This is a genomic window from Bartonella florencae, assembly GCF_000312525.1.
GTDB lineage: Bacteria > Pseudomonadota > Alphaproteobacteria > Rhizobiales > Rhizobiaceae > Bartonella > Bartonella florencae.
Genome location: NZ_HE997454.1, coordinates 7,297 through 49,549, shown reverse-complemented (window position 1 = coordinate 49,549; position 42,253 = coordinate 7,297). Strand labels below are relative to the sequence as shown.

29 protein-coding genes, 1 tRNA gene and 3 pseudogenes are annotated in these 42,253 nt (G+C 35.3%); 17 read left to right on the top strand and 16 right to left on the bottom strand.

The window, feature by feature from the left end:
* The first annotated feature begins 750 nt into the window (after positions 1–750).
* The 8 genes and pseudogenes from BN202_RS06950 to BN202_RS06910 all read left to right on the top strand — a co-directional run bounded on the left by BN202_RS06950 (position 751) and on the right by BN202_RS06910 (position 11,140).
* Entirely contained in the window at positions 751–1,071 is a 321-nt protein-coding gene (locus BN202_RS06950) for a hypothetical protein (protein WP_019219905.1), read from the top strand.
* A gap of 371 nt (positions 1,072–1,442) precedes the next feature.
* Positions 1,443–2,276 (top strand): outer membrane protein, encoded by an 834-nt coding sequence (locus tag BN202_RS06940; protein ID WP_019219903.1) that lies wholly within the window; start codon positions 1,443–1,445, stop codon positions 2,274–2,276.
* Between the two features lie 290 nt (positions 2,277–2,566).
* Positions 2,567–3,353 (top strand): annotated as a pseudogene (locus BN202_RS10560) (outer membrane beta-barrel protein).
* Positions 3,354–3,692: 339 nt separating this feature from the next.
* Entirely contained in the window at positions 3,693–4,436 is a 744-nt protein-coding gene (locus BN202_RS06930) for an outer membrane protein (RefSeq protein WP_019219902.1), read from the top strand.
* A 387-nt stretch (positions 4,437–4,823) separates the two neighbouring features.
* Complete coding sequence (locus tag BN202_RS06925; protein ID WP_019219901.1) at positions 4,824–5,591, top strand: outer membrane protein; 768 nt, start codon at positions 4,824–4,826, stop codon at positions 5,589–5,591.
* Between the two features lie 158 nt (positions 5,592–5,749).
* Positions 5,750–7,270, top strand: coding sequence for an outer membrane protein (locus tag BN202_RS06920; RefSeq protein WP_019219900.1), 1,521 nt, complete (start codon positions 5,750–5,752; stop codon positions 7,268–7,270).
* 251 nt (positions 7,271–7,521) lie between these two features.
* A complete protein-coding gene (gene ileS, locus BN202_RS06915; RefSeq protein WP_019219899.1) occupies positions 7,522–10,437 on the top strand; it encodes an isoleucine--tRNA ligase in 2,916 nt (971 codons plus the stop codon).
* A gap of 196 nt (positions 10,438–10,633) precedes the next feature.
* Positions 10,634–11,140: a hypothetical protein gene (locus tag BN202_RS06910; protein WP_019219898.1), complete on the top strand. Its 507-nt coding sequence runs from the start codon at positions 10,634–10,636 to the stop codon at positions 11,138–11,140.
* Positions 11,141–11,273: 133 nt separating this feature from the next.
* Here BN202_RS06910 and BN202_RS06905 read toward each other — a convergent pair whose 3' ends face one another.
* Positions 11,274–11,720 carry a nucleoside deaminase gene (locus BN202_RS06905; RefSeq protein ID WP_019219897.1) on the bottom strand — a complete coding sequence of 149 codons (447 nt, stop codon included), beginning with the start codon at positions 11,718–11,720 and terminating at the stop codon, positions 11,274–11,276.
* A gap of 264 nt (positions 11,721–11,984) precedes the next feature.
* Between BN202_RS06905 and BN202_RS06900 the strand changes: the two genes are divergently transcribed.
* From BN202_RS06900 to BN202_RS06885, 4 genes are all read left to right on the top strand, one after another.
* Positions 11,985–13,388 (top strand): pseudouridine synthase, encoded by a 1,404-nt coding sequence (locus tag BN202_RS06900; RefSeq protein ID WP_019219895.1) that lies wholly within the window; start codon positions 11,985–11,987, stop codon positions 13,386–13,388.
* Positions 13,369–13,926, top strand: coding sequence for a 16S rRNA (guanine(966)-N(2))-methyltransferase RsmD (gene rsmD, locus BN202_RS06895; RefSeq protein ID WP_019219894.1), 558 nt, complete (start codon positions 13,369–13,371; stop codon positions 13,924–13,926). Before BN202_RS06900 ends, rsmD begins: the two co-directional genes overlap by 20 nt.
* Positions 13,927–14,477: 551 nt before the next feature.
* Positions 14,478–15,326 carry a transketolase gene (locus tag BN202_RS06890; protein ID WP_019219893.1) on the top strand — a complete coding sequence of 283 codons (849 nt, stop codon included), beginning with the start codon at positions 14,478–14,480 and terminating at the stop codon, positions 15,324–15,326.
* A complete protein-coding gene (locus tag BN202_RS06885; protein WP_019219892.1) occupies positions 15,323–16,288 on the top strand; it encodes a transketolase family protein in 966 nt (321 codons plus the stop codon). Before BN202_RS06890 ends, BN202_RS06885 begins: the two co-directional genes overlap by 4 nt.
* A gap of 564 nt (positions 16,289–16,852) precedes the next feature.
* Here BN202_RS06885 and lldD read toward each other — a convergent pair.
* Positions 16,853–18,004 (bottom strand): FMN-dependent L-lactate dehydrogenase LldD, encoded by a 1,152-nt coding sequence (gene lldD, locus BN202_RS06880; RefSeq protein ID WP_019219891.1) that lies wholly within the window; start codon positions 18,002–18,004, stop codon positions 16,853–16,855.
* A gap of 742 nt (positions 18,005–18,746) precedes the next feature.
* Complete coding sequence (locus BN202_RS06875) at positions 18,747–19,835, bottom strand: 2'-deoxycytidine 5'-triphosphate deaminase (protein WP_019219890.1); 1,089 nt, start codon at positions 19,833–19,835, stop codon at positions 18,747–18,749.
* 285 nt (positions 19,836–20,120) lie between these two features.
* Here BN202_RS06875 and mutL point away from each other — a divergent pair, with 285 nt between their 5' ends.
* Both mutL and BN202_RS06865 read left to right on the top strand, forming a co-directional pair.
* Entirely contained in the window at positions 20,121–21,959 is a 1,839-nt protein-coding gene (mutL, locus tag BN202_RS06870) for a DNA mismatch repair endonuclease MutL (RefSeq protein WP_034987799.1), read from the top strand.
* Positions 21,960–22,080: 121 nt separating this feature from the next.
* Positions 22,081–22,317 carry a DUF2093 domain-containing protein gene (locus BN202_RS06865; RefSeq protein WP_019219888.1) on the top strand — a complete coding sequence of 79 codons (237 nt, stop codon included), beginning with the start codon at positions 22,081–22,083 and terminating at the stop codon, positions 22,315–22,317.
* 27 nt (positions 22,318–22,344) lie between these two features.
* Here BN202_RS06865 and lpxK read toward each other — a convergent pair whose 3' ends face one another.
* The 8 genes from lpxK to BN202_RS06820 all read right to left on the bottom strand — a co-directional run bounded on the left by lpxK (position 22,345) and on the right by BN202_RS06820 (position 31,079).
* Positions 22,345–23,364, bottom strand: a complete 1,020-nt coding sequence (lpxK, locus tag BN202_RS06860) for a tetraacyldisaccharide 4'-kinase (RefSeq protein WP_019219887.1) — start codon at positions 23,362–23,364, stop codon at positions 22,345–22,347.
* Between the two features lie 2 nt (positions 23,365–23,366).
* Positions 23,367–24,677 carry a lipid IV(A) 3-deoxy-D-manno-octulosonic acid transferase gene (gene waaA, locus BN202_RS06855; protein ID WP_034987796.1) on the bottom strand — a complete coding sequence of 437 codons (1,311 nt, stop codon included), beginning with the start codon at positions 24,675–24,677 and terminating at the stop codon, positions 23,367–23,369.
* Positions 24,678–25,461: 784 nt separating this feature from the next.
* Positions 25,462–25,698, bottom strand: a complete 237-nt coding sequence (locus BN202_RS06850) for a DUF4170 domain-containing protein (protein ID WP_019219883.1) — start codon at positions 25,696–25,698, stop codon at positions 25,462–25,464.
* A 45-nt stretch (positions 25,699–25,743) separates the two neighbouring features.
* Positions 25,744–26,547 carry a 3'(2'),5'-bisphosphate nucleotidase CysQ gene (locus BN202_RS06845; RefSeq protein WP_019219882.1) on the bottom strand — a complete coding sequence of 268 codons (804 nt, stop codon included), beginning with the start codon at positions 26,545–26,547 and terminating at the stop codon, positions 25,744–25,746.
* Positions 26,534–27,865: a TldD/PmbA family protein gene (locus BN202_RS06840; RefSeq protein WP_019219881.1), complete on the bottom strand. Its 1,332-nt coding sequence runs from the start codon at positions 27,863–27,865 to the stop codon at positions 26,534–26,536. The genes BN202_RS06845 and BN202_RS06840 overlap by 14 nt, the downstream gene beginning before the upstream one ends.
* Before the next feature lie 1,240 nt (positions 27,866–29,105).
* Positions 29,106–29,555, bottom strand: a complete 450-nt coding sequence (locus BN202_RS06830) for an SRPBCC family protein (protein ID WP_019219879.1) — start codon at positions 29,553–29,555, stop codon at positions 29,106–29,108.
* Between the two features lie 248 nt (positions 29,556–29,803).
* Positions 29,804–30,223 carry an EVE domain-containing protein gene (locus tag BN202_RS06825; RefSeq protein ID WP_019219878.1) on the bottom strand — a complete coding sequence of 140 codons (420 nt, stop codon included), beginning with the start codon at positions 30,221–30,223 and terminating at the stop codon, positions 29,804–29,806.
* A gap of 780 nt (positions 30,224–31,003) precedes the next feature.
* Positions 31,004–31,079 (bottom strand) — tRNA-Thr (locus BN202_RS06820).
* A gap of 1,855 nt (positions 31,080–32,934) precedes the next feature.
* Here BN202_RS06820 and BN202_RS10505 point away from each other — a divergent pair.
* Both BN202_RS10505 and BN202_RS06810 read left to right on the top strand, forming a co-directional pair.
* Positions 32,935–33,107, top strand: a pseudogene (locus BN202_RS10505) (tyrosine-type recombinase/integrase); the annotation flags it as partial.
* A gap of 1,559 nt (positions 33,108–34,666) precedes the next feature.
* Complete coding sequence (locus tag BN202_RS06810; protein ID WP_019219873.1) at positions 34,667–35,329, top strand: lysozyme; 663 nt, start codon at positions 34,667–34,669, stop codon at positions 35,327–35,329.
* A gap of 1,441 nt (positions 35,330–36,770) precedes the next feature.
* On the opposite strand, the gene BN202_RS06805 is transcribed toward BN202_RS06810, so the two are convergent.
* The 5 genes and pseudogenes from BN202_RS06805 to BN202_RS06785 form a co-directional block, all read right to left on the bottom strand.
* Positions 36,771–37,082 carry a hypothetical protein gene (locus BN202_RS06805; RefSeq protein ID WP_019219871.1) on the bottom strand — a complete coding sequence of 104 codons (312 nt, stop codon included), beginning with the start codon at positions 37,080–37,082 and terminating at the stop codon, positions 36,771–36,773.
* 353 nt (positions 37,083–37,435) lie between these two features.
* Positions 37,436–37,990, bottom strand: a complete 555-nt coding sequence (locus BN202_RS06800) for a biotin transporter BioY (protein WP_019219870.1) — start codon at positions 37,988–37,990, stop codon at positions 37,436–37,438.
* Positions 37,991–38,017: 27 nt separating this feature from the next.
* Entirely contained in the window at positions 38,018–38,626 is a 609-nt protein-coding gene (locus tag BN202_RS06795; RefSeq protein WP_019219869.1) for an energy-coupling factor transporter transmembrane component T family protein, read from the bottom strand.
* Entirely contained in the window at positions 38,623–39,303 is a 681-nt protein-coding gene (locus tag BN202_RS06790) for an energy-coupling factor ABC transporter ATP-binding protein (protein ID WP_019219868.1), read from the bottom strand. Before BN202_RS06790 ends, BN202_RS06795 begins: the two co-directional genes overlap by 4 nt.
* A 36-nt stretch (positions 39,304–39,339) precedes the next feature.
* A pseudogene (locus BN202_RS06785) lies at positions 39,340–40,768 on the bottom strand (amino acid permease).
* Between the two features lie 163 nt (positions 40,769–40,931).
* On the opposite strand from BN202_RS06785, the gene BN202_RS06780 reads away from it, so the two are divergent.
* On the top strand, positions 40,932–41,258 hold the full coding sequence (locus BN202_RS06780) for a hypothetical protein (protein WP_019219867.1): 327 nt from the start codon (positions 40,932–40,934) through the stop codon (positions 41,256–41,258).
* Positions 41,259–42,253 lie beyond the last annotated feature (995 nt).

The following is a 42,253-nucleotide window of genomic DNA, read 5'->3' as shown; positions in this document are numbered from 1 at the left end:
AGTGTTTTTTTCTTTCGTCTATTTTGATGAGAGTCTTTTGTGACATAGTTTTTAGTCTCATGAATATTATTGCCTTTAAAAATCACACAATTAAGAATATTTTATGAAAATGTGTTTTTTTGTATTTGTAACAGCCGGTGCAAAACAGTCTCATAGGAAACATTTGCTAATATGCAGGTGATAGATTGATTGAAGAAAGGGCATATTGTTACATTTTAACATACCAATTGATAATGATAATTTGTTCTTTTTCATATTGAAGGCGTGCACTGAAGAATCTAAGATTTTTTCATTTCAAACTTGTTTATGATTCATTAATCAAAATCATTCATTTTGCGTCATAAGTATGCGGGTAGCATGCAAAAAACGATCGAAGAAAAGAATAAATTTGCTTCTTATGAATTGTTTCATGTAAGGGTTCTTACAATATTTTTGCTAGAAAATAGAATGACAGTATCTTACTACCACCACAATTCTATTAAGCTGTATAGAATGAAAACAATCTCTGTTGGAAAAACGAGTGAATAAACCGTTGTGTGCTTGGTTTTTCATCGGATAGTATATTGTGTTTTTATTTATTACAAAATGAGTGATTTCTATATCAGCATAGCTTAGCAATTTTCATTTATTTTAAAATCAAAGTGCTAAAAATTTCACTTTTATAAGTAAAGAGATCATCTTTTTATGGAAATTTGCAATGAAGGCACTATGTGAAACTCATTATGGATATTATAAATGGAGTAAAGATCTATGAATTTGAAATGTTTTATTACGGCTTTTGCTACTTTTTTTTCAATTTCTGTGGCGCAGGGAGCAAGTTTTTTGAGTAATCAAAAATTAGGGCAAGGAACATCTTTCGTTTTTTCTCCTGAGAGTTTTTTTTCTAAGAAAAAACTTAGCGATAATTTATTTGAAGATTTTCAAGCAAGCTCTTCTTGTCTTGATGAGATTCAAAGAGAAGCAGCTGTTGAATTGCTCCCTGTCTCATACTCAAATAAAAGAAAAGGTCATCGTTCTAAATATCCAAGATCACGGCCAAGTCTATTTAAGAGAGGCCCCATGAGCTTTTAGTGAGCAAGGAAGCAATGAAAAGAGGGGGGATTGTTACAAAGCTGAGAGGGAGAATATGGGACGAGCTTAAAAGTAAACTTAGAGTAGTTTTTATGGTTGTAAGGTCGTTTTTATACGTTTTTGGAGGAGTGTTGCATTATAATCAAAAATTAAGAGTTTTTATAAAAGTGGCGTTTCAGACTTCAAAGATAAAGCACAGCATTCAAGACGAGAAAGATATTCTGGCGTTGGCATATTATTTACAGATCAAATGACTAAAGGGAGAGTAGCTTTTTGTTTTTTCTATGAGTGTATCATTTTTGCTACAGATATCCAAAGTTGGAGCTCTATATGAGACCAAGTGTTCAAATATTCAGCTATGGAGAGAAATTATGAATATGAAATGGTTAATAACAGCTTCTGCTTTCGCTTTTGTTTCAGTTTCAGCAGCGCATGCAGCAGATGTTATTGTTCCCCCTAGTCCTACACCTGTTGCACCGGTTATTGTGGCTCCAACTTTTTCTTGGACAGGTCTTTACATTGGTGGTCAAATTGGCGGTTTTTCAAGTAAAACAAAGATGGATATCCTCAGTAATGGAAAAAATATTCCGGTGTATAATGACGACTTGCCTAAACTATCAGGTTTCATAGGTGGTCTTTATGCAGGTTCTAATATTGATCTTGGCAATGGTCTTATTTTGGGTGTTGATACAGATATCATTTGGGCGGATAAAAATGATACGAAGACATTGCCATCATACGAAATTGCTCAAAATCACGTGGCTTATGTGAGTAAGATGCTAAAAAATGCTGGTATTAGTATTGGCGAAGATCAAATCAAGCTTGGTGATAAGCGGACGCATAGTTTTACTTTTAAAGAGAAGTGGGCTGGCGCTACACGGGTACGAATTGGTTTTGCTGCTGAACGCATCATGCCTTATGTTGCTGGTGGTATTGCTTATACACAGCTTCAAGATATCGCATCGATATCAATAACACAAAAAGATACGGGTAAAGTCATAGCTTCTGGTAACCTGTCTGATGAAACAAAGACATTTGTTGGCTACACCCTTGGTGCTGGTGTTGATTTTGCAATGACCAATCATGTGATTGTCCGTGCAGAATATCGTTACTCGGATTTTGGTAAAAAGAAATTCTCAAACGATAAGTATGAAACTTCTTATAAAACCAATGATTTCCGTGTTGGTGTAGCTTACAAATTCTAATTTTGTAAAAACGAAGTTATTATTACAAAAGAGATTACTAAAAAGCCCCGTAAAAAACGGGGCTTTTACTGTTTTTCTGTTGTTATATTGTTCCATAATTGAACGTAATTTTAATATTGATATCAATAGATTATGTATAAACCGTACTATAAGCTCCCATGTAAAATGGAATAATTAACAAGCTCTATCTTTAACAATTTTTTCTTTTTATCATTATATTATTTTTACCTACAAATTTTATTTATATAAGTGTTTAGCATTGCCCTATAAATAAATTAGGAGCAAAATTTATAAATATAAAATTTTTAATAACAACTTCTATTATCACGTTGATTTCAGTTTCTGCAGTACAGGCTTCTGATATTGCTGTTCCTTATGAAGGTGCACCATTTATTACAGCTCCTAGCTTTTCTTGGACAGGTTTTTACATTGGTGGGCAAGGTGGAAAATTTTGAAGTAAGGTTGAAAAAACGGACGCAGGTACAAAAAACCAACTTTTCAACCAAAAGAGTATACAGCTAAGCTTTCCGGTTCTATAGGGGGTATTTATGCGGGTTCCAATATAGGTCTTGGAAATAGTTTGATTTTAGGTATTGAAACTAACGCAGTTTGGGCTAACCGTAAAAACTCAAGTTCGAATTCTATCTTTGTCCTCATGAAGGTAATAAGGTTGACAGAGATTGTGATTGCGATAAGGAATTGAGTGTAAATACTGATGGTAGTAAGAAGTCTATCAAAATTTCTACACCAAGAGGCGGTAGTTTCACCCCTAGTGTGGATTTTTCTTTAAGAGAAAAATGGTCTGGTGCTACTCGGGCAGGTATTGGCTTTGTAGCTGCTGACCGCTTCATGCCTTATGTTGCTGGAGGTGTTGCTTATGCGCAAGTGCAAAGTACTTCTGGGAATGCTGCAAGATCGGTTGCATACACTGAGAAAAACATGACAATGACTGATAATGTTATTATGCGTGCGGAATATCGTTACTCAGATTTTGGTAAAAAGCAATTCGAGAATAATCTAAGTAAATTTAACTATAAAACCAATAATTTTCCTGTTGGTGCAGCTTATAAATTCTAACCTATTGATAAGCTAAATCGCCAAGGAATTCCATTTCTCTTGAGATTTTAGTTGTTTTACTGTGGTTATATTGTCACATTTCACATATTATTACATATGTAGAATGGTTTTGCGCAATGATTTTAGAAAAAAGAAATTCATAAACGACAGATGATAATTTATTTATAATCAATAGATTAAATTATATATAACTGACAATGTTTGATATAAAACAGAGGTGTTAAGAGGCCTCGTCTCTAAACAGGAGCTCTATTTTGTCTGACTGTGTTATTTTTACTACAGATTTTCTTTGTGTAAGTGTTTAGCATTGTCCTATAAATAAATTATGGAGCAAAATTTATGAATATAAAATCTTTAATAACAACTTCTGTTGTCGCGTTGATTTCAGCTTCTGGGGTACAGGCTGCTGATGTTGTCATTCCTCATGAAACTGCACCTGTCATCAGTGCCCCTAGCTTTTCTTGGACAGGTTTTTATATTGGTGGTCAGATTGGTGGTTTTTCAAGTAAAATTGACCTAAAAGATAAAGATAAAGATACTTCAACTTTTAAAGACTTATCACCTAAACTTTCAGGTTTGGTTGGCGGCATTTATGCAGGATCTAACTTTGATCTTAGCAACGGTATTATCTTGGGTGTTGAAACAGATATGATCTGGTCTGGCAAAAAAGATGTACGAGTAGTCACTAAAACTTCAGTTGCAGATGCTGTAGGTGATGGCACTTCAGAAGGTGTTGCTTTTAAACAGAAATGGGCTGGTGCTACACGCGTACGTATTGGTTTTGCTGCTGCTGACCGCATTATGCCTTATGTTGCTGGGGGGGCTGCCTATACACAGCTAGAGGCCGCTCATGGATTAGTAAAAATAAAGGATAAAGCTTTTTCTACAGTCTCATCTAGTGAAACAGCAACAATGGTTGGTTTCACAATTGGTGGCGGTCTTGATTTTGCGGTGACTGATAATGTTCTGTTGCGCGCAGAATACCGTTATTCAGGCTATGGCAAAAAGAAATTTTTTACAGAAAAAAAAGAATATAATTTCAGCAGCAATGATTTCCGTGTTGGTGTAGCTTACAAATTCTAATTTTGTAAAAACGAAATTATTATTACAAAAGAGATTATTAAAAAGCCCCGTTTTTTACGGGGCTTTTACCGTTTTTCTGTTGTTATATTGTCAGGTAACTGAGTATTATTTTAATATTTCAAGATGTTTTTAAACATTCATTTTGGTAAAAAATATAAATAGTAAAGAGTAATTTAACATCAATTGCTTATATATTAAATTTAATTTATTAGCTCTCATACCAAATGGAGTTCTGAACAAGCACTATCTTTAACAATTCTATCTTTTTATCACTGTGTCATTTTTACTACAGATTTTCTTTATGCAAGTATTTAGTATTGCCCTATAAATAAATTAGGAGCAAAATATGAATATAAAATCTTAATAACCAATTCTGTTATCACCTCAATGTTAGTTTCTGTGACACAGGCTGCTGATGTGATCGTTCCTCATGAAGTTGCACCAGCTATTGCTGCCCCTAGTTTTTCTTGGACAGGTTTTTATATTGGTGCTCAGCTTGGTGGTTTTTCAAGTAAAGTTAAGGTAACGGATTCGGAGACAAAAGAGAGGATTTTCAAAAAAAATGGGGCACCTCAGCCTTCAGGTTTTGTAGGGGGCATTTATATTGGTTCCAATATAAATCTTAATCATGCTCTTATTCTAGGGATTGAAACCGATGTTGTTTGGGTTAATCGAGGAGATAAAAAAAGCTCTGTTTCAAAGATTCTTGATGCTACTGGCGCTTTAGAACTTAATAAAAGTCTTATAGATGCCGGCGTTAAACTCGAGGAAACGGACAAATTTGTAGCGGGTGACATGGGAAGATATGGTGCTACTTTAAAAGAAAAATGGTCCGGAACTACGCGAGTGCGTATTGGTTTTGCAGTTACTGATCGCATTATGCCTTATATTGCGGGTGGTGTTGTCTATACACAGATACAGGGGACCGATTGGGTTTCAGGAATAAAAAAATCGATAAATAATAATCTAGATAAAACAAAAATGTTTGTTGGTTTCACCCTTGGTGCTGGTATTGACTGTGCTATGACTGATAATGTCCTATTGCGCGCAGAATACCGTTACTCCGATTATGGTAAAAAGAAATTCGATAGAGATGGAAACGAAGTTAGTTATAAAACCAATGATTTGCGTGTTGGTGTAGCTTACAAATTCTAGTTATTTTAAAGATAAAAATATCTGGATCAAAATTAAACTGTTAAAAGGCTTCGTTTTTGACGAAGCCTTTATTTTTTTGTGAATGTGATATTTTTGCTACAGATTTTCTAAAAGAGATACTCTATATATAACCCATTTTGGATATTTGGAGATATTTTATGAATACAAAATGTTTAATAACGGTATCTATTTTTGCTTTGATTTCAGCTTCAAAAGCTCAAGCAGCTGATGTGGTGGTTCCTCATCAGCCTATGGCATCATCTACTTCGTCAACCTTTGTAGCACCTAATTTTACATGGACAGGTTTTTATATAGGTGGTCAAGTTGGTGGTTTTTCAAGTAAGACTGATATGAGTATTGTCCATAAGCACAAAACTGTACCACTGAGTAAAGATTTGTCACCTAAGCTTTCAGGCTTTGAAGGTGGTTTGTATGCAGGCTCTAATATTGATCTTGGCGATAATTTTGTTTTGGGTATCGATACAGATTTTACTTGGGCTGGGCAAAAGCACACAAAGACCATTACTATAGGGTCATCTGATAATGCTGCATTAGAAAATTTAGTGGTAAGATCTCGTAGATCAGCACCAACATCAGCAGAAGCGGTATCAGGAACACCAGCAGCAGGAACAGCAGCAGGAACAGCAATATCAGGAGCATCAAGAGCATCAAGAGCACCAGGAGCATCAGGAGCATCAGGAGAATCAGGAGAAGCAGGAGCACCAGCAGCACCAGCAGGAGTAGCAAGATCAGCGGTATCAGGAGCATCAGGAGCAGGAGCATCAGGAGCAGCAGGAGCAGGAGCAGCAGGAGCAGCAAAACCAGCAGCAGCGGCAGCGGCAGCAAAAGCAACACCAGCAGCGGCAGCAAAAGCAGCAGCACCAGCACAAAGGTTAAGATCATCAAGTGATTCAGAACTGCAACTGGCAAGGTCAGCGTCATCTAGATCAGAAAAAAACGCGGCTAGTGATGCAAATGTGGCTGGAAATGGAAGTTCTAAACGTTACAGTGCTTATAATAGAGCTGGGTATGGCTCTGGTGCGCATTCACATAATTCTCATCCGCATGGCGTTTCTCATGGTGGTGCACCTCATGGAAGTGGGCATGGCTCTAGTGCGCATCCGCATGCTGTGGGTAGTGGTCCACATGGTTATCATGCCCATAGTGCTAATCCCCATGGTGCACAGAAGGTAGCTGGGCATGGCGCACAAGGTACACAAGAGGCGTCTGAGAATAGCTCCAATGTCTATGGCATAGAAGAAGTGAAAAAGATGGTTTCTGAACTTGGTCTTGCAGATGACGGTATTGTTGAGGCTTTAAGTCATACTTTAAAGCAAAATTGGGCGGGTGCCACACGGCTGCGTATTGGTTTTGCAGCTGATCGCTTTATGCCTTATGTTGCAGGTGGTATTGTTTATGCACAGCTTCGAGATACTGTATCAGTATCTGTTAAGAGAGAGGATGGGTCATCTGTTTTTTCTAAGGACATAACCGATGAAACAAAGACCATGGTTGGTTATACTCTTGGTGGTGGTATTGATTTTGCAATGACTGATAATGTTATTTTGCGTGCAGAATATCGTTATTCCGATTTTGGTAAAAAGAAGTTTGCAAAGGAAAAACTTGAAATTAAATACAAAACCAATGATTTCCGTGTTGGTGTAGCTTACAAATTCTAATTTGTTTTAAGAATAAATTTTACAAGGCTCCACTTTTAGTGGGGCCTTTATTTTTTGAAAAGATCATTTTTGGGTTTTCTTTCTTAATAGTTTCATGATAAAGCCGGTAACATATGATGTTATATCTTCTTGATCGCTGCTTAATACGAATGATAAGCTCGGCTTTCCCTATAGATTAAAAAACCAGAGTTGCAGAGTTCAGGGAAGTTATGCAAAAATGAAATCGTAAAAGTGGACAGGGATATTTCACAATGACTGTGAAAAATGAAACAATAGATTATTCAAAAACGCTTTATTTACCACAAACAAATTTTCCTATGCGTGCAGGGCTGCCGCAAAAAGAGCTTGAATTGATGGGGCGTTGGGAAGATATGGGGCTTTACACACAATTGCGCCAACAAGCAAAAGACCGTCCACTTTACATTCTCCATGATGGACCACCTTATGCAAATGGTCATATTCATATTGGCCATGCTTTGAACAAAGTGTTAAAGGATGTGATTGTTCGTTCATTTCAAATGCGTGGTTTTAATGCAAATTATGTTCCTGGTTGGGATTGTCATGGGCTCCCGATTGAATGGAAAATTGAAGAAAAATATCGTTCGCAAGGAAAAAATAAGGATGATGTGCCCCTTAATGAATTTCGGCAAGAATGCCGTGAATTTGCACAGCATTGGATAACTGTTCAAAGTGAAGAATTTAAACGTCTCGGCGTTATTGGAGATTTTAACACTCCCTATACCACAATGGCTTTTCGCGCAGAAGCACGCATTGCTGGCGAATTGATGAAGTTTGCTCTGTCAGATCAAATTTATCGTGGTTCAAAGCCTGTGATGTGGTCTGTTGTAGAGCGTACGGCTTTAGCAGAAGCAGAAATTGAATATCATGATCATGAATCGGAGGTTATTTGGGTTAAGTTTCCTGTTTTTGAGACAGATTCTAGTGATTTATATGGTGCTTATGTTGTAATTTGGACAACAACTCCGTGGACAATTCCAGGCAATCGTGCCGTGAGTTATTCTTCGCAGATTTCTTATGGTGTGTACGAAGTTGAAAGTGCAGAAAATGATTTTGGTCCTAAAGTGGGAGAAAAACTTCTCTTTGCTGATGCATTGGCCATGGGCTGTGCAGAAAAAGCAAAACTTATTTTAAAGCGTTTGCGTGCTGTTTCCGCTAACGAGCTAAAAACGTTTGTTCTTTCTCATCCATTGAAAGGTTTGGCTGGAGGTTATAACTATAAGATTGCGCTGCTTGATGGTTCACACGTTACAGAGAGTGCTGGTACAGGTTTTGTTCACACAGCACCAAGTCATGGGCGTGAAGACTTTGAAATTTGGAGTACTTATAAGCCTCTTTTAGAGCAGATGGGTATTGATCCATCTATACCATTTCCTGTTGATGATGCTGGTTTTTATACGAAGGATGTTCCTGGGTTTGGTCCAGATCGGGAGGGAGGACCGGCACGCATTATTGATGATAATGGAAAAATGGGTGATGCCAATAGAGAGGTTATTAATGCTTTAATAAAAGCAGATAGGCTATTTGCGCGTGGTCGTTTAAAGCATTCCTATCCCCACAGTTGGCGTTCAAAAAAACCGGTTATTTTCCGTAATACACCACAATGGTTTATTTCAATGGATAAAGATCTTGGAGATGGATCAACTTTACGCAGTCGTGCTTTGGAGGCTGTTTCGATGACGCGTTTTGTGCCTTCTTCTGGTCAAAATCGTTTAGCTTCTATGATAGCAGATCGTCCTGATTGGGTGCTTTCTCGTCAGCGGTCTTGGGGTGTTCCTATTTGTATTTTTGCTAATGAAGATGGTGTAGTCCTGAAAGATGAGGGCGTGAATGAGCGTATTTTAAAGGCTTTTGAAGCAGAAGGGGCGGATGCATGGTTTGCTGAGGGAGCGCGTGAACGTTTTTTAGGTGAGCGTGCGCATGAGCCTTGGATGCAGGTTTATGATATTCTTGATGTTTGGTTTGATTCTGGAGCAAGTCATAGCTTTGTGTTAGAAGATCGGGCTGATTTAAAATGGCCAGCAGATGTTTATTTTGAAGGCTCTGATCAACATCGTGGATGGTTCCAATCTTCTCTTTTGGAAAGCTGTGGTACGCGTGCTTGTTCTCCTTATAAGACAGTAATCACACACGGTTTTACTTTGGATGAGAATGGTAAGAAAATGTCTAAATCCTTAGGCAATACTGTTGTTCCACAGGAGATCATTAAAACATCTGGTGCTGATATTTTTCGTCTTTGGGTCATGACAACTGATTATTGGGAAGATCAGCGTTTAGGTAAAAAAATTCTTCAAACCAATGTGGATTCATATCGTAAACTGCGCAATGCAATTCGTTGGATGCTTGGAACTTTAGCGTATGATGAAGGAGAAGAAATATCTTATGATGCACTGCCAGATCTTGAAAAATTTATCTTACATCGGCTTTTTGAACTGGATCAGTTGGTTAATCGCGCCTACGACGCGTTTGATTTTAAAAAGATTATGCGTGCATTGTTAGATTTTTCAATCATGGAGTTATCGGCGTTTTATTTTGATATCCGTAAGGATTCTCTTTATTGCGATGCGCCTTCATCACAAAAACGTAAAGCTTCGTTACAGGTTGTGCGTGAGATTTTTGAACGAATGGTGACATGGCTTGCTCCAATGTTGCCTTTTACCATGGAAGAAGCTTGGTTAGAGCGTTACCCAGAAAGTCAGTCGGTACATTTAGAGCAATTTCGCTCTGTGCGTAAGGAGTGGCAAAATAAAGCTTTGTCTGAACGTTGGAAAAAAGTTCGGCAAGTTCGTAAAGTTGTGACAGGTGCTTTAGAACACGAACGCGCAGATAAGCGTATTGGATCATCTTTAGAAGCCGCACCTGTGGTTTTTATTTCTAATCCAGTTTTACTGGAGGCATTAGAAAATTTAGATATGGCGGAAATTTGTATCACCAGTACTCTAACAGTTAAACAGGAAGCACCACCTGCGGATGCTTTTACTCTGAATGATGTGGAAGGTGTCGGTGTATATTCAGGGAAGGCATTAGGGAAAAAATGTGCTAGGTCATGGCGTTATACACAAGATGTTGGGAGTGATCCGGCTTACCCTGATGTATCTGCTCGTGATGCGGCTGCTTTGCGTGAATTACAGATGCTTGGAAAGATTTAACTGTCACGTTAAAAGGGGAAATGAATCTTTATAAAGAGCATTGCTGTAGTTTAAATTATATTATTGATGCGTATAATCTTTTATGGTAACGAGTAAATTTGTTGTTTTTCCGTGGGGGTAAGTTTGTATGTGGAACAGATCTCCAATAAATACGCGAAGATCGAAGAGTCATATACTTAGAAAAATGGGGTAAGCAATGAAAAAACGTGAAGTGAAAATATTGCCAGCGAGCATTTTGGGTATATGCTTTGTATTAACAGGATGCGGTATGTCCGCTCCTACTTATGGTACAGATAAACCGGTTTCATTACAGTTCTTTGAAGATGTTGCTAACATTGCTTCGCTAACACCGACAAATGATAATAGTCAGCTTGTTATGAAACCTCACCCAAAACTTGTGATACCAAAGTCCGGTTCACGCTTAGTTTTGCCATTACCGCAGCAAGATACAGTAGCATCAAAGCAAAATGCTAGTCGTGGCAAAGTTCCTGTTTTGCCCAAAAAAGTATCATCAGCTAATGAGTATACCAATGATGCTGAGACAGAAAATATTTCACAGTTGAGAGCAAAGCAACGGCAGGAATATTTACGTCGCCAGAAAGCACGCATTGGAAGTGCGAAGTATCGCCGCTATCTTACTGAGCCACCTTTGAGTTACCGCCAACCGGCAAAGATTGCACCTGTTGGTAAAGTTGGTAAATGAGAAGCGATGGATGATAAGAGTATGAGGAAAAATGCTCTAAAAGCGCGTTTAGATAAAAAGAAGAGCTATTAACTTTTTTAAAGAGTTCTCATATTGTTAAAAGATTAGCTGTTAGAGGTAAAAAAAGAATTTTTTAACACCGTTTTTGTGCAAAAAAATCTTTAAGCAATTGGGCCGCTTCTTTTTCTTTAAAACCGGCATAGATCTCAGGTTTATGATGACAGGTTGATTGCTGATAAAAACGTGGGCCGTGTTCAATAGCACCTCCTTTGGGATCGCTTACTGCGTAATAGAGGCGTCGTATACGTGCAAATGAAATGGCTGCGGCACACATTGCACAAGGTTCAAGGGTTACATATAGGTCGCAATCGGGAAGTCTTTCGCTTTGAAGTGCTTCGCAAGCCATACGGATAGCACGCATTTCTGCGTGTCCTGTAGGATCATATGCAGCTTTTGTATAGTTACCAGCGCGTGCAATGATTGTTTTGCCGTGTGTGATAACGGCGCCTACAGGGACTTCATCTTTTTTCTTTGCCCATTGGGCTTCCAAGAGGGCTATTTCCATGGGAGTCAAAATCATAGAATTCTTTCTACTAAAGTGTAGGGGAGGCGACAAGCTTTCTCTATACACAGGAGTGCTATAAAATGAATACGTTATAATTCTTTTCAACAAAGGAGCATTATTTTTTAATGTTTCAATGAACTTATAAGGAAACAGCTATATAATTGCCGCTAAAGGATAGAAAATGATAAATGATTGTGTTACTCCCCCTTTCAGGATAAGCGGTATTGTATGGGGTAACGATTTTTTGAAGCTATTGGCAGAGGTTGGTGTAAAGAGCAAATGAGTGAAAACAATGAGAGTGAGCGGATTGCTAAAAGATTAGCGCGTTCAGGTATTGCTTCGCGTCGCGATGCAGAAATGATGATTGTTGCAGGTCGGGTTGTTGTTAATGGCAAAGTTGTGACAACACCTGCTTTTAATGTTACTCTTTCTGATGTTATTAAAGTTGATGGCAAACCTTTGTCTCCCATAGAACGAACGCGGTTATGGCTTTACCACAAGCCGGTAGGGCTTGTCACGACCAACCGTGATCCTGAAGGTAGACCAACAGTATTTAGCAATTTACCCAAAGGCATGCCCCGTGTTCTTTCTGTAGGCAGGCTTGATATTAATACAGAAGGGCTTTTGCTGTTAACCAATGATGGTGGCCTATCACGTGTACTAGAGCTTCCTTTAACAGGATGGGTGCGCAGATATAAGGTTCGTGCTCATGGAAGAGTAAAACAGAGTGCACTTGATAACCTTAAAAATGGCATAGCGATTGATGGTATTTTCTATGGTTCGATTGAAGCGTCGATTGAACGTGAGCAGGGAACAAATATGTGGCTTTCTGTCGCTTTACGTGAAGGAAAAAATCGTGAAATAAAGAAGGTTCTTGGGGCATTAGGATTATCGGTTAATCGTTTAATTCGTGTATCTTATGGTCCATTTCAGCTTTCTGATTTGGAAGAAGGAGCGGTTCGTGAGATAAAAGGACGCATGTTACGTGAACAATTAGGGGAGCGTTTAATTATGCAAGCCAATGCAAATTTTGATGCTCCTATTCTGAAACCCTTTTCACATTCTACGGTTGTGGCAGAAAAGCACAGTAGTAAAGATCTTGGGAATATTAATGGTGCTTGGGTTTTTTCAAGTGGAAGTAATGTACAGCGTAAACAGCAAGATGGGTCAACGAAACGTAATCCATCACGATTGGGTGCAAAGTCTGATGAAAAATTTATGCGTAAAGATAAAAGCGAGGATGAAAAAACAGAGCGTTTATTGCCACGTTCGCGTCGTTCTAATGTTTGGATGGCTCCTGGTGCACGGCCACAAAGTGCGCGTAAAAAGTCCGTCTATAGTGAGAAGTCCTCTTATGAACATAAGGGCAGTTTAGCAAATCAAAAATCTTTCTATAAAGCGAAGGAAAAACTTTCAGATGTTCCGTTGCGGAAAGAAAGGGACGCTCGTTTTGATCAAAAACGTGGTAACAAGTCTTTTTCTGAGACGCGTTTTTTAGGCAAAAAAGAGCGTTTTTTGAAGAAAGAAGAAAAGGTGATGAAAGATGATTATGATAAGCGTTCTTTTGAGAATAAAAAAAGGGTTAAATCATTTGATGGAAGCATAAAAAAATCTAAAGTGTATGGTGGTGAGGCAAAAACAGTGAAGAGATTTGGAGGACCGCGTGCGAGTCATCGGCGGTAAATTTGCTGGGCGTGTTTTGTTTGCTCCGGCAGGGCAGTCGATTCGTCCAACGAGTGATCGTACGCGTGAGAGCCTTTTCAATATTCTTGCGAGCCGAGAAGAGCAATTTTGGACCAACAAACGTGTTCTTGATCTGTTTGCTGGCACTGGTGCTTTAGGTATAGAGGCTTTGTCGCGTGGTGCAAAAACTGCTGTTTTTGTTGAAAATTCTGTTGAGGGACGTGGACTGATACAAAAAAATATTGAAGCTTTTGAATTGCAATCAATGGGGCGCATCTTGCGCCGTGATGCAACCAAACTTGGTAATATTGGCACAATGCTTCCATTTGATGTTATTTGTGCAGATCCTCCCTATGGCTATTGTTTAGGTGAGCGTGCTTTTATAGAGGCTGTAAGAGGAGGGTGGGCAAAAGCTCATACACTTTTTGTGCTTGAAGAAAAGAAAGATGCAATGATTCAGTTACCTGAGATATTTTATCTCGATGATGAGCGTTTTTATGGAGAGACAGCAATACGTTTTTATAAACTGCGTTCATAATTTCAGACTTGAGAAAGTTTTTTGTTTATCCAATGGTGACAGAAAAATATCTTATATCAGTTTTTATATGAATCGACGCTAGTTTCTTACCAATATAGCATTCCTTATCTGTATGTATATTTTTTCACGCGATGTTTCTAAAGAGAGGACATGATTAGGTACATTCTCATGGTCATCACATTCTTTAATTTCAGGCAAACAATAGAAGCAGTATAAGGTAAATGTAATAAGCCTTTTTGACCTTGCTGTATCTATAAAAAATTCTTAATTACATTCCACCAAGACACAATCTTTAAATTTACTCATTTTAATAATGCCTTATGCTTTTGTAAAAAATATTTGCAAAGTGTAACGATGAAGAAATACATAAAAATATTTTTAAAATACATCCGCTATTTTCTACATCATTGAAATTATACAATTTTCAGCAGATTCAATTTTCCTTTTATGATGGATAATTGTCTTATGCATTTAAAATCAAGAATAAATAATGTATAAAATTGTGATTGGATATCAATTATTTTATAATTCTTCTAAAGGGGAGAGAAGATATGGCTTATGCAACCAATAAAGCAGATATTGATGATGCAATTTATGCTCTCCGTTTACGCCTTAAAATACTTGATCTCATTAAAAAAGCAAAATCTGGTCATACGGCTGGGAGCCTTTCCTGTATTGATTTTATTTATATCTTATACAAACATATTCTTCAAATAAATCCAAAGTATATCCATGATCCCAATCGCGATCGATATATCCAAAGTAAGGGACACGCCGTTGAAGCGTTGTATATTGTATTATCAGAAATGGGGTATTTTGATCCTCAACTTCTTGATACTTATTTAGGCTTTGGTTCAGATTTTATTGGTCATGTCACTAAAAAAGTCCCTGGTATAGAACAAAGCACAGGTTCTCTTGGGCATGGCCTATCTCTTGGCGCAGGGATGGCTCTCTCTGGACTGCTTAATTCTCAATCTTATCGTGTTTTTGTGCTTCTTGGTGATGGCGAAATGACAGAGGGTTCTGTTTGGGAAGCAGCACTTTTTTCAGCACATTATAAACTGAGCAACCTCATCGCCGTTGTTGATAGAAATCGGTTGCAAATTACAGATAAAACGGATGTCTTAATGAAAACAGAGCCCTTAGCAGATAAATTTACAAGTTTTGGCTGGCATGTTGTAGAAATTGATGGTCACGATATGGCCCAACTGAAAACATCATTAAAATTACCTCCATTTCATCAGGATAAGCCAACAGCAATCATTATGAATACCATAAAGGGAAGTGGAATTTCTATCATGGAAAATGACATAATCTGGCACCATAAAGTTCCAACAGATGAGGAATATAATCTTGCTGTCGAGGAAATTGAGACAAAAATTCAATTAATGGGAGTATGAGTGTGGATCATCTTCATCAAAAAACACAAAATGCCGTGAAATTTTCAAACCTCGATATTTTAAATAAGACTCTTATAAAAATAGCAAAATTTGATAAAGATATTGTTGTTTTAACGGCTGATTCACGCTTATCTGGAAAGATTGATCAATTTGCAAAGCTCTATCCAGAGCGTATTATAGAAGTTGGAATTGCTGAACAAAATTTAGTAGGTGTTGCTGCTGGTCTTGCCTCATGTGGCAAAAAGCCCTTTGTTGTTTCGCAAGCTTGTTTTTTGACAACGCGTGCCCTTGAACAAATAAAGGTAGATGTCGCTTATTGTGAAAATCCTGTTCGATTAATTGGTATTAGTGCTGGGATTAGCTATGGGCCACTTGGGGCAACCCATCATGCTATTGCCGATTTTGCTTCGCTTCGTGCCATTCCCAACATACACATTATGGCTCCTGCGGATAATAAAGAAACAGAAGCTGCAATTCTCTCGACGTTAAGCAGTCCTATGCCTGCTTATATACGTTTAGGAAAGCGTGCTCTTACAAATATTCATAAAGATGCTGCAAAAATTGATATCAATAAAGCTTCTGTTGTAAAAAAAGGAAAAGATATTCTCTTACTTGCCACTGGTGAAGCGGTGCAGATTTGTCTTGATGCGGCTGAAGAACTCAAAAAATATGAAATTATACCAACAGCTGTCAGTGTACCAACAATTCGCCCTTTAGATAACGCATCTGTATTAGAATTTTGTAAATCCCACCGATCTGTCATTGTTTGTGAAGAGCATAGCATTAACGGGGGGCTTGGAGATGCCGTTGCAAGATTACTTATGGAATATGCTATTGCATGCAGATTTGTATCTTTAGGAATACCCGATGAACCAATCTGTAATGGAAGCCAATTAGACGTTTTGGCAAATTATGGAATAAGTCGAGAAGGTATAACGAAAACTGTGTTAGCAATGACATAAGATATAAAAATATTAAACTACATTCTAATATGCTCGCCAGTTAAAAACCATTATAATCCTTGAGGTCACAAGAAAATAAGGAAGATAAGTACATTAAATTAGGCTATGTTATTTTCTATTGAACGAATTTTTTAAAAAGATAATATACTGTATTTTGTATTATTTAAAAATATATTCTATAAAAGACAATATCACATCTATATAATATATTATTCAATAAACTTAACATAAATAATATAGATATTATAAAATATGATCTATTTTTTCTATTTCAACAGTTCTTATGTCTTTAATATCAGCGCTTGTTTCTTTTTATCTTTAGAATGAGCTTTTAACAAAGTGAATAAAAATGTGTGCAGTGTTATTTGTGTTTTTTCTGCGTTGATTATTATTAAGATTTTTTCTTTAATATTATTCCAGTTATGAAGTATTTTCTATCATTTTATGGAGGAGACTTTTAACCTTTTCTACTGAAGGTTAACTGTTAACATATCTGTGAAATATACAAATATGCTCCTCTATAAACGGACCATCATTTTCTAAAAATAGTATAAAATATGGCTTTCATTGCTTAAAGACATTTGTATTCACTAAACTTTCGCGTGTGATATTTTGGAGTGTCTGGGCACCGGTCAGTGTCATAGCTACCCGCATTTCATTGGCGAAAAGGTCAAGCAGGTGAGAAACACCTTTCTCACCTGCTGCTGCAAGTGCATAAACAAAAGCACGACCGATCATAACGGCATCCGCACCTTGTGCTATCATACGTACAACATCAAGACCAGAACGCACACCAGAATCCACGAAAATAACCAAATCATTCTTTACAGCCTCGGCAATTGCTGGCAATGTCCGTGCTGTTGATAAGACACCATCAAGTTGGCGCCCACCATGATTGGAAACAACAACACCATCAGCACCAAATCGTACTGCTTCCCGTGCATCTTCTGGATCAAGAATGCCTTTCAGAATCATTTTGCCCTTCCAGAAATCTCGAATCCATTGCAGATCACGCCAACCAATCGATGGGTCAAAATTTTTCCCAAGCCAACCAACATAATCGTTCAATGCAATCTTTTTTTTCAAATAGGCAGAAACATTTCCAAGATCATGTGGACGCCCCATAATACCAACATTCCAAGCCCAATGGGGATGGGTAAAAGCTTGTAAAATACGGCGCAACCCAGCACAAGGGCCAGACATTCCTGAATGCGCATCACGGTAACGTGCACTGGGAATTGGCATGTCAACTGTAAAAACCAAGGTGTGTATTCCAGATGCCCAAGCTCGCTCTAATGCATCACGCATGAAACCGCGATCTTTGAGAACATAAAGTTGAAACCAAAATGCATCTCCAACCGCTTTGTGCATTTCTGCAATGGAACAGACTGAAACTGAGGATAGAGTAAAGGGAATCCCTTTTGCAACAGCTGCACGTGCGGCTTGTACTTCACCACGGCGTGCATACATGCCTGTTAAACCAACAGGTGCAAGTATAATCGGCAAATCGAATTTTTGATCAAAAATCTTGGTTGAAAGATCAACTTCACCAATCTGCGTCAGAATCCTTTGACGTAGTGCAAGTGCTTGAAGATCAGTACAATTACGTCGCAGTGTTTCTTCAGCATAAGCTCCACCGTCAATATAGTGAAAAAGAAAAGGAGGAAGCCGACGTTTTGCTGCTTTACGATAATCAAATGTTGAGGAAATAATCATGAAGTGCACCAAATATTTTTAAATGAAGAGAGGGAAAATCATACAATTAATAAAGGTTAACCATCTACTTTTTTAGACATTTTCTCAAAATACTCCAATTCAATAAATGCAGAAGATTAATATTGCAATGCAAAAAAACATATCAATAAAAACAATATGTTATTGCTCTTTTTCAGATTAAGAGTCTGATGGAGCTAAGTATTAATCAATAATTTACAAAAGCATAGGTTATTTGAGTCATTGATCCTTATTTTAAAGCAACATCTTTTTATAAACTATAAAGATATATCACGTGATAATTTATAAAAATCATCAATCTATAATTTTAAAGTATATCCAATGAATCCCCCTAAAAAACGAAGAATCTCGTTAATAGAACGAACTCAATATTGCTATACACATATGCAATGTTTCTTTTGCAGGCTTTCTGCTAATCAAAACATGCACTTACTGGTTTATTTAGGTCTTTTTAAAAAATTTTAAAGTTGAGTATATATGAGCAGAAAAGTTTCATTTTAACTTATAAAATATTTTCTAAGTATAATTTGATGATACACAAAAGACATGACTATTATAAAATTGTTGAAATAGCCTTTCAATCAAAGGTGCAATATATTTTAAAAATGATGGATAATGCCCCATTATAAGGATAATTACTTTTAACAAGATTTATATAAAATACAGGGCGAATTTATTTAAATAGGTTGCTTGCGGACAGTTTATCAAAGAGTATGTTTTCACATCACTTAAAATGCTTAGACAATTTTAATCCCTGTGCTTGATAGTGTGATCCAGTATTCTGTCCATAAAGTACTGATGGCTGATTGAGCATATGTTCATACATTAAACGACCAATAATTTGACCATGCTCTAGGATAAATGGAACTTCATAACTGCGCACTTCCAAAACGGCTTTTGCTCCTTTTCCACCTGCCTCCATATGTCCAAATCCTGGGTCAAAAAAACCTGCATAATGCACCCTAAATTCACCAACTAAGGGATCAAAGGGGGTCATTTCAGCGGCATAAAGCGGAGGAACATGAATAGCTTCTCGTGAAACTAAAATATAAAATTCATCAGGATCAAGAATCAATTCTCTTTGACCATGGTCAAAAAGAGGTTCCCAAAAATCGAGTATGTCTGCAACAGCACGTTTATCGATATCAATAACACTTGTATGACGTTTGCCACGATAGCCTATAAGTCCGTTTTCATCACCTTTCAAATTAATGGAAAGCCCAATACCACCCGCACTAATATTAGGCAAATCATCAGATATCAGTGTTTCATTCCTATGGAGAGTATGCAGTTCAATTTCATTTAAATAACTGTGCCCCTTGCGAAATCGGAGTTGAGATAAACATGAACCAGTACGCACTAAAATTGGAAATGTTCGTGGACTAATTTCAAGATAGAGCGGACCATGATAACCGGCACAAATCTTATCGAATTCTTGTGCATTATCGGTAATGATACGGGTAAAAATATCTAATCGCCCAGTAGAGCTTTTAGGATTGGCAACAGCTGATAAAATTTCTGGTAAGGCCAGATTTTCTAAGAGAGGAACAATATAAACACAACCTGTTTCTAAAACGGCTCCGTCTCGCAAATTAAATTCGTGCAACTTTAACCGTTCAAGTTTATCAAAAACTTTGATATCAGTTCCTGGCATAAAAGAAGCACGTATACGATAGGCTTTTTCCCCTAAACGAAGATCAAGACTTGCAGGTTGTATTTGCACTGTATCAAATGGCCGAAGAGCTTTGAGAATATCATGATCAATTAAAGCTTGTATATCATTATCTGCCAAAATACCGCTTACACGCGCCATATGTTTTGCCTTCCATTATTACGCCATTTCTTTTTTTGCCTATATGATTGATGAGTGCAAGTTGTTTTAAGGCAATAAAGATCATTCACTTGTTAATTTTCTACTATAGTTAATGATAGCACGCCACAAACAATAAAACATTATCCGCTACAACATTTTTTGAAATTTTACTTAAAAGTTATTTTGAGCATAAGGTCTCTCACATATTCTCATTCTTGAATGTTGCACAAATAATGTTATGATAATTCAAATCTAGAGTTCGTAGGAATCTTGTTAAAATTTATGATGACCATACGCCATCTTAGCGAAAATATTATTAATCAAATTGCTGCCGGTGAAGTTATTGAACGGCCAGCAAATGTTGTCAAGGAACTTGTTGAAAATGCTATTGATGCTGGAGCAACACGAATTGAAATTATTACAGCAAATGGTGGAAAAAATTTTATAAAGGTAAGTGATAACGGCTGTGGTATTTCTGCAGATCAGTTAATATTAGCCGTTTCTCGTCATTGTACCTCAAAAATTACCGATGATGTACACAATATCTTTTTCCTAGGCTTTAGAGGAGAAGCTTTGCCTTCTATTGGTTCTGTTTCTAAACTTAAACTTATTTCACGCACGCAGGATGCTGATAATGCTGCTGAAATTATTGTTACAGCAGGAAAAGTTGTCGGGCCCAAGCCGGCTGCTGCTAATCTTGGAACAATTGTAGAAGTTCGTGATCTTTTTTTTGTTACGCCAGCACGGTTAAAATTTATGAAAACAGATCGTGCTGAGACGAATGCTATTACCGATATGGTTAAGCGAATTGCTATTGCATTTCCACATATTCGTTTTTCTCTTTCAGGTCCAGACAGAACTTCTGTGGAGCTTCCTGCCACAGGAAATAATACTCAAGGAAAATTGCAACGTATTACCCAAATTATGGGGCAAGAATTTGCAGCTAACAGTATCGTACTCAATGCTGAACGCGAGTCTGTTCGTTTGACTGGGTTTACTTGTTTACCAACCTTCAACCGTAGTAATAGCCTTCATCAATTTGCTTATGTTAATGGGCGTCCAGTGCGCGATAAATTTCTCTTTGGAGCAATTCGAGGTGCCTATGCTGATGTCATGACACGGGATCGTTACCCTGTATCCATTCTCTTTATTGATCTGCCTCCTTCTGATGTAGATGTTAATGTCCACCCAACCAAAGCAGATGTAAGATTCCGTGATCAGGGATTAATTCGTGGTTTAATCGTTGGTGCTATTCATGAAGCGTTGCATCAAGCTGGTGTTCGTCCTACATCAACGCGTTCTGAGGCAATGTTGGCTGCATTTCAAACACAACAATCATTGAAAACTTTTAAAAGCACTCAGCAGACTTCTTCTTACAGTCTGCAGCCTCATCATTTTTCATCTGCACCAATGGTACATCAACCATTAGATATGAACAGCTCTTTTGGTTTAAAAGAAGATGTTAATCCTCTCATGGAGGGTTTAGATACACCAAGCGGTGATACTTACATTCCAAGCTCATCATCTTCATCAGAAGAATTGTCTTATCCTTTAGGGGCAGCTAGAGCACAAATTCATAAAAACTACATTATTGCTCAAACCCAAGACAGTTTGATTATTGTCGATCAGCATGCTGCTCATGAACGCTTAGTTTATGAGGCACTCAAGAATGCACTTTATTCTAACCCCCTTGCTTCACAGTTGTTGCTTATTCCTGAAATTGTAGAACTCTCTGAAGAAGATGCAACATGCCTTTTAGCACACAAAGATTCTTTGCAGAAATTTGGCTTGGGGATAGAACCATTTGGGCTTGGCGCAATTGTTGTGCGTGAAACACCCTCTATGTTAGGAGAGATCAACGTACAAGCTCTCATTAAAGATCTTGCGGATGAAGCCGCTGAATATGACACGACAGACAATTTAAAAGCAATGCTTGACTATGTTGCAGCAACGATGGCTTGTCATGGTTCAATACGGTCAGGGCGCCTTTTGCACCCTGAAGAAATGAATGCACTGTTACGACAAATAGAAGCAACACCCAATACAGGAACGTGTAATCACGGGCGTCCTACTTATATTGAACTTAAATTGACGGATATAGAGAGGCTTTTTGGTAGAAAATGAATCACACTTCACCACTTTGGCAAGAAAGAAATATTTTTAAATTCACTCTCGACTTTATAAGGCGTCTTATGGCACTTTAACTTGTGTAATCTTTCAAAAAAGTAGAAAGGTAATGTAAAGGATGTTTTCTAGTGATGAACGCGAGGCGAAAATTCATTATACCAATAATGGATATAAAATCGTAGAATATGGAACTTACACTCTTTGTGCTATCAGTGGACAAAAAATCCCAATAGACGATTTAAAATATTGGAATCACCACCGCCAAGAAGCATATGCGAGTTGTGAAATTTCCTATCATCGCGAACTTGAGTGTAATCCATATCTCAGCCAATTATTAACAACACAAAAAAAGTAACCGATTAAAAATTATAAATTGAGTTCTTTAGAGAAGAGGTTTGCGTTTTTTAAAACGAGACATGACCTCTTCAAGCAGCATATGGCAGAAATCTTTTTGAACAAAATCAACTTTAACATCAAAGACAATCAGATTTTTTAAATCTTTTTGCAGATTGCTTGTTTGTATACGTGTATAATCCTTAGCAGTTGTTGCCAGCCATAAATTTTGCCTTTCAGCTTTTTCGACAAGTTTTTTTAAATCTTTATCGGAAAAAAAGTAATGGTCAGGATAAGAGTAAGTTTGTACGACATGACCAGAAAGATCTTTAACAGATTTAAAAAATTTATCTGGATTGCCAATACCTGCAAATGCCAAAAATGATTTTCCTGCAACCTCATTAGAGGCGAATGATTTAAGCTGTGCATGATGCAAAGTTTTTCCAGCACGTCTGATAAGAAAAGCAATTTTATCACACGCATCTAAATGACCAATCAGTAAAACACTGTCCGTGAGAGAAAGCTGTGTTTTGAATGGCGCACGCAAAGGTCCTGCTGGAAAAACGGCTCCATTACCAAAACCACGCATTGCATCCACAACAAGTAATGCATAGTCCATGTAAAGACGGCGGCTTTGAAACCCATCATCCATTAAAATCAGATTACATCCTTCTTGTTTAAGCCGCCTTGCTGCTGCATAACGATCGGCTGATATGGCAACAAAAGCATGTCGTGCAAGTAAAAGTGCTTCATCTCCAACATCGCGCGCATTATCATATTTTTCATTGACAAGATGTACTTTCTTAATGTTCCCACCATATCCACGTGAGACAACACCAGGCACGAAACCAAGTTCTTTAGCCGTTTTGGCAAAAGCAATGACAACAGGTGTTTTACCAGCACCACCACATGTAAAATTGCCAATACATAAAACCGGAAGATCAATAATAGGGGGCTGTTTTGCCATGCGGCGGCGTGAAAAATAACCATAAATCCACGAAACTGGAGTTAACAAAAAACGCAAAAAGCTTTTATTTTTCCACCAAAAATACGGTGCGCTTATGTGCATAGCTATCCTCTATGTTGAGACAAACCCCTTTGTATGACAAGAGGTTGTAAAAACGGCTCAAGAATTTGTAATGTACGCTCAAGTGCACCCGTCATACCTGTTGCAATTTCATAGGCTTTATTTGTCATTTCTTGTCGTAATATTTCATCTGTTAAAAGCTTATACACTTGAATCGCAAGCTGTTTTGTATCTTGAATCATATATGCTGCTTCATGCGTTAAGAATTGTTCAAACATTTCTTGAAAATTTGAGACATGAGGTCCTGTCAAAATAGCTGAACCAAATAAAGCCAGCTCCAATGGATTGTGCCCACCATCTCCACATAACGATTTCCCAATAAAAGAGGCTTTTGATAAGCGAAGAAAAAGTCCCATTTCCCCAATTGTATCGCCCCATAAAATATCTGTATTTGCATCTGGAACAACATTGCTGCTTCTACGAACAAAACGCAAATTCTTATTATTGCACTTTTTGATAAGATCTTCTAAGCGTTCAGGATGACGGGGCACGATGATTGTCAATAAATCTGGCAAATAATCTTTAAGAATCCTATGGACTTCAAAAGCGATTTCTTCTTCCCCTTCGTGGGTTGAAACAGCAGCCCAAACTGGACGATTACCGAGAGCATTACGGTAATGTGTAAGTAAAGTTTGATCTTCAACTGGTACAACATCAGCCTTAAGATTACCAGAAAGCGCAACAGATTTTACCCCAAGGGCATGGTAATAAGTGACATCTCTGTTATTCTGAGCAATAGCCAGATCAATATTCTTAAAAATATAATTGGCAAGAACAGGGTATTTTTGCCAAGCTTGAAAAGAACGTTTAGACATATGGGCATTAACCCAAATCTGCGGAATATGCATTTTAGCAAGTTCTTTAATACGCACAGGCCAAATCTCTGACTCACAAATCAACGCTAAGTCAGGTTTCCAATGATTAAGAAAACGGCGCACTGCCAAATCTAAATCCAATGGAGCATATTGATGAATTAACCGATTACCAAATTTTTTTTTCATAAGAGAAGAGGAGGTTACAGTACAGCTTGTCAACAATACACTCATTTTCAATGATAAAATGCGATCAATAAGTGGCACAAGAGCAAGTGTTTCTCCAACACTTGCCGCATGCAACCAAATGAGCGGGCCTTGAGGTCGCGCTTTATGGCTCTTCCCCAAACGTTCTTTTTGACGTCCTCGCTCCTCTTTTCCACGCATAGTACGAAGAAACAAATAAAAAGGTACAATAGGACGTAAGCAAAAGCCAACCATCCGATAGATTAAAAAAGCCGCTCGTGCCTTTAGTTCCATTATTAAAACTACCCCATTCATCTATTGTGAGATGTTTGTAAACTTTATTCTATTAAATAATTTCTCACCTTGTGTTAAAATACTGGTTTTTTTATCGAATAGTGAAATATCCTTCATATTTTAGGCAGCAAAAAGTACCTCACTTTATAGAGAATGATTTGGAAAATAGAAGTGCAGTTCGCAGCTCTATGCTATGTTTTTTCAAGAATCCTCTCCGATGAAAATGCATGTACACAAATTATGATAGGACAGGTAAATAATTTGGCTAATAAAATAATTATTTTTCTCATTTTATATGCTTTATATCCAAAATTATAATATTTTAGATAGAGTGCATTTTGTGTCTTAGAGACTTTCATATCCATGGGAACATAAAATATTTCACTTTATCTTTTCAAACCATAAACAAATTTAAGTTTTGACCTTTTTGCAAGAAGGAACTTTCATTTCTGAATGAATAAAACAATAACCCTTTCATTTTGAGAATAAAGAAAGGATCTTTATGACATTAATTCCTATAAAAAAGTGATAAGAAACAGATTATAAGCACTTGATACTTTTATAATATTATCTCAGGCTTTTAATTGCCCCCTTATCTCATCAACAAAATACAAACGAGCCATAAAGTCCATGTTTTTATGAGAGAATATTGATTTCCTTGCTAAAAACACGTATTTTTTTATGAATATTTTCATTCATCTTTCTATTGAAGCTAGAAAAATCCAATCTTTCTACTCATTCATCTGTTTAAGAAAATAACGATCGAGTGTTCAAATTTTATTACGTATTACGCATTTTCGGCATCAAGAAGGCGGTGCAAGTCTACGATGTAATAACGTTGTAACGCATTGTCTACGCTACTTTGTGCTTTCGCTTGCCATGCTTCTTGAGCAGATTGGTAATCTGGAAAAATACCGACTACATCTAAATCATCAATATTTTTAAATTGATTACTATTGAGATTTCTTAATTCTCCACCAAATACAAGATACAAGCATTGTTTTTTTTCACTATCTTCAATCATAGAGCCTCCATATTTATTCAGAGATTTTAGTGTATTTTTATGTGATTAAACGAACTTTGCTTGACGAACAATATCTATCATATCTTGACAGCAATTATTTTTACCAGCAACTAAAATACCATATTGATAAGGTTCTCTTCCGTAAGAGAGTAAAGCTGTATCAAGCGATAGAAAACATCCTCCACATTCCTGTAAAATAAGATCAGCTGCAGCAATATCCCATGCATAACAATTCGGACGAACCAACACAATATCGATCTCATTTTGAGCAACAAGAACGATACGATAGGCAAGGGAAGGAATATGGCGATAAAAATTGACTTTACTACAAAAATCTTTCGGCAATTTTTGTGCTAATGATTTATCAATTGAGATTTTACACGTACTATTAATTTGCTGTGCCAAAAGAGAAAGCTTTGTACCATTTAATGTTGCACCTCTACCAGCAACAGCGGCATAAACATCTTCCTTAGCTGGACATTGCACAACACCTACGATAGGGCGCCTGTTCTCAATAATAGCAATGGAAATACACCAATAACTGCTGCCAGAAAGAAACCCCCGCGTTCCATCAATAGGGTCAACCACAAAAGAGCGTTCATAGATTTTTTGTTCCCGATCATCTTTTGTTTCTTCTGAAATCCATCCATAATTGGGGCGTGCTTTAAGTAGCTTTTCCTTTAAAAAGCGATCAACTGCAAGGTCTGCTTCACTGACTGGTGAATTGCCTTCTTTCATCCAAACGTTCAACGCACATCCAAAATACCTCATTGCTAGATCCCCTGCTTCTCGACAAACATCAAGCAAGAGATTTAGGTCAGAAGAGTGATGTGTGTTATTTTCCTGCAAGTGTCATTCCTTCAATTAATAATGTTGGAGCTGCTGTACCATAACGCCGATCAATATCGTTTGCAGGTGTTAAATGTGCTAACATATGAAGCAAATTGGAACCTAACGTCACTTCGCTTACCGGATAAGCGAGTTCACCATTTTCAATCCAAAAACCAGAAGCACCACGACTATACTGCCCCGTAACAAAATCAACACCATGTCCAAATAATTCTGTGACATAAAATCCATTTCGCAAATTTTTTATCATATCATGAGGCGGTATTAAACTCGGTTCAATAGCAAAATTGGTACTAGACGGTTGGACCAATGACGCTGAACGCACACCGTGACCATTGGTTTTAAGCCCTAATTCACGTGCTGAAGATGAAGAAAGAAGCCAGTTTTTTAAAATACCGTTTTCAATGATATTTAATGCTTGTCCTTCTACTCCCTCTCCATCGAAAGGGCGGGAAGCATTTCCACGCAATCGCAAAGGCTGATCTGTCACATTAACATCTGGTTTCATTACGGCTTTGCCTAAGAGATTTTGTAAGAGACTTGTTTTGCGTGCTACAGATGCTCCATTAACCATAGATGCAATATGGCCAGCGATTCCACGAGCCGTACGCGGATCAAAAATAACATCTACAGTTCCTGTTGCAGCACGAACTGCTCCCAAACGACGAACGGCTCCAATACCTGCATTTTTTCCCACGGTTTCTGGTGCTTCTAGATCAGAAAAATGTAAGGCAGTTGTATAATCATAATCCCGCTCCATTGCTGTGCCCTCACCAGCCAAGGCACTACAAGAACGTGAAAACCCACTAGAACGATATGCGCCACAAAAACCATCGCTGGTCACAAGAACAAATCCACTATGACCGTAAGCTGTAGAGGCTCCACCAGAATTGCTCACTCCTTTAACATCAAGGGCTGCTGCTTCTATCTTTAAAGCATCTTCTGTTAGAAAATGACTATGTGGAACAAAATCATCAAAAAGATCAAGTTCTTTAGGATTTTTAACTAAGGATTCTTTGTTTGCCAAACCTTCAAATAAACTGTCAGGAGAAGCCTTTGCCATCGCAACAGCACGTTCTGCGAGTTCTTGCGGATAAGCTGCTAAATTAGCAGAAACACTTGCTACTTTTTTGCCGACAAAAACCCTTAATGTAAAATCATTGCTCTCTGATGCCTCTGTCGATTCGACTTTCCCAAAACGCACCGATACACTAGTAGAATATGTACGAATGATAATAGCATCAGCAGCATCTGCCCCAGAACGCTTTGCTGATTCAACCAATGAAGCAGCTTTATCAATCTGGTTTTTGTCAGTCATTATGGACTCCCTTAAGTGCTAATCATAAACTATGGGTAAGCAATTTGGCAAATTTATACAAAATGTAAATCTTAATATACTTAATCAATGAAAAAATATGCGTCATTAACGCACTTTTTTCCTTCAATGAATTAAATAATTTTCCTTTTAGCGTCTTTTCAAAAAGGTGCAATATGTTCTCAATTTTTTTAGCTCCCACCATTACAATAGACTTCATATTATGACACAAGCTAAATCCGCACTTAATAATCTCAAAAAGAGAAAATCATACAATGATACCTAGCTTTGAGCTCAAATATTCAAGTGTTCTAATAATTGGCAGATACCTTAAACCACATACCTCTAGGCCGCTAAGTGCTAAACCAATCTTCGTGTTATTGCTCCTATCACATTCTTTAATTCTCACAAGTGGAAGAAATACTTCACTATAATACTTCCCTCGTGATGCTTATGAGTTTTTTCCTTATAAACACAATAATTTTGTGAAGGAGATACAAAAATATAGAAAATATACAAGATCACTTTGGGTTATAATTTTATTCCAAGAAGCCTTTATAAATTCCTTTAGACTCTGCATACATGATGCCAGGACAGGCACCTTTCCATAGTTATTGAAATAAATAGTCATTATATTATTCTTTCTCTGTACGGTAGAATACAAATGAAGAGCATTTAACCTTTTCTTAGTATATCATGGTGAAGTTGAGCGTTAATTAAACAGAAAAGTTTAATTGAATTCTTCTCTTTTCATTCTTCTATTGAGTTGAAAAATCGGAATATCGGATTCAATGAGCTCTAGAAGAATAAGAGTTTATCATCTTTTGAGAAGAGAGAAAAATATTTTGCCTGAACGAGACATCTTAGTATATAAAAAATCAATCATTTTTTGAAGAGATATATCCAATGAAGCTAGGCAATTTTTATAGAGGAGAATTGCAACTTTACATTTTCTAAAAGAGTTTACCAAAAAAATTTATTGGTTTTTAAAAATTCTGATAAAACTACAATTAATAGCTACAGCTTTCTTCATTATAAAATAAAATGAAACATTTTTATAAAAGTTTGAAAATAAAAGCGATCTTACACAATGGCTTTTTGAAGTTTAAACAAATGCCTTCAAATTGCTTTGTGAGTGGTTTATACAGTAGCCATAATTCAAAGACTTAATTTTCACACAGGCTGTAACATCTATACCATTTCTATTTGAACAAAATTAGTTTTCCTCATAAATTAAGCATGACTATGAGAGAGTTTTGTTGCCAGTAAGAGCTTGACGGTTCATTTCAATCATCGCATCGCGGAGGTGTTGTTTAATTTTTGTGCCAATAATCATCCCAAATAAGGGAGCAAGTAAGCCAGACATGGCTACCGTATGACGAATTTTGTTTTTTAAAAAGCCAGACTCTGTTGAAAGAACATATTCATGATTAAAACGGATATGCGTAAAAGGAAGTTTAGCATAGTTGGAGAAGCAAACATTTTTCATAACTTTATCAAGTATAAAAGTTACTTTTGGTACTTTTTTAGGCTTCATTTGTCCTGCCGTCCCTGCTTTGAAAGCACCAGAAAGTTCTACCCATTCAAGTTCATGGTCCCAACAAGGCCAAGTTGTTACATCTTCCCACATAGCCCAAATTTGCTCAGCACTTGCTTCTGTATTAATTTCCTCTCTATGTATCCATTTAAACATGAAAGTTCCCCTTTATTTTACAATAAATTTTATTTCATGGACTAAATATAAAATATTTAGGTCAAAAGAAACTTTTAAATTTAAAAAACTTCTTTCTATTGCTGTTCAATTTTCAACAGCAATGTCATAGCAAAAAGTAAAATGATAGAAATCTATAACTTTAAATCATGCTCTCATGCAACGAATTCAAATGAACCTTTTTTGAGATACTTGATCAAAAACAAAAAATAACCAAAACAGTTGAAGTATTAGCCATTATAAATCCCCATTGCTTCACGGATTTTGACGGCATCGTAGACTGTAATTTCAAAAAAACCTCTTTGCGCCAACATTCCCCAATGAGGGTTGGTTAAAAAATTAAGACCTTGAATTTCTTTTAAGACAACAGATTGTGCGTGTTTATGAAAAATGACATCTTTTCGAAAAGGTGTGAAATGAGGCATTTGCTCGACTTGATAAATCTGATTATCCTTAAATATACCTTGAAACTCTATTGTTTGCAGAATTTGTCCAGTGCCCATTTTGCACCGTGGACAGTAAATAAAAACTTCATCTCCCTTAGATGTTTTTCGAAGAGGTCCAGCTTTACCGTGACAGACTTGCAAAAAGCCAAATTCAACTGCAATGCGTGCATGATCTCGAGAAATTACAGCTATCCAATGTTTCATTTATATTTATTTTTTCTCAAAGCGGGCAATATTTTTATACTTAAGTAAAATATCCCTTTTTAAATTATATAATAATAAAATCTATTCTCCACATTTTTAAATTACAGATACAAACTGGATAAATTAAATCGGTAAATTGCTGATAACCTGCTCACACTATAGGAAAAAAGAAAATTAGGAACAAAAGTTATCACATTTAATAGTGCAATATAACCCTTTAATGAGAAAATCTCATAAACAGTTATTGAATTAAAAACAAACTGCAGGATTACTAAATTTTCCAAAATAGACTACTTTTAGCCTATGTGCATTTAAGAAATATACTATTGCTATTAATCATCGAGTTCACATTACAATTGTCACCATTTTAGAGCACAAGACATAGAAAACTCAATGCGAGAAACAAAAATACCAAAAAGAATAAGTGTTATTTAGCATAGTTATAACTATTTGATAAACTGAATTTATAATTTTTCTAGAGCTTTTGTTGATGAACAAATACAGCTTCTAGACACATATTTAACGGTTTTAACGGTGTCATGCATTAAAATCATATAACAGTCTGAATGATAGGTGTAAGAATCTTTATTGCATTAGTTTTGTTGAATTGCCTCACAGTTAAAAGGAGTTTTTTAGGCAGTGCTCTCCATAATTAAGGTGGATCGGCTAACAATTTCTACAGCATACAATGCGTGCTTCAATTCTATAGCAAAAGGTAAATGATGAGGAGCTTTAAAATTAAAAGTAACAACTTATCATTTACTAACTTTGCTGGTTAAATGGTGCCGCATGCCGGATTCGAACCAGCGACCCCATCATTACGAATGATGTGCTCTACCAACTGAGCTAATGCGGCATGGGTTATACATTAATTAAACAAAAGTTAGCTTGAGCGTAATAGCCAAAAGTACACACAAAAGCAAGTATGCATTTTTTTCAATAATTTATAAGATATGCTCATTATTGAGGAAAGAGGAGGCGAGGGTAAAGGTTAAGAACAGAACAATATTTTTTATCTTGATTCTATAAAATACGTTTCAATTTATCACCGCATTCAAACTTAAAAGCTGGTATGAAAAGTGCAGCCTTAGGGGGAAAAGCAATGCTAGTATTGCCTCTTAAGATAAAAATACGAGCTGCTTCTATAGAAAAAAAGAAATTTATTTGGATAGAAAGTAGCTTAATAAATTTAAGTACATCTTTTTATTTTAGGTGGAGTAAGAGTTATGTTGAGTGAAAATCTGCTTATGAACTAGAAATGAAGATAGCTCATCAAGAAAAGTTTAAATGAGATATCGAGAAAATTAGATGTTTCGACGAAGCAATTTTAAGATTTGGAAGAACGAGGGAGCTAAAGCCATTATTTACTGTTTTCTCGTTAATCGAAATATCAGAAATTTTAAAAATCTTTAAATTTTTCTCAGTAATTACTTTTTGAATTTTTTATAAAATATCATAGGTAACAAGCTGCAATTAATACAATATTTTTTATTATATTACAATCGTTTACTGTTCATTTTTTTAAGAATCTATTTTATTAAATATGTAAGGGTAATTTTATAAGTTTTATAGTTTTTTTATTATTTTGATCTTATAAAGAGTGCTGATATTCTTAAGAGGTATTTTCTGTATATGACCTATGGTGATAAAAACAAAAAAACTTTTTAAGGGGGTAAATAAAAAATCATAAACAATTTTGGCTATGCTAACATATTCTCGACTTTCTATATAGATATTTCTTGTAGCTGGAATGAAAAAGTCAATTGAGTAACAACTTGCTTTGAATTGGATGCAAATGAACTGGCTTTCCAGCTACTCTTAGCTTCCTCATTCTTTCATATAAGGGAAATTAAAGATGTGTAATATCAAATATAACATCATACATTCTGCTAAAGATGAGATGTCGTGTGTTTTTACTATTGGATATGCAGAAAAATCACTTGAGAATTACCTTAATTGTTTTATGGAAAATAATAGCAAAGCTTTGTGTAATGTTCGTAAAAATCCAATAAGTAGAAAACATGGTTTTTCAAAAAGATAATGAGAGAAAGCGGTAAGCAACATTAATATTGAACATATGCACTGCCTGAATTTGGAATTGCCTCTGAAAAAAGGCTAAATCTAAAAACACGAGAAGATTATGAATATCTTTTTGAGAGATTACAAAAATACAACTCTTAAGAATAATCTCCATGCAATAGAAAAAATTATACCAGCTTTTTTTGAATAAAAGGCATGTTGCAATTGCTTATTTTAAAACTGATGTATGCATGTCTCATCGAGGAAAAGTAGCCTTGAAGCTCTTACACAACTAAAAGGTTGGAAATATGAAATGAAACATATCTAACAAATAAACTTCCAAACTTTAAAGTCTGATGTGTTCTACGATATCTATCTCTATTCTATTCCCGCTTTTTTCTAACAGCTTTCAAGAAATGCGTGATTCACAATACGGGTGAATTGCATCTCAATGCAAGGAGAAAAGATACGGAATCTTGTCCAGTCACTATAACGCAACCAGCCATTACTCGGGCTTTAAGAGGAGAAAAAAACAAGGATGTGAACTCATAGAATAAAGTCCTCTGGTGAACTGTTTATCTATATTAAATCCGATATCCCAATACTAAATTCAGTGAGCTATCCAGACACACTTTTAGATTTGTTAAAGAATGAATATTACAAAACCGCACTCTATAAGATATAAAATTGCTATGCTTAAACCACGCCCTCTCATCTTGTCAAAGAAGTCACACGTTATGGTAAAATTATATGGTATGTGTGTATTGGTTATAGAAAATGCATTAGAATTCGTGGGACCTATGGAATGCAAGAGTTTGTTGACAACTACAAAATTGCTCTTGTCGAATTGCAAGGGCTTATACTTATTGAAGTATTTGATTATTAATAGAAATTTGCTTTAGTAAAAATTTGAAATGAGCAGGCTTAAAACCAGTTAAGTCGTAATCTACAAGATGATCGGCAGTATCAAAAAGACTCTCTACTTTTTATCGGTCTGAAAAAGAGATATTTGTTTTAATTTAGAGATTTTCATAAAAATTAATCTTCTTGCGGTATGTACAATATGTGTGAACAGGATGCACAAACAGTTTATTTTTATTGCTACAGTTAGAAAAATTAATGAATACAGGTCATTAGAGCCTCTTCATATGGCTCTGAAATGCTCTTTTTAAAGTTTTTGTCGCTCTTTATAACGAGATTTTGCAAATGATGAATAGATACTCTATGTGTGACACACTTAAGCCAGTTACTTTAAGCCTAGCTTATACCAAGCATTTTGATGTTTGTTGTTAAAAAATATGCGCATAAAATGGAGTTAAAAATACAATAAATTGGAAATAAATTATAACGAGTGGATAGATTATATCCATTATGTCTTTTATTTTATTGACTTATAGACACCTTTCTTTAAAAAGTTATGAATAAATTTATCTTTTTAAGATGATTGAAACCATGCAAGAGCAAAAAAAGAATTATAAAATTAACTATATCTTTTTTGAATTAGATGCGTATAATACAATTTGTATTTATTTTATTTTTTATAAAACACGTGGCGAGATTATAATTTCTCAAGGAGTTAAGTGCATATTATTTTTTTAGATCGTTCTAGTTCTTATTTCGTTGGGTATGTTAAAGATTGTTCAAGTAAAGCCATTTGAGGTTATTCTAGAGATACGGATGCTGGAAAATGTGAGTTGATAAAAATTTGTTATCTAAACTTTTAAGATTTGTAGGAAGGCTTTATGAAAATTATAATATTGAAGTCATAAGCAGTCTTATTCTGAATATTGGTGTGGATGTAATATAATTTGGTAAGGAAGATGATTGAGGAGAAATACTGATTTTATATTCTTGTATAGATGATGCTTCTGCAGTAACGGACAATGTTGCTGTATGTAGATGTTTTTTGTTTCTCGATTGTTTGTGAAAGGTTTGCAAGAAACAGATTCTAGCTATAAGACCAGAGACTTACATAATGACATAGTCGATAAATTTTTATTTATTGGACGTTTTTTTAAGCTTGTCCTTTTTAAAAATACATAAAGTATATTCAACTTAGGCGCGTGGTTTTTATGATGTGCTTTGTCATCTTCAGAATAAAGTTAGTCTATAGAATTTATGAAATAAACTATCAAGCCATCAGTTGTAAAAATTTGAAAGAATGCTTTCTAATTTCGAATTAGACAGAGTGGAGGTGGTTATTTTTTTAAGTTGAGAGGAGGCGGGTTACTATAGAGGAGGTAGTAATTAGTATAATCTTTTTTGCCAAGAATAAAGCGAGATAGATCTTAATCAGTCTTACTATGAAAGCTTTTTAGTTTTACTAAATCACTTCATTGTCCTGTTCTTTAGAATAGACAGATGTGAGTTTTGAATTTTTAATTCGTGTTCTAGTTTGTTGGAAATTTTTATGGGATGAAGATAATGCGCAGAATATCAAAAGAAGGATTTGCATTGATTAAAAAATGGGAAGAGTTGCATTTAAGCGCTTACAAAAATCCCAATGGTGAATGGGTAATTGGTTATGGGCATACGAATGCTTATGGTGTTCCAGAGATCCATAAGGACATGAAAATTACAGAAACAGAAGCGGAAAAAATTCTTCATCAAGATTTGAAGCAATTTGAACACGTTGTTGAAAAAACGGTTAACGTTCCTCTAAACAATGAACAATTTGCTGCACTTGTATCATTTTGCTATAATATTGGAACAGAAGCTTTTCGCAACTCTACACTCCTCAAAAAACTTAATAAAGGAAATTATGAAGTTGTGCCAACTGAATTGTTAAAATGGACAAGAGTGGGAGGAAAACGTCTTCAAGGACTTGTCAATCGTCGAGCTGCTGAGGTAGGCTTATGGGCTCAAGGTTCATATATCTCTCCAAATTATCAAAAAATAGAATCAAAAGGTGTAACAGATATTTGCAAAATAGAAGCTCTTGCACCAATCATAGGATCTTTTTCAGGGCTTGGGGGATTTTTCATAGGAAATGGTCCTGTTCAATGGGCATTCGCAGCCATTATGCTTTTGGCTGCTTTTATGGCTATGATGTATATTGTTAGGCGCTTTCATGAACAGCGTCTTTGATTTGATGAAAGAATTTATTGTTCAAAAAAGCGGCTTCAGCCGCTTTTTTTATGACTTTAGCCAAGCTTTTTAAAAAAGCCTAACCAAAAAACGAAAACAAAGGAAGCTTTTAAAATAGTAACTATACGGGCTTGATATGGAAAATGATGCTAATGTATTACTGAACTCTCTGACTGATTGCGCAATTTAATAAAGATTGCCTCTTTTTGTATTGATTAAATACCCATTTATTTAAGTCGACAAGATATCGATATAATTCACCTACATTTGGCAAGAAGCATTCTAAAGCATAATAAACAGAAAAGTTAATATCTTAAGGACTAATCATTGTCTAAAAAACTACGAAAATAATGTTTCGTTGTAATACGGAATAGCATTGATACTACTAATCCACGTGTTTATTTTAAAGAGACATCTCTTAAAGCACACCCAAGCCCATTTTACGATACCGACCGCGAATAATATAATGGTAAATCGATTAACACCATCTTTATGCTTATGAAGGAGTAAACAGATACCATCATACTATTTGCGAGCTCCTAATGTTGTTATCTGCCCTTGGCACCAGAAGCGGTCCATTATAGGTATTTTTAGTCCTTTCTCGTACAGTTTTTATCTACACACTAACCCCGCTTATCATTTGTAAGCAAATGGTTTTGATTGATGCAACATAAACAAATTTGAAATGAAAACAGTTGATGATATTAAGCTCTTTTATTCAATATACAAAACAATAAATTAATATGTTACCGTATAAAGTAGAGCATATTTATTACATTCTTAGTGATTGTTAATTTTGCTCTTATCACGGATACAATAAAAATGTCTTTGCAAACTTAAAATAGGTCTCTTCAAAGAGTTGAAATTCGATTTATAATTAATACAAATTATTAATATCTTGAGATCAATTGATATATTAGATAGTATGATTAGTTAAAAATTAAGATGAATTATGGGAAACATTATTGTAAAAAAACAAACTACCTGAAACATCTAAAATCTGATAATGCACTCCTAAATAACTTAAAATAGTCGTATTAAGAATTCTTTTACTTAATAGATTTCATTCTTTCTCAAATTTTGTCAGAATTAAAATGGATAGTTTTTTGCCAACACAAAAAGATTTACAATCTTTTTTCCCATAAACAAAATCCACTACCTTTCACTCTTAGATAAACTTATAAAACCAACATACACAAATGCACAAATTTTTATGCAGAAAATCCCCCCCTATGTATTTTATGAAATATAAAGATTCTTAATACATTAGAAAAAACTGAATATTACATTTAAATTACTTATGCTGGAAATCATTATTTACTGTACTGAATATGCATTTTTTATACAAACAATCTATAATATTTTACCTTAGTAATAAAAATGATATTCTTTTCTAATTAAAAATTAAATATTTTTTAAATCATAATCCATTCATATTATTTTAAACTTTACCAAATATGGAAAATATAGAAGCATAAAAATATGAACCTAAATTAGAACATACAGTTACTACTTTCTGAAAAATCGTTTTTACGCCTTTCCAAAAAACACCCTGCTTCCCTGGATGAGTGATTATAAAAACTTTATCTAACAAAGATAAAGAATTAACCTTCTGATTTAAAAATACATTTTTTTCCAAAACAGTAGGAGAAATAATAACAGATATTTCTTTTTGCAAAACTATACATTCTGATGCTTTGACTACTGATGAAAAACTTAAAATAATAGCGCATATAACAAAATAATATCTCATATCCATCACTTTAATTATTATATTATTTAACAAATATCCATATCGATAATATCATAATATTTATTATATGTATATATAAAATAAAAAAATACAAAAAGAATAAAAATTTTTATAAATTAATTATATAATTAAAAACTATATCTAAGCTTATAACAAATAGGATATTAATAAACAATAAATTATATTGCTTATTAAATTTATTATGGATTTTACTTTTTTAGATAACGGATAATAAAATTCTCTTGGCTATCCATTTCTTCTTATGAAAGAGAAATAAATAAACAGAGCACTTTATCATAATCATTCCTCTTTTTTATCTTAGTATACACCATAAAATCTTTCTCAAAATAGAATCACTTCTGCTTTGGCGTAATAAGAGGAGCGGTTTTTTTAATAGTAAGCGCTACAAAGGAGGCGATTAGAACTTTCAGAAAACCACCGATTAAAAAACCTAATGAACTTATTAAAACAGTTAGCAAAGGAACTTGAGTCATATAAGCCACCCATGCTATCCCGAAGGAATAGACAACTCCAATACCACCTATAGTATTTATCAAAAATAATATTATAAAATTTAGCCGTTTCCAAAATAACTCAACCATAAAACCAATAAAAAATGCGGCAATGGGAAAACTGATTAAATAACCACTTGTAACTCCTGAAAAAACACCGATTCCACCCCGACCACCAGGCAATAAAGGTAATCCAATTGCAATAAGAACAAGGAAAAGAAGTGATGCTAAAGCTCCTCTTTTTGCTCCAAGTATAGACCCTGCTAACATCGGAGCCATAGATTGAGCTGTAATAGGTACTCCCAGAAAAAAAGGAAGATAAATAGGTGGAAAAAGACTCAAAACAGCGTAAACAGCAGCAAATAGAGCAATATAGGTTAGATCTTTTGTATTCATGTACTTATTCTTTCATTATGAGACACTTTAATCAATAATATCGGCATCATAAGAACGCGCTTCCAATGCTTCAGCCACTTCTGAAGCCATTCTTATGGTTCGTATAATTAAAGGTATTGCAAGAGCGACAATGTTGGTATTAAGTCCACGTGCTTGTTGCGCTTCACGCACTTCATGAAACTTTTCGCGTAAAAGAGGAATAAACCTGATTGCCATAGAGATAACCATACTCACTTTTGATGGATTTATACCAAAACAACGAAAAGGCTTAAGCCCTGCTTCGATTGAGTCCACCATACTTGAAACTTTTGTGGTAAAAGAAATAAGTGATGATAAAGAAAAAAGAATAACAAGGCGTAGTATGACCTCTATCCCCGTAAGCCAACTGCCAAAAAGAGTTTGAAATACAAAGAGAAGAACTAAAAGAAATCCCATCGATTTAAACTGCTTTATTAAAATGATAAAAGGAATTTGGGCAACTTTATAGAATAAGAGCAAAAATAATAAAAAGAATACAAGAATAGGTACCGATGAAACCATAAAAAGCGTGGTTGTAGATACAGTAAGGAATAATAATTTGACCCCAGAGCTAAGCCTATGGATAAATGTGTCCCTTGGAATATATAAACCGATCATGACATTCTTCTTATATACTCCTTGATAGCAACAGAAGGTACATCATCAATTGCTATCTCCCCCTTATCAAAAAACAGCACTCTATCAAACTTTTTGAGAAATTCCAAATCATGCGATACAACAATCGCTGTTTGTGATAATTCTTCTATAACCTGCGTAACACGGCGTTTGTTGCGCAAATCAAGTAATGTCGTAGGCTCATCAAAAACAATATAGTCTGGTTGCATTGCCACTACGCTGGAAATGGCAACGAGTTGTTTTTGTCCGCCGCTTAATAAATGGACTGCATGATTTCTAAAAGCTTGAAGATCATAACGCTGTAAAATCTCCTCTACACGCTCCTTAATTTCATCTTTACTCAGTTTTAGATTTTTGAGACCAAACGATAGATCTTCTTCTACTAATGGTAAAACAATTTGATTGTCAGGATTTTGAAAAACAAATCCTACTTTACGCTTTACCGCCTTTGCATCCTGCTTTGTATCAAGCCCATCAACACTTACAAAACCCTGAGATGGCAATTGCAGCCCATTTATAAGACGAACAAATGTACTTTTTCCAGAACCATTTGCACCAATAACGGCAATCCGTCTTTCAGTAAGTTGTACAGTAATATTCTTCAACACACACAAATCACCAAAGACTTGTGTTACCTTATCAAATTTTATAATTCCCAAGGTTTATTCCAATCAAGCCCTTTAATATCACTCTCTCTATCGCTTAAGCTTATAGCCTAAAAATAAAAATAAGCACCATAGAGGAATAATAATAACTGCCAAACTCATATCAGGCATCTGTACAGGGATATATTCTTCAAGAAAAGACACTCTTATTCCTGCCATATCCAAAAGTTGAATCATTAATCCATTTTTCCCAAAGCCACTGAAAAACATAATGCAAAATAATAAAGCAAGAAAGCAAAGACAAAAATAGTTAGCATAAGGGTATAAAGCAAACGCATAAATAAAGTTTTCTTTCCTATTTTTATGTGCCTTTCGAAATTTCAAATGAACAATAATAATAATAGCCCAAGTAATAAGCGCCGCTGCCGTTGCAAGAGCCATAATCCGCATAAAACTATTATCGGGGACAAGAGCATTAATAACAACAATTATTGCCGTACAGAACGATGAAAAAAGGATAGCAATATAAGGAACACGAGCAGTACTCAGTTTACTGAAAATATGTGGTGCATTTTTTTTGTATAGCCAAACTATAAAGCATACGTCCATTAGAATAAATGCCACTATTGTAAACAGAAATAGCCGCCATAATAACCACAAAATTCAAAATATGACCCGCAGCGGGAATTCCTACAGTTTCAAAAATTGTAACAAAAGGACTACCATTTTTCCCAATTAAATTCCATGGACTGATTATCATAAGAACGCTGATAGAACCAATATAAAAAATTATAATTCTCCACATAACTTGACGAATAGCGGCTGGAATTGTTTTTTGTGGATTAGATGCTTCTCCAGCAGCAATACCAATAAGTTCAGTTCCACCAAAAGAAAACATGACTACAGAAGTTGCCAAAATAACCCCTATTGCTCCGTAAGGAAAAAAACCGCCGTGATCCCAAAGATAATGAACACTTGCTTGATTTTCCCCTATTCCAGTGACAATGAGAAAAATCCCAAAAATAATCATACCAATAACAGCAGCAACTTTGATTAAAGCACAACCAAATTCAAATTCTCCATAAAAACGAACATTAGATAAGTTAACTAATGTAATAACCAAAAGTACAATGAAGGATGACTTCCAATGATCAAGCAAAATCCAATGATCAAGGTAAAATCCAATCACTGTAAGTTCAGTCATGTTTACAAGAATATATAAAAACCAATAATTCCAACCTGTTATGAAGCCAGCGAACTTTCCCCAATATTTATAAGCAAAAAAACTAAAAGCCCCTGAAAATGGTTCTTCTGCAGACATTTCACCAAGCATTCGCATAATAAAATAAATGACAATTCCCCCAAAAAGATATGCTAAAATAACAGAAGGACCAGCCAATTGAATTGCTTCTGTTGATCCATAAAAAAGTCCTGTCCCTATAACGCCACCCAAAGCAATCATTTGAATATGGCGATTTTGAAGACTACGCTTCAATTCATTATTCGCATCATTAAGCACTATTTCTTACTCGCCCATAGATATTGGTTTTAATCTTTACACAAAAAGCTGATGATATCTTTAACATTTTTTTTAACAAAAATTACAAATCCACTTTTTGTAACGCAACTTCTTGTTTTTTTGTGCATTATGCGATTGTTCTGTTAAAATTATAGGAAAAAATATGCTTCGTCCTTTATTCAAATTAATGGCTTTCATTTTCGTTACATTAACAATTATAACATTTGCCATTGATAGCGTACACTCTATGAGCACATCGCATTGGACGATAACCACCTTAAATAAACTATTAGCAAATTTTCTACAAACAGATATCTATGAAATTAACCAGTCTATTAGTAATACTATACCAGCCTTTTTTTCTTCAGTTCTTATCACTCTCAGTCATTTACCAGTATGGTCTATTTTGGGTGCTTTAGCAATAGCATTTTGTGTCTTGAATCGCGAAAAACAAAAGCCTTTTCAAAAAATATCAGAAGGATATATTTGATGTTAATCTTGAAAAAATTTTTCTAAAATCCATTCTACCACACACAATCGATATACTTTAGAGAACAGTCCTTTTTAAGATAACTAAAAGCTATTTTATTCATAGACACAGATTAAAAGTGATTTGTTGACGAACATATAGATTTGCTTATGGTTGTCTTATACTTAATTTTATCAATGAGCTTGTTTACTTCATATTATATCTTGTACAGAGTGATTTTAATTTTTCGGGATGATAAAATTATCCACTCACCGAGTAGGAATGTTATGCATAAATATAATAAATTCAATATGTTGAATGCATTTATATTGTTTGAATCTCTTTTAGAATCCACACTTTTATACGTAATTCAATTGATCATTTTTTATAAAAAATTGCCCTGTATCAACAAAGCATAGAAAAGCGAATTATGATGCAAATATTATGATATATTAAACATTTAAATAAAATACGAAGAGCTATCAGCTATCATAATTTTAGAGTGTCATAGATATAATCGTTTGAAACTGTTACAACGCAAATTATATCAAAAAACACGCGTTTGTAGAAAATAGGAATTACATAGTTTTCCTCTAAATTGCGCAAAACCTTTAATGGTATTATACAGACAATGTCATCACAACAGCTATGAAATCAAAAACTCTTTGCAATGATATAATACAAGAAGTTTTTAAAAAATGTTTTAAAAGTTACAGTTTAAAGTAATGAAAACAAATTTGGATTGAATGGTTTCAGTTACCTCTATAAAGGCACTTACTTAGAAAAGATAAGCAATTCAAAACCACTGTAACACCGAAATACATGAAATTTTTCTAAATTTTTAGAAACAGCTATAATCTTTAAACAATGCTATAATCTAAACAATCATGTCCTAAAGATTGGAGTAGCTAATTTTGCCAGCTCAAAATTAAGCCGGCTAATTTGCAAAGAAGTTACGTTTATAGCAAAAATGAAAACGCGCGCTCGGTATATAATGTTCCTATCACGACGGGTTG

Bases quoted from the DNA above. Each gene is read 5' to 3' on its own strand.
- BN202_RS06920 (WP_019219900.1), top strand. From the start codon at position 5,750: ATGAATACAAAATGTTTAATAACGGTATCTATTTTTGCTTTGATTTCA.
- BN202_RS06825 (WP_019219878.1), bottom strand. From the start codon at position 30,223: ATGAAACATTGGATAGCTGTAATTTCTCGAGATCATGCACGCATTGCA.
- lldD (WP_019219891.1), bottom strand. From the start codon at position 18,004: ATGATTATTTCCTCAACATTTGATTATCGTAAAGCAGCAAAACGTCGG.
- BN202_RS06875 (WP_019219890.1), bottom strand. From the start codon at position 19,835: ATGGCGCGTGTAAGCGGTATTTTGGCAGATAATGATATACAAGCTTTA.
- BN202_RS06840 (WP_019219881.1), bottom strand. From the start codon at position 27,865: ATGACTGACAAAAACCAGATTGATAAAGCTGCTTCATTGGTTGAATCA.
- BN202_RS06910 (WP_019219898.1), top strand. From the start codon at position 10,634: ATGAAAAAACGTGAAGTGAAAATATTGCCAGCGAGCATTTTGGGTATA.
- BN202_RS06885 (WP_019219892.1), top strand. From the start codon at position 15,323: ATGAGTGTGGATCATCTTCATCAAAAAACACAAAATGCCGTGAAATTT.
- BN202_RS06905 (WP_019219897.1), bottom strand. From the start codon at position 11,720: ATGATTTTGACTCCCATGGAAATAGCCCTCTTGGAAGCCCAATGGGCA.
- BN202_RS06795 (WP_019219869.1), bottom strand. From the start codon at position 38,626: ATGATCGGTTTATATATTCCAAGGGACACATTTATCCATAGGCTTAGC.
- mutL (WP_034987799.1), top strand. From the start codon at position 20,121: ATGACCATACGCCATCTTAGCGAAAATATTATTAATCAAATTGCTGCC.
- BN202_RS06900 (WP_019219895.1), top strand. From the start codon at position 11,985: ATGAGTGAAAACAATGAGAGTGAGCGGATTGCTAAAAGATTAGCGCGT.
- ileS (WP_019219899.1), top strand. From the start codon at position 7,522: ATGACTGTGAAAAATGAAACAATAGATTATTCAAAAACGCTTTATTTA.
- lpxK (WP_019219887.1), bottom strand. From the start codon at position 23,364: ATGCACATAAGCGCACCGTATTTTTGGTGGAAAAATAAAAGCTTTTTG.
- BN202_RS06865 (WP_019219888.1), top strand. From the start codon at position 22,081: ATGTTTTCTAGTGATGAACGCGAGGCGAAAATTCATTATACCAATAAT.
- BN202_RS06780 (WP_019219867.1), top strand. From the start codon at position 40,932: ATGCTTCGTCCTTTATTCAAATTAATGGCTTTCATTTTCGTTACATTA.
- BN202_RS06810 (WP_019219873.1), top strand. From the start codon at position 34,667: ATGCGCAGAATATCAAAAGAAGGATTTGCATTGATTAAAAAATGGGAA.
- BN202_RS06850 (WP_019219883.1), bottom strand. From the start codon at position 25,698: ATGATTGAAGATAGTGAAAAAAAACAATGCTTGTATCTTGTATTTGGT.
- BN202_RS06890 (WP_019219893.1), top strand. From the start codon at position 14,478: ATGGCTTATGCAACCAATAAAGCAGATATTGATGATGCAATTTATGCT.
- BN202_RS06950 (WP_019219905.1), top strand. From the start codon at position 751: ATGAATTTGAAATGTTTTATTACGGCTTTTGCTACTTTTTTTTCAATT.
- BN202_RS06930 (WP_019219902.1), top strand. From the start codon at position 3,693: ATGAATATAAAATCTTTAATAACAACTTCTGTTGTCGCGTTGATTTCA.
- BN202_RS06805 (WP_019219871.1), bottom strand. From the start codon at position 37,082: ATGAGATATTATTTTGTTATATGCGCTATTATTTTAAGTTTTTCATCA.
- BN202_RS06830 (WP_019219879.1), bottom strand. From the start codon at position 29,555: ATGTTTAAATGGATACATAGAGAGGAAATTAATACAGAAGCAAGTGCT.
- BN202_RS06940 (WP_019219903.1), top strand. From the start codon at position 1,443: ATGAATATGAAATGGTTAATAACAGCTTCTGCTTTCGCTTTTGTTTCA.
- BN202_RS06800 (WP_019219870.1), bottom strand. From the start codon at position 37,990: ATGAATACAAAAGATCTAACCTATATTGCTCTATTTGCTGCTGTTTAC.
- BN202_RS06925 (WP_019219901.1), top strand. From the start codon at position 4,824: ATGTTAGTTTCTGTGACACAGGCTGCTGATGTGATCGTTCCTCATGAA.